This window comes from Pantoea sp. B65 (genome assembly GCF_047308185.1).
In the GTDB taxonomy this organism is placed as follows: domain Bacteria; phylum Pseudomonadota; class Gammaproteobacteria; order Enterobacterales; family Enterobacteriaceae; genus Erwinia.
Map to the genome: position 1 here is coordinate 1 of NZ_JAHXPU010000040.1, position 57,671 is coordinate 57,671.

A 57,671-nucleotide genomic window follows, 5' to 3' on the forward strand; every position below is an offset into this window, starting at 1 on the left:
GCGCCTGCTCTCTCAGCTCAACGCGCTGACGTCGTGTCAGTTTGCGATAGCGGAAGTCGCCCTGCGCGATTGATTTCTCGCTATTACCGATCGCGATACAGGGAAACATAGGTTGCGCTGCCGGTGGTGCGCCGACGCCCAGACGATTGATACTCTGCAGAAACTGCGTGATATTTCCTGATTCTGTCATGCGCATCCACCATTATTTATTCAGCCGCAATAAAGAAGGTCATTTAATAAAAAGATAACGCGTTTATGCTGTGGGGATATTTTCTGCCGGGGGTTCCGGTTTAACTACCCCCTCTTCTGCGGCATACTCCGCCGCCACCGCATCTTTCATCGCTTTAATTTTTTCTTCGATAATATCGCGGCCGCCGAGTGGTTTTATCGCTTTCGCCATCGCGTGATAGAGGTTATTTTCATCGTCTTTGCTGATGGCGACTCTTTTCCCCGCCTTTTTACTCAGCGCGTCATAGCGGACAATTCCACGGCTATCCAGCCGCTCTTTCAGCGTATAACGTTCGGCATTGCCAGGCACCGCATCCACCTCTCCCTCCGGGCCATAAATGTGCGCAGTATTGCCGCCAATATCTTTAATCACAAAATAACCCTTTTCTTCACGGGCAATAATACGAATCACATCATTATTCAGGGTGGTCTGTATCTGATAATCCGGTCGGTAATAATTACCATAGGAAATCAATGCCTGCTCACCCTGTTCCAGTGCCTCAGTGGTATAATAGAAGGGCAGATGATCGTTAATATAACCGACACTGACTTTATTTTTCCCCTGCACCGGCAGCCCGTGCATTTCAGCGGTATTCATTAATGCCAGGATATTGGCGTTCTGATAGCCGCTGACTAATTCCGACCCTTTCCTTGCGCCCCACAGGTAGGTAAGTACCGCCTGGGAACCCATTTTCTTGTATTCCGCCCGCAGCGAAACCGCATCCTGATGGCGGATACCGGTATACACCCCGAGAAAGGTAAACGGCGGAATGGTTTTTTTGGCTTTCAGTTGCAGGCCGACCGCCGGATTCTGCTCGTCATAATATATCGCCAGATATTCCGATAACGCCCCCGGTTGCCGGTTGCCCTGCTCATCAATAAAAAAGTCCTGGCGGCTGCCATCACTATCCACCACCTCCTGCGCCAGGCTGGCAAAACGGTGTGCCACCTCTTCACGCTGTTCTTTTGGCAGCCCTTTAACAATATTCTGGATATCCGAAATAAATACCGGTCCGCGAATCAGTTCCTGGGTCACGCTACGTGCCGGGTTCAGCGGATCGGTCAGCAGCGGCGGGTTTTGTTTCAGTTGCAGGTGCAACAATCCGTGGGTCGGTTCCGATACTTCCGCCTCCCGTGGCTCCGCAGGCGGTACCGCCATCGTATCAAAGGTCGGACTCAGCGCCTGGTTAAGCGATTCCATGGTGACCCCGGCATGAACCGCGATATTTTTATCGTTAACCAGCCAGCCCATATCATCCTGCACGCGCCGGTCAGCCAGCCGCCGGGCATAGAACTGGTTTTTGCGCTGGATAATCAGTTCGCTCTCATTTTCCAGCACCACCTCCGCCGGGAGGCGCGACACGCTGTTCAGCCAGCCGCTTTTCTCACTTTCCAGCCATTCATTCAGCCTGCGCTCCGGTACCCAGGCATGCCTGGCAATCTCGCTTTTTCTGACTATCTTGTCTTTCTGCTGCTGATTGCGCATCTTCACCAGCCGCAGCGCATACTGTCGGTTCTTGTCCGCTGCGATAACAAAATTGTCGCCATCACTCAGCTGTTCCTCGGCCAGGCGTGGGTTATTATTCAGCCACTGACGCGAATGTTTAGTTCTGGCGATATTCACCGACAGGAATTGCGGCGTGACGCGCGCATGGCGGGCGATAGTGGTGTTCCTGACCTGTTTTTTTACCAGGCTTCCCGCCGCTACCTGCTCATCACGTAACAGCGTCAGCCGTATGGCATATTCGATATTGCTCTCCCGCAGATAACGCGGATAGCTGCTCAGCCATTGCTTTTCTTCCGCTGACGCCAGCTTATCCAGCAGCGAGGCGCCCAGCCGGTTTAATAACGCCGCTTCATTCACCCCGGCACGGATGGCTATCATGGCAAGCGTCACTTTTTCATGCGGCATCCGGTACAGACGTACGGCATACTCCAACGGATCCTCACCTTCCTCCTGAGGATTGCTGTTCAGCCATTGCTGCGCCTCAGACGGCAGACGATTTAATCGGGTTCGCAGGCTCTTTTCGTTCACCCGCGCATGCACCGCTATCGCGGTATAGCTGACGCCCTGACGCGGCAGCAGAGAGAGACGCACGGCATAATCCATATCCGTTTCGGTTTCGTACTGCGGATGACTCTCCAGCCATTGCTGCGCATGCGGCGTTAAGCGCCTTAAGCTGATCCTCAGACTCTGTTCGTTCACCCCGGCGTGATCGGCGATGGCGCTTAGGGTTGCCCCCTGCTCCGGCAGCTGGCACAGACGCATCGCGTACTCCATATTACTTTCCTGCTCATCACGTGGATGCAGGCTGAACCAGTACATCTCATCCGTCGAAAAGCGTTTTAACCAGATGCGAATACTGTTCTCATTGACGCCGGTGTGCCGGGCGATGGCGGTCACCGTGACGCCTTCAGGGGACAAGCGGGAAAGACGCAGGGCATAACTCATATCGCTTTCCTTTTCCCCTTTCGGATGGCTGACGAACCAGTGATGCACCTCCGGGGTGTTTTTGCTTAGCCAGGATCGCAGCCGGCGAACGTCCACCCCGGCGTGGCGCGCAATAGTGATCAGCAGCATCTCATGCGGCGCTTGCAGGCTCAGGCGCAGCGCATAGGCGAGGTTCTTTTTCCCGCGCTCCAGCACATCGTCATGCTCATTTAGCGTTTCCGGCGGCAGGCGGGGATGCTGGTTAAGCCATGCCAGCTCCTCCGCATCAATCTCCTGAGCTTTGCGGCCTCGTTTGCCGGGCGGCTCGCCGGTATCGGCATCCTGTGGCCCCGTCGATCCGGAAGGGCCGGCGCATTCATCATCGTTACCGCGCCGGCCACGCGGCTGACATGGCCGTTTTTCTTCCAGCACAAACTCATCGTCTTCATCATAACGAAACACCCACAGGCTATCCGGGCCGTGCTGATTCGCGACCCGCAGACTAAACAGATCGCCATCGACCGCATCCTGCTGAACACGGATATACTCCGCCACTCCGTGCCGATCGGCGCCGGTATGGATCCACAGATCGCTGCCGCTGCGATAAACATTCCGGTATTCCGGCAGCGCATAGTCGGCGGAAAACGGCTGGGTGAGCTGCACCCTGACCGATGGCGGCAACCCGGCAAAGGCCTCATGGGTAAACGGCAGAAAGTGCCACTGCGCGCTGTCTTCGTCATAGCGGAAGTGGACTTCTCCCTGCGCCGCCGGCTGCGGGGTACGATAGTGATCGGCATCGCCAGTGGGTACCACCTCCAGATAACGCGCCACGCCATCGGCTTGCGTTTCCCAGCGCAGAAAATAGTCGTGGCCAATGCGGTACAGCCCGGGGCGCTGATGCAGCGCAATCAGATCGCCCGGTGGATTGAGTATCGTCTGCAGCCATGACAGATCGATTTTGCCCTCTGCGCTGCTCAGCCGGGCAAACGGTGAGGCCGCCGTATCCCATTTCTGCGTGGTCGGCTGCCATTTCAGCACCGTCTGTCGGTATAAAGGCTGGCTTTCCCGGGCGCTGATGGTAAAAAAATCCCCCTCCATGCGTCCCTCCAGATAGCCGATATCCACATTGGTTTCGATAGCCGCCGGCGATCGGATTTCCAGGTACTGTTTGCCACTGCGCGGCGCCGACCACACTTTGCACTCCTGCGGACCAATGCCGGACAGCACTCCGTGCAAACCGGGATCCGGCTGAATTAATGCCTCAGGCAGTACGGATAACACCCGCGCATGCAGATGGTTATTGCCGGGATAAAACAGCTGCCATTGCTGGCTGACGTGGCTGAAATAAATTTTCTCTCCCGCCGGCAGAATAAAGGTGCCGTCGCTGGCGGAAAAGGTCACCGGATGGTATGTCTCCCCGGCTTTGACAAACCACTGCTGCTGCCGACCATAGCTAAACACATGTTCCCCGCTCAGGTCCCCGATGCGCCACCGGTTATTTTGCGGATTACGGGTCGCCGGCAGGCTGACCGGCGGCGTAACGCCTGGCTGAACGGCTATTGCGTGACTTTCCGCCTGCGGAAAAAGCTGCCAGCGTTGTCCGTCAATCTGGTTTTGCAGCACTGAATGCAGCGTTATGCCGGTTGGCGGATGGGTGATAGCCGTGCCCGGTAACTGATTCACCGGTCGCAATCCGCCGCCGGGCGGCTTAGCCTGCCTGAATTTAAAGGCGTTGCCTGCCGCCTTTTCCGGTAACACCAGCAGATTAGCGGACAGCCGCAGTAAGCGATCGACTTCACGTTCACCCGGCTCCCGATCCAGCAGCGTCCCGCTGAACACTTCGCCGGTGATACGGGCAAAATAGCCCAGTACCGCTTCGCCGCCGGAAGCGAGAAAATGCAGCGGGTTATAACTTTGCGTCCCTTGCATAAATAACGTCACACTGTTTTCAGTACGCTTATCTCCCCAGGCGATAATCCGCGCGCCGACACTGTCTGCCGCCACGGTTTTATCTTTTAGCGACATCTCATACAGTACGTTGCGCATGCGCATGGTGTCTTCATGCACCCGCTGCGGACGCCGGCCATCCTCAGGCGCAGGGTAAATAAAAATAATATCGGTGTCTGACAAGTTGCCGATCAGTTGCTGCTGCTGGCTGTCGTCCAGCGCCCAGCCCATACGCTGCAGAAACTCCCCCATTTGCGCACTAAACAGAGTACGGTTATCCCCGCGCTGATGGATGCGGTATGAACTGCGTTTTGGCGCCATCGCTTCGGCCGGAGGGGTGCTGCTGGTCATTGAGCGCGGATTCTGCGCCGCAACCGCCTGATCCCACGGCAGCAATTTACGGAAAAAACCGCTTAACGCCCGATCAACAGCATGCAGCATACTGATACCGTAGTGGCTGGCGCCGGTCAGCGCGCTATTGAGCGGCATTAGCGCATCAGGGCCGCGCTCTGTGGTGGCCTGCGGCGGCGCAGAGCCGGCACAAACCCGCCAGCCGGAGCGGGTAACCAGCTCCGCTGCGGCCTTAATCGCCGCCGCGCCGGGAGTGGAGATCGGGGGAAATAAAGGTTCTGCCGGCAGGCCGCCCTGAGCGGGCAGTAGCCGCACTCCGGTCAGCAACGTCTGCCAGAGTGCGGCAGACTCATGCCGCTGCTCTGCCTGCGCCTGCTCTCTCAGCTCAACGCGCTGACGTCGTGTCAGTTTGCGATAGCGGAAGTCGCCCTGCGCGATTGATTTCTCGCTATTACCGATCGCGATACAGGGAAACATAGGTTGCGCTGCCGGTGGTGCGCCGACGCCCAGACGATTGATACTCTGCAGAAACTGCGTGATATTTCCTGATTCTGTCATGCGCATCCACCATTATTTATTCAGCCGCAATAAAGAAGGTCATTTAATAAAAAGATAACGCGTTTATGCTGTGGGGATATTTTCTGCCGGGGGTTCCGGTTTAACTACCCCCTCTTCTGCGGCATACTCCGCCGCCACCGCATCTTTCATCGCTTTAATTTTTTCTTCGATAATATCGCGTCCGCCGAGTGGTTTTATCGCTTTCGCCATTGCGTGGTAGAGGTTATTTTCATCGTCTTTACTGATGGCGACTCGTTTAGCCGCTTTTTTACTCAGCGCGTCGTAGCGGACAATTCCGCGACTGTCCAGCCGCTCTTTCAGCGTATAGCGTTCAGCATTGCCCGGTACCGCCTCCACTTCCCCTTTAGGACCATAAATATGGGCAATATTGCCGCTAATATCTTTAATCACAAAATAACATTTTTCCTCAGCAGCAATAATGCGCACAATATCATTATTTAATGAGGTTTGTATCAGATAGTCCGGCTGATAAGTATCACCATAAGAAATTAGCGCCTGTTCGCCCTGGGCTATTTCAGCGGTAGTATAATAGAAGGGTATCTCATCATTAATATAACCAACACTGACTTTATTTTCGCCCTGCACCGGCAGCCCGTGCATTTTATCGGTATTCATCAATGCCAGTATATTGGCGTTCTGCAGCCCGCTGACCGTTGCCGGCCCTTTCTTTACCCCCCAAAGATAGGTAAGTACCGCCTGGGAACCCATTTTTTTATATTCCGCCCGCAACGAACTGGCATCTTTATGGCGGGTGCCGGTATACACCCCGAGGAAAGTAAACGGAGGAATGGTTTTTTTGGCTTTCAGCTGCAGACCAACCGCCCAGTTTTTCTCGTCGTAATATATTTCCAGATATTCCGATAACGCCCCCGGTTGCCGGTTGCCCTGCTCATCGATAAAAAAGTCCTGGCGGCTGCCATCACTATCCACCACCTCCTGCGCCAGGCCGGCAAAACGGTGCGCCACTTCTTCGCGCTGCTCCTTTGGCAACACTTTGACGATATTGTGGATATCGGAAATAAACACCGGCCCGCGAATCACCTCGTTGGTTACGCTGCGTGCCGGATTCAGCGGGTCGGTCAGCAGCGGCGGGTTTTGCTTCAGTTGCAGGTGCAGCAATCCATGCGTCGGTTGCAACGCTTCCAGTTCGGCGGACTGAGCAAACTGCGGTTTAGTCCCATCAAATTGCGGATCCTGCGCCTGCTTAAATGAATCCATGGTTATCCCGGCATGGGTGGCAAGGTTTTTATCAGTAAGCAGCCAGTCCATTTGCTCCTGCGCGCGCCGGTCAGCCAGCCGCCGGGCATAAAACTGATTTTTATGCTGGATAATCAGTTCACTCTCATTTTCCAGCACCACTTCGGCTGAGAGACGCGGCACGCCGCGCAGCCAGTCAATCTTCTCATTTCCCAGCCCTTCGTTTAGCTGGTTATCCGATATGCCAACATGCCTGGCGATCTCGCTCTTCCTGATGGTTAACTCTTGCTGCTGCTGATTGCGCATCTTTACCAGCCGCAGCGCATAACGCCGGTTCTTCTCCGCTGCGGCGATAAAATCATCCGCATCTGCCAGTTGCTCCCCGGGCAGCCGCGGATAATTATTCAGCCACTGGCGTGAATTTTTGGTTCTGGCGATATTCATCGACAGGAACTGCGGCGAGACCCGGGCATGGCGCGCGATAGTGGCATTTTTAACCTGTTTTTTTACCAGGCTGCCGGCCATCACCTGTTCGTCACGCAGCTGAGTCAGGCGAACGGCATATTCGATATTGCTCTCGCGGAACAGGCGCGGATAGCTGCTAAGCCACTGTTTTTCGCTGGCCGACGCCAGTTTATCCAGCAGGGAGGCATCTAAGCGGTTTAACAACGCCGATTCATCGACGCCGGCGCGTACCGCGATGGTGGTTATCGTCACTTTTTCGTGCGGCATCTGATACAGACGTACCGCGTAATCCATCGCATCTTCGTTCTCACCCGGCGGATGGCTCTTCAGCCATCGCTGCACATCCGGCGGCAGACGATTAATGCGCGATCGCAGGCTCTTTTCGTTTACCCCGGCATGTATGGCTATTGCGGTATAGGTTATTCCTTCGTGAGGCAGCAAGGCGAGACGCACGGCATAGGCCATCGCCGCTTCGTTTTCATACTGCGGATGAGTCTGCAGCCATTGCTGTGCACGGGGAGTTAACCGTCTTAAGCTGGTTCTCAGGCTGTTTTCACTCACCCCGGTATGATCGGCGATAGCGCTTAAGGTCGCCCCCTCCTCCGGCAGCTGGCACAGACGCATGGCATACTCCATATTGCTTTCATTTTCCCGCCGTGGATAAAGGCTGAACCAGTGCACTTCATCCGACGAGAAGCGCTTTAACCAGATGCGAATACTGTTTTCCCTCACCCCGGTATGCTGGGCGATTGCGGTAATCGCCACCCCTTCCGGCGCCAGCCGACATAAACGTAAGGCGTAACTCATATCGCTTTCGGTGTCCGTTTTCGGATGGCTGACAAACCAGCGATGCGCCTCCGGGGTGGTTTTGTTTAACCAGGATCGCAACCGGCGCACATCAATCCCGGCATAGCGGGCGATGGCGCCCAGCGGCATGGTTTTTGGCGCACGCAAACTCAGGCGCAGCGCATAGGCCAGGTTCTTTTTGCTGCGTGTGACCGCACTGTCACGCTCCCTGACCATCTCCAGCAGCAGACGCGGCTGGTCATCAAGCCATGCCTGATCCTGCTCATCGTTCTCCTCTTCGCTACGCGGTTTTTTGCCTGCCGGCTCGCGGGTATCGGCAACTGACTGGCGGCTTATTCCGGATGGCCCGGCGCACTCGTCGTCGTCAGCGCGTTTGCCACGCGGCTGGCACAGCTGCTTGTCCTCCAGCACAAACTCATCGTCTTCATCATAACGAAACAGCCAAAGCGTATCCGGTCCGCTGCTATCCGGCACCCGCAGGCTGAACAGATCGCCATCGATCGCATCCTGCTGTACGCGGATATACTCCGCCACCCCGTGCCGATCGGCGCCGGTATGGATCCACAGATCGTTACCGCTCAGGTAGAGGTTATGATATCCCGGCACCGCATAGTCGGCGGAAAACGGCTGGGTAAGCTGCACCCTCACCTGGGGCGGCAACCCGGCAAAAGCCTCATGGGTGAACGGCAGAAAGTGCCACTGTGCGCTGGTTTCATCATAGCGGAAGTAGACCTCGCCTTCGGCGGCAGGCTGCGGAGTACGGTACTGACTGCCATCCCCGGTGGGGAGCAGTTCCAGATAGCGCGCCTCGCCATTCGCCTGCGTTTCCCAGCGCAGGAAATGGTCCCGGCCAATGCGATACAACCCCGGTCGCTGATGCAGCGCAATCAGGTCCTGCGGCGGATTCAGTATTTTTTGCAGCCAGCTACGATCGATTTTTCCCTCAGCACTCTTCAGCAAAGCGAACGGCGAGGTCGCGGTATCCCAGCGCTGGGTTTTCGGCTGCCATTTCAGTACCCTCTGGTGGTACACCGGCTGGCTTTCCCGCGCGCTAACGCTAAAAAAATCCCCCTCCATGCGTCCCTCCAGATAGCCAATTTCGACGTTGGTTTCGCTAGCGCCCGGCGAGCGGATTTCCAGATACTGTCGATCGGCCAGTGCGGAATACCACACCTTGCGTTCAGGTCCGCCGACGGAGGCCAGTACCCCCTGCTCGCCTGGCGCCGTACGGATTAATATTTCAGGCAGGCTGGAGACCACCCGCGCATGCAGATGGTTATTGCCGGGGTAAAAGCGTTTCCATTGCTGGCTAAGCTCGCTAAAGTAAATTTTATCCCCACCGGGCAGATGGCAGGTGCCATCTTCAGCAGAGAGTTTCACCGGCTGGTAACCATTAGCGAATTTGATAAACCACTCCGGCTGCTGGTTATGGCTAAAGCTATGCTCCCCACCGAGGTGTTCGATACGCCACAGATTGTTTTGCGGATTGCGGCTTGCCGGGTAGCTGATAACCGGCTGAATACCGGCCGGTTGCGCCACACCGCTATTTTCTCCCTGCGGGAAAAGCTGCCAGCGTTGGCCGTTAATCTCTTTTTGCAATACTGAATGCAGCGTCATACCGCTTGGCGGATGAGAAATGACGGTTCCCGGCAACTGCGCCAGCGGTTTCCCTCCGGCGGCGCTGGCGGGGCGGGTCAGCATGACATTAAATGTCTTGCCGCTCAGCGGCTCGACCATCACCACATTCATTGACAGCCGCAGTAAGCGGTCCACTTCCCGCTCACCCGGCTCCCGATCCAGCAGAGTGCCGCTGACAACCTCACCGAGGGTGGTGGAAAAGTAGCCCAGCAATGCCTCGCCGCCCGAGGCGAGAAAATGCAGCGGGTTATAACTTTGCGTGCCCTGTTTAAACAGGGTATAGCTCTTTTGCGTTCGCTCCTTGCCCCATCCGGCTATTCGCGCGCCGAGACTATCTGCCGCCACCGTTTTATCTTTCAGTGACATTTCATACAGGACGGTGCGCTCTCTGATCATCTCTTCATGCGCCCGTTCTGAGCGGTTGAACTCTGCCGTCTGCAGCGGGGGATAGAGAAAAACGATATCCTGGTCTGTCAGGTTGGCGATAACCTGCTGCTGCTGTTGCTCATCCAGCCCCCACGCCATGCGATCGAGAAACTCGGTTACCTGTTGCCGGAAGCGCGTGCTGTTATCCCCGCGAGAATGGATGCGATAAGCGGGCAACTGTTGCTCTGCGACAGCAGGCTGGCGGGTAGTGGTTATCCGGCGCGAGGTTTGCGCTGCGCTTGCCTGATGCCATGGCAACAGCTGACTGAAAAGACCGCTCAGCGCACGATCAATCGCCTGCAGCACAGCGAAACCCTGGTGACTGGCCGTGGCTGGCAGCGGTTGTGGCGGCGCCATCTCATGGCCGCAGTCCGCTACGGAGCCGGCGGTAATCCGGCCAACATTCCAGCTCAACAGTTCCGCCGCCGCCTTAATCGCCTGCGCACGCGGGGTGGATAGTGGATGAAAGCCACTCTCTGGCGGCAATAAGCCCTGAGCGGGCAACAGCTGAATATCGGTGACCAGCGATTGCCAGCGGGTCGCCGCCAGGTTTTGCTTAGCCCTGGCTTCCTCTCTCAGCGCCACGCGCTGACGACGCGTCCCTTTTGTCGCTCTGAAATCCTCCTGCGAGATCGACCGGTTGCTATTACTGACCTCAATACAGGGAAGCGAGGAGGGAGCGGAGATCGGTGTCTCCACGCCGAGGTTATTCAGGTAATGCAGAAATTGCGTTATCTTTTCTAATCCTGACATTCGCGTTTACCATTATTTATTGATCCGCCGGCGCGGAAATAATTGAATAACGAAATGATGGCAGAGCAGATAAGCGCAGGCTGTACCTCCGATACTCAACCACTATCAGCAAGCGCCCGTTAATTAAACCAGATAAAGCTATCAGCCAAGGATAAATTAAACGTTGCTAATTAACTTTCAAAAAAAAACCTTATTAGCCTGATAAAAATATTTATTTTAATAATTTAACCTTTTAACGATTAGCCTGGGCGCCGGGGGAGTCACGGTCGTCAGCCGGCTCGGGTTTTACCCGCCCCTCTTCCGTCGGGTAGGCGTCTTTGATTGCCTGTTTCATCGCCAGGATGTTTTGTTCTATTTTGTCACGCCCCCCGAGAGGGTTGATGGCTTTTGCCATCGCATGATACAGGTTATTTTCATCGTCCTTGCTGATGGCGATTTTTTTACCGCCCTTTTTTCTTAGCGGGTCATACCTGACCATTCCCTGGCGATCCAGCCGCTCTTTCAGCAGATATTTCTTCTCACTTCCGCTCGCCATCGCCACTTCCCCCTCCGGGCCATAGATATGTGATATTTCTCCTGCAATATCAATCACCGTAAAATAACAGTGCTGCGCGCGGGCAACGATACGAATAATATCATTATTAAGTGTCGTCTGAATGCGATAGTCAGGGCGATAATATCGACCATAAGAGATCAGCAACTGCTGACCGCGTTCAATGCGTTTTTTGGCGTAATACACCACCAGTCGATCATTGACAAAAGCTGCGCCAAGATTATCCACGCCCTGTGATGGCAGATTATCCATTTCAGCCGTATTAATTAACGCCAGCAGATTGGCATTCTGCAGGCCACTGGTTGATCCCGTCCCGCGGTGTGCCCCCCACAGATAAGTGATCACCGACTGGGATCCCATTTTGCGGTATTCCGCCTGCAGCGAAGCCTCAGTTGCATGCCAGACGCCGGTATAAGCACCAATAACGGTATAGCGTTCAATCGGCTGTTTGGCGATCACCTGCAACCCGACCGGATTGCGCTCATCGTATAAGATCTCAAGATTTTTTCGTAAAAAACCCTCCTGTTTATTGCCCTGTTCATCGTAATAAAAATCCTGTCTGCCGCCGTCGGTGTCAATTAACGCTTTTACTTCGGCAAGCAAGCGGCGTTCGGTGGCCTGGCGCTGCGCTTTCGGTACGGTTTTCAGTATATCCCTGATATTACTGATCGCCAGCTCTCCGTCACCCAGTACCTGTTCTGTCAGGCTAAGTTCCAGATTAGCGGGGTCAACCAGCAGCGGCGGATTCTGTTTCAGCTGCAGATGCAGTAAGCCGTATTCCGGTTTCCAGCCGGTTTCCGGATCAAAAGGTTTTTCCGGCAGCGGATGACGGATAGCGAAAGTGGGCTCCTGCGCCTGGGAAAACGAATCCAGCGTGATCCCGGCATAGTCGGCAATATCGGCATCTTGTACCAGCCAGCTAAGGGTTTCCGTAGCGCGCTTTTCCGCCAGACGCTGACTATAGAACTGATTCTTACGCTGGGCGATGATTTCGCTATCCGCCTCAATCACCACCTCGCCCGACTCGCGCGGTAGGCGGGCGAACCAGCGGCTTTTTTCATCCGCCTGCCATTGCCTGATCAGCGGGCGGGCCACGCCGATATGAACGGCAATATCACTCTCGCCAATCTCCTGCGTTTGCTTTTGCTGATAACGCAGCTGCAGCAGGCGCAGCGCATACTGCCGGTTTTTCTCCTGCAGACTGGCCAGCGCTTCTCCGCTCATCGCCTGCTCCGCTTGCAGCCGTGGATGATTATTCAGCCACAAACGTGAGTTTTTTAACTGGGATAAATTTTTGGACAGCAACTGGGGGCTGATGCCGGCATGCAGCGCAATAACGCTATTTCTGACCTGTTTTTTCGCCATCGTGCCGGCAACCAGCTGTTCATCGCGCAGTTGTGCCAGGCGCACGGCATAATCCGTGCCGCTTTCTCTTACCTCGCGCGGATAGAGATTCAGCCATTGTTTTTCCCCGGCGGACGCCAGCCGATCGAATTTCTGTTCGCTTAACGTTTTCAGCAGCGCCAGCCGATCCACCCCGGCACGCGCGGCTATCGCGGTCACCGATACCCCTTCATGCGGCTGGCGGAACAGGCGGATGGCGTAAACCATATTACTTTCCTTATCCAGCTGCGGATGATTTCTCAGCCATTCTCTCCCCGGCGGCGGAATGCGGTTTAAACGCGCGCGCAGGCTCCCTTCATTGACAGCGGCATGTACGGCTATCGCATTGGGAGTCACCCCCTTTGGCGCCATCAGGCCCAGCCGGACGCCATAATTCAGACGTTCCTCGCCGGCATGGCGGGGATAATGATTAAACCATTGCCGGGCGACAGGTGATAAGCGATCCAGATTACTGCGCAGGCTGTGCAGATTGACGCCGACATGGCTGGCAATGGCGCTGGTGGTGATACCTTCGCTACCCTCCCCGGCGTCCTCCGCTTCCTGCGCAAGGCGCATGGCATAAGCCATATCACTTTCGCCGCTGTTGCGCGCGTGCAGCGTAAACCACTGCGACTCATTGGAGGAAAAACGGCTTAACCACATGCGGATACTGCTCTCTTTGACGCCGGTCTTTTTTGCTATTGCGGTAAGGGTCACCCCCTCCGGCGCCAGCCGACTCAGCCGCAGCGCATAGTCAAGATCGGACTCACGCTGACCTTGCGGGTGGCCAGCAAACCAGTGCAGCACTTCGGTTGAGACATGGATTAAACTTTTGCGCAGGCGGTTAATATTCACAGCGGCATGGGTGGCAATGGCGCTGACCGGTATATCTTTGGGCGAAATCAGACTCAGACGCTGGGCATACTGCAGATTTTTTTGCCCGCGCACGATCGCGTCATCAGCGGCATTAATTGTTTCATGCGCCAGCCGCGGATGCTGTTGCAACCAGCGCTGCGTTATGACGTCCGGCGTCTGACCGCTGCGGATTTTTTTCTCCGCAGGCAGGTGGCTATCAATATCAGACGGTCGGTTAAGCCCCGACGGACCGGCGCAGGGTTCCTCATCCGCGCGCTTTATTCGCGGCTGGCACAGGCGCATTTCTTCCAGCACAAACTCGTCGTCTTCATCATAGCGATAGATCATCAGGCTACCCGGCCCGGTTTCGTCAGGGACATACAGAGTGAACAGGTCTTCATCGACATTATCCTGCACCACGCGGATATACTGCGCCACGCCGTGTTGATCGCTGCCAGCCTGGATCCAGGTATCGCCGTCACGCCGCCAGCTATGCCGATAGCCGGGCAACGCCTCGGCGGCAGTAAACGGCGTAACCGGCTGCTGCTTTACCCGGGCAGGCAGCGTGGCAAATACTTCATGGCTGAACTGCACCATATGCCACTGCGCACTCTGCTCGTCATAGCGAAAACGGATCTCCGCCACGGCCCCCGGCCATCGGGTACGGTATTCAGCGTCATGCGCCGTCGGTAGCAGCTCCAGATAGTGCTGTACGCCAGCGGCTTCACTCTGCCAGCGTAAATAGTAGTGTTGATCGATGCGGTACAGTCCGGGCCGGTGATACACCGCGGTCATCGCCGCTGGCGGCGCCAGATGGCTCTGCAGCCGGCTGATATCGATTTTCCCCTCGGCCACCTTCAATGCCGTGAACGGGGAACTCCCGCTGTCCCAGCGCTGGGTTGTCGGTTGCCATTTCAGCACCGTTTGCTGGTAAAGCCGCTGGCTGCCGCCGGCTTCAAGGCTAAAAAAATCCCCTTCCAGCTGCCCTCTGACATAGCCGACCCGCACCGCGTTCGGATTGCCCGGCGCGCGGGACAATACCTCCAGATACTGAGCGCCGGGCTGGGTCGACCATATTCTGCGCGCCGGATCAGAGACACTGGCCAGCACCCGCTGCTGACCGGGCAATTCGCTGATTAAACGCTGAGGGATCGCCGATAATCCGCGCGCGTGCAGATGGCGATTGGCCGGGTAAAACTCTTGCCATTCGCGCGCCAGCTCATTGAAGTAAATTTTCTGTCCGCTCGCCAGTCTGAAGCAGCCATCGTCGCCCGAACGCGTCACCGGAAAGTAGCCGTCGCCGGTTTTGACAAAAAATGTCGGTTGTGAACCATGGGTAAACTGATGCTCGCCGCTAACGCCATCAATGCGCCATTTATGGTTGTGTGGATTGCGTGTTGCGGCGTGGTTTACCGCAGGCGTGACGCCGACCTTTACCGCCAGCGCGCGATTGTCGCCCTGCGGATAGAGCAGCCAGCGCTGGCCGCCAATCTCTTTTTGCAACGCTGAGTGCAGGGTGAGACCGCTGGGCGGATGCGTCAGCACCGTGCCCGGCAAGTGCTCAACCGGCTGATGCACCGCTTTCAGCAGCGGCGCCGTCACCGCTTTCACTGCACGCGGATTAAATGCCTGTTGCGCTTTCTGTTCGTGCAGCATGGCGATATTCATGCCCCACTCAAGTACATATTCCGCCCGGGTCTGCCCGGGCTGGCGCGCAAAAATTTCACCGCTAATCACTTCGCCAAGTTTGCGGGCGAAAAACCCCACTAAGGCATCGCCGCCCGAGGCGAGAAAATAGAACGGGTTATAATTTTCCGTCCCGCGAATAAACAGCGTATGACTTTCCCGGGTGCGCTCATCTCCCCAGGCGGTCAGCGTTGTCGCGACGCCCTGTTTAGCGACGGTTTTATCTTTAAGCGCCATCTCATACAGCATCGTCTGCCGCTTCATTTCGCCTTCATGCGCCCGCGGCTGACGGATAACCCCTGGCGGCGCAGGATAGATAAAAATCATATCGTTATCTGCCAGCCCCGCCGCCAGTTGCAGCCGCTGACTATCATTCAGCGCCAGATCGATATACTCGAGGAATTCATCAAGCACTTCAGGCAATAGCGTGGCGTTATCAGCATGCTGATAAATACGGTAACTGGAGGGGGATTGTGCGCTGTGCGGCGCCATGGCGGTATCCAACGGCAAAGACTCTGCCGCGCCAGCCTGATCCCATGGCATCAGACGCCGGAACAGCGCGCTCAGCGCCCGATCGATACCCGGCAGCGCATCGACAGCGTAATGACTGGCAGCGGGCGGAGCCCCCCTTACTGCTAACTGTCGCGGGGGCGGCAACAGCTGGCTACTGTCGGCGGCCACCTTCGCCGCTGCGCTGCCGGCATAATATGGCCCGATATCCGGCGTTAACAGCCCGGCCAAAGCCTGAATCGCCAGCGCACGCGCAGTGGCGAGCGGCGTAAATACCGCTGGTTCTGGCAATAGCCCCTGCCCCGGCAGGCATTGCACCGCGGTAAGCTGCCGTTGCCAGCGGGTGGCTGACTCACACTGCTTTGCCCGCGCCCGATCCCGCAGTAGCACACGCTGACGACGGGTTAATCTGCTGCTGGCGAAGTCGCCCTGAGAGATCGATTTATCGCTATTGCTGACCAGCACCGTGGAAAAAGCGCCATGTGCGGCAGACCGTCTCTCTGCTGCCGGGCTGTTGAGCTGATGATGACATTGCGTGATGTTTTCTAATGCTGGCATGCGCGTTCACCATTGTTTATTTATCCGCTACGGCGAAAATTATTTAACAACGGAATAATGGCCGATCAGATAAGCGCCGACTGTACTACTCGCACACCACTTTTATCAGCAAGCGCCGGTGGGTTAAACAGGATAATTCCCGGCGCCAAGATTAAATAAATCAGTGAATAATTACTTGCATAAAAACACCCTGTTATTTAACTAAAAATTTTAATTAAAATAATGAGTGTTATTGCTCAAACGATAACCGGCGCCGCCATGCTTTATAACGGGTGAGTGGATAACCAGTTGGCTAAATCCCGGCGTGATATTTTAATTCCGCCGCCGCTGAGCGTTTGCGGCAGATCGCGCCACTGCACCGGATACTGAAATCCCGCCAGCCGCTCCGCCGCCCAGGCCGCGATCGCCGTCAGGCTAACCGCATCACTTCGCTCCAGCAGCGCCACCGGTCGTTGCCCGTACTCTTCATCATCCTGCGGCACAATAAATGCCTGCGATACCGCCGGATGCTGCAATAACACCTGCTCCACCTGCTCCGGCTGAATCCCCTCGCCGGCGCTGAAAAACAGATTATCCAGTCTTCCGGTCAGCACTAATTCGTTATCGCACCAGATACCACCGTCGCGGGTATGCAACCAGCCCTGCGCATCGGTCACCGGCAACAGTTCGCCATCGCGCCAGTAGCCGCAGGCCAGCGCCGGGGAACGTAGCCACACTTCGCGATCCACCAGCTTTATCTGCGCATTGCCAAGCGGCAGACCAACGCCGCCACGACCATCGGCGCGCTTCGCAGTAATGGTGGAGGCGGCTTCGGTCATGCCGTAACCACACCAGCAGCGAATGCCCGCCGCTTCGGCGCGTGCCGTCAGCTCGCCGGGGATCGCCGCGCCGCCCAGCAGTACCGCTTTCAGCGCACGAGGGACGCTATCCTGTTGTAACAGGCGCCACAGCTGGGTCGGCACCAGCGAAGCGAAGCTGCAATCTTCCAGCGCTTCACGCAGTGACGCCTGCTGCGCCAGCTTCAGCCGGGCGCCGGTAAGCAGCCAGCGCCAGATAATGCCCTGGCCGGAAACATGGTACAGCGGTAACGACAGCAGCCAGCTCTCTGCGGCGTCAAAGGACATCAGTTCGGTCACGCCCCGGGCGCTGGCCAGATGGGCATTAAAACTATGGGCCGCCGCTTTCGCTAAACCAGAGGAGCCGGAGGTGAGCGTCAGGGTCGCCAGGCTTTCGCCATCCCACGGATGCCATGAGTAACCGCTGACGCTGCGCAACTGCAGCATTGTCAGCGGATAATCCGGCGCCGGGGCGTCGGGACAGAAGGCAAAATCGAGGTTCAGCCCGGATAATACCGCGTTCATCTGCGCATCCGGCAATTGCGGATTAAGCGGCAGCAGACGGGCGCCGCACTGCAACAGCGCCAGATAAGCCAGCAGCGCCGCCTCACTGTTTTTGCTTTTCAGCACTACGCCATTGCCGGGCTGTACCCCCTGCTGGCGGAAACCAACTGCCAACGCAGTAACCTGCTGCGCCAGCTGCTGCCAGTTCAAATTACCGCTGGTGGTAATCAGTGCCACGTCGCTGGCGCGCACCCGCCCCCACTGCTGCCATGGCCAGTCATTCAGCAGCGCCATGCCGCCTCCTGCTCCGCCAGCAGCTGCAGCGGCAGCGGACTGTCCGGCCAGCGGCGCTGCAGTTGCTGCTGCATCAGATCCAGCGTATCCAGACCGGGCAGGACCTGCGGCGTCAGCCATTGCGCCAGCCGCGCCAGCTGCGTCAGACCAAGGCTCGACTCAATCGCCGAACTGATCACCACCGTCAGCCCCTGCTGATGCGCCCGGGCAATCAGTTGCTGCAGGGTGCTAATACTGCCGGTTAGCATCGGTTTCACCACCAGCGCGCTGACGCCGGCCTCCGCCTCAATCACAAAACCCTGCTCACGCACACTCTCATCCCAGGCGATCGCCAACCCGCTCTCCGCAGCAAAACGGCGCGAATCATCACGCGTGCGGCAAGGTTCTTCAATAAAAGCAATGCGGCTGCGCAGTTGCGGATCGACATAACGGGCAAACTGCCGCGCCTTCTCCGCGCTCCAGCTGCGATTAGCATCCAGCCGCAGTTGCAACTGCGGCAACGCCTCCAGCAGTAAACTGGCGATCATGCCATCACGTATTGGCTCATACAGGCCCACTTTCATTTTGGCCACCTGATGCGGTAACGCCTGCAGACGCGCAAACAGTTCGTCGGGATCGCCGACGCACAATGCCGCGGCGTGATAATTGCCCGCCTGCGGCAGGCTGCCGTCCAGTTCCGCCAGCGCGCAGCTTATGCCAAACGCCACCGACGGCAGCGAACTGTCGACTGGTAACGCCCCCGCGCACCAGCGGGACAGCCAGCCTTCGGCGGCACGCTGTGCCTGCGGCAGATCCTCGACGCTAAAGCCCGGCAGCGGCGCAATTTCACCCCAGCCTTCCGCCTGACCGTCACGTAAGCGCAACACCAGCCCATCGCGCTGTTTCAGCCGCCGGTCGCGCAATATCACCCCCGCGTCCAGCGGAATGGCATACCGCCAGAGGGTCGCCGAGCGCATTAAGGATTACGCCTGAATTTGCTGAAGTCCGGCTGGCGCTTCTGATTAAAGGCGTTGCGCCCTTCCTGTCCCTCTTCCGTCATATAGAACAACATGGTGGCGTTACCGGCCAGTTCCTGCAAACCGGCCTGGCCATCACAGTCGGCATTCAGCGCCGCTTTCAGACAGCGCAGCGCCATCGGGCTGTTTTGCAACATTTCACGACACCAGCGCACCGTCTCTTTTTCCAGCTGCGCCAGCGGCACCACGGTATTTACCAGCCCCATCTCCAGCGCCTGCGCCGCATCATACATACGGCACAGGAACCAGATTTCACGCGCTTTTTTCTGCCCGACGATGCGCGCCATATAAGAAGCGCCCCAGCCGCCGTCGAAAGATCCCACTTTCGGCCCGGTCTGGCCAAATTGCGCATTTTCAGCGGCAATTGTCAGGTCACACATCATATGCAGCACATGGCCACCCCCGACCGCATAGCCAGCCACCATCGCCACCACCGGTTTCGGACAGGTGCGGATCTGGCGCTGGAAATCCAGTACATTCAGATGGTGCACCCCACTGTCATCCTGATAACCGCCGTAATCACCGCGCACCTTCTGGTCGCCACCGGCGCAAAATGCCAGTTCCCCTTCGCCGGTCAGCACAATCACCCCGATGCCGTCGTCATGGCGCGCGTCATTCAGCGCCAGCATCATCTCTTTCACCGTTAGCGGACGGAATGCGTTACGCACTTCGGGACGGTTAATCGTGATTTTCGCAATGCCATCCAGCGACTTATGGTAGCGAATATCGCTAAAGTCACCGCTGCAGTCACGCCACTCTACCGGGGCATACAGTTGCTGTTCGTCAGGATAGATCATGGTAGTTCCTCAAAATGCGACGCCGGGTGCGACGTCTGGCGCAAAATGCGCGCAATTTGCCAGCTGAAAGCGGCGGGATTGGCGCGATGGCTGTTGTGGCCTGCGGCAGCAATGGTGCTGAGCGGCAGCGCTTTCTGTTGGGCCAGCAGCTGAAATTTGTGGTCCCATTCACCACACAGATAATAAAAGGGTAGCGTCAGTTGCTGCAGTTCCGGCAGTAAATCGGGTTGCTGACTCAGCGAAGTGGCCTCCAGCATCGCGGCCAGCGACGGGGCATGGCTGCTCGCGCGCGCATCGATCAGCGCCAGCCGCTGCATGGCGCTCAGTTCGGCAAATAGCGGCTGGCAATACCACTGCGCCAGCGTCTGGCGCAGTGGCTGCGTACGGAAGCGTTGCGCCCAGCGTCGATCGTCAAGCTGGCGTATCGCCCGTTCGCTGGGCAGGGTTAAGCCGGGATGCGCCGCCTCGACGATCATGCCCATCAGCCCCGGACCGGCAGCGCGGCAGGCGTAGTACATCGCTGTGCGTCCGCCGAGCGAGTAACCAATCAGCCAGTAGCGATCCACCTGATGGGCGGCCAGCGTGGCGCTGATGCGCTGACAGAGTTCGTCGAAACCGCTGACGCTCTGGGCGCCGGAACCGCCGTGACCGGGCAGATCGATACTCAGTAATGGCCAGTCGCTAAACGACTGTTGTATTCCCTGCCAGTCCGCAGCGCTGCCAAGAAAACCATGCAGCCACACCAGTACCGGCTTACTGCTCCGGTGATGGCCCTGCCAGCGCGCATGCAGCATCACAATGCGGCCACCTGCTCAACCAGCCGTTTCAGGGTAGCGGCGCCGGCTTCCGGCTCAACCACCAGTTCAATCAGCGTAACGCCGTCGCGCCGCCAGCCCTGTTCGACGCTCTGCTGCAGCGCCTGCCAATCCTGCGGGCAGGCATAATGCAGGCCGAACATCGCGGCGGCATGTTCAAAATGGAGGTGCTGCGGCATACAGAAGAAGCGTTCACGCTGCGCGACTGGCGTCGGCAGTAACGAGAAGATCTGACCGCCATCGTTGTTAACCACAATCAGCACCAGCGGCGCCGGGGCGCTGCGCAGTAAAGCCAGCGCATTAAGATCGTAAAGCGCCGAGATATCACCCAGTACCACCAGCGTTGGCTGCGGCTGGCCGCGCTGTACGCCAGCGGCTGTGGAGATTAACCCGTCGATGCCACTGGCGCCGCGGTTACAGTAAACCGGGTAGCCCGCCGGCAACTGCCCGAGGGCGTCCACCAGCCGCACCATCAGGCTATTGCCAATAAACAGCTGCCCGTCCGCAGGCAGTAAGGTCGCCAGCCGATGCGCCAGTTGCGCTTCACCAAAGCGGTCACAGGCGGCGGCAATCTGCTGCTGCACCCGTTGCACCAGCGGTTCCAGCACCAGCGCCCAGGGTTTCTGGCGCGGCGCCGGATGCCGTTCCAGCCAGTGATCAATATCCGCCACAATGCGGCAGCCGGGCAAATTCGCCGCCTCACGGCGCCCCGGCAGGCGGTCGATTAACCAGAACTCGGGCACAGTGAGACTCTCCTGCCACTGCAACAGCCGTTTACTGGTCAGGCGGCTGCCAAATTGCACCACAATCCCGGCCTGCGCCAGCGTATGCTGCGCCAGCGGGTTAGCCAGCCACAGATCGGCGGCGGGCAGCGGTGAACCGGTATGCGACTGCACATCCGCCAGCAATGGCCAGCCAAGCTGCTCCGCCCAGATGGCGACGCGCACGCCCTGCGCGGTGGTAAGACCGCCACCGGCAATCACCACGCCGCGTTTCTGCTGCCAGCAGAGCCACTGCTCATGGGTTTTTACCGCCTGATGCTGGTCGTAACTCACCCACGGCTGCGTCCCCTGCCACCAGCCAGCCAGATTTTCACGCCACGACATATATTCCCCGTTATCAGTGCCGTACAGCGGTTCAGCCAGAGGAATATTGATATGCACCGCCCCGTTCTGCTGCTGTCCCAGCAGCTCATCGAGCGCCGCGACCAGCCAGCGTGCGGAAATCTCCGCCGTCGGGCGCGGCAGGTTAAGCGTCTGCGCATGATGAGCAAAAATCGCCTGCTGTTCGATGGCCTGATTAGCACCACAGCCGATCAGCTCCGGCGGACGGTCGGCGCTCAGCACCACCAGTTTTTCACCGGTTAAGCGCGCTTCAATAATTGCAGGATAGAGATTGGCCACGGCGGTGCCGGAAGTGACAATTATCGCCACCGCTTCAGCGCTGGATTTTGCCAGGCCGAGCGCCAGATGGCCCAGACCGCGCTCGTCAAAGTGGGTATGACACAGCAACTTACCGTTGGCGGCGGCGGCCAGCGTCAGGGGAGCGGAACGTGAGCCGGGCGCGATGCAAATATGGCGAATGCCATGGCGTGTTAAGGTTTCAATGATCACTTCAGCCCAGCGGCGATTGAACGTGCCTGTCGACATAACCCCGTCCCGATCAATAAAGCGAAACTTATTATAGGAAAGCAGAATTGACTGGATGTTGATTTGAGCCAGTTTTAACGTGAGTCATCCGCCAGTAATGTCGCCAGCGCCGCCGCTTTATTGTCGATCTCCAGCCACTCCTGGCGGGCATCGGAACCGGCGACAATACCCGCGCCGGCATACAGGCGCACGCGGCGCTCGTCGATCAAAGCGGAACGCAGCGAAACGCTGAACTCACTTTTCTGCCGTGATAAATAGCCGAGCGAACCAGCATACCACTGACGGGTAAAAGGTTCGTGGCGCGAAATAAAACCGCGTGCCGGCTGACGCGGAAAACCGGCGACCGCAGCGGTGGGTTGCAGATGAGTCAGACAGAGTTCATCACTGCACTGGCGCAGTTCGCCATGGATGCGCCGCCGCAGATGTTGCACCTTACGTAAGCGCACCACTTCTGCCGGCATCACATCCAGCCCGGCGACCATCCCCTGCAGGCGCTGACAGATATCGTCCACCACCAGCAGATTTTCGCGCTGATTTTTATCGTCATTACGCAGCCAGGCGGCCAGCGATGCGGCCTGATTATCGTCAGCATGGTTGGCGACGGTGCCTGCCAGCGCTTCCGTGAGCAATTCACTCTGCTGACGCATAAACAGGCGCTCCGGCGTCGATCCGACAAAAGCATGGTGCTGATCGAAGGCCAGCATAAAATGATAGCAGTGGTGATTAACCCGACGGCTGGCGGCCAGTAACGCCGCGGCGCTGACCGCATGGGAAAACCACAGATCGGTGGCGCGCGCCAGCACCACTTTATCCATCTCGCCGGCGGCGATCGCCGTCAGCGCATGATCTACCAGATGCGACCAGCCGTCACGATCCGGCGTATGCTGGCTGGCCAGCAGCGAGACGTTGAGCGGCGCCAGCGGTTGCGACGGCTGGAGCCCGGCGAGAAATTGCAGCGCGTGCTGCGCATCGTCATACAGTGAGGTTTCGCTCCAGAGATAGAGCTGTAGCTGGCAGCCGGTTTCATTACGTCGCCACAGCATGCGCGGCAGGAACAGATAGCTCTGTTCGGCGGCGAAATCATTCGCTCCCCAGATGCGCCAGTCCGCCGGCAATTGGTTCACCGCCGCCTGCGCCTGCTGAATATCGCAGAAATGGCGGACTTCGCCGCAGGCCGCGACACTCTCCCGGCCATTGCGGTGTTGCCACCAGAGTTGCGGCCAGCAATGCTGGGCATTTAGCCAGCAAAGCGCATCGCCGCTGTCGGACATTCTGACACTGAGCCGCTGATAACCCGCCTGACGGCACGCAATCTGTTGCAGGTCGTTTCGTAACTGGTTTAGCGCTGCGCTGAATGCCACCATGCTGCCCTCGAAATTGCGCTGGATGCAAATATGTTAAGCGGTGTGGCGCGGGAATATTTTGATTTGAGGCAGTAAAGCGCAAATTGTTAACAAAAAGTTGGGGCCGGTAACACCGGCCCGCGGATGCAGATAATGCTGAAAACGGAACTTAACGCCGGGCCAGCAACAGGCCGATGACCAGCCCGGCGGTAGCGCCGACGCCAATCCCATGCCAGGGTTTTTCGTGCACATAATCGTCGGCGCGGTACACCGCCTGTTTAGCGCGATAGTAGTAAGTATCCGACGCCTGGCTGACGCGCGATTTTACCTCATGCAGCGCCTGCTCAGCTTTGGCCTTCAGCTCAATATATTTCTGATCGGCAGGGTCCCCGGACGATTTCAGCACCTCTTCCAGTGTTTCGGTCAGCAGGGTCAGATCGTCATCCAGGCGGGTTTCATGCGGTTCATCAGGTATAGTCATTTTCTTCCTCCGTGTGTGAAAACACATGTATGTCCATTAACTATAGACAGTTTTGACGGCCGCGTAGGGCGCAATAACCAGGAATAGACTGAGTTTCATCACCAGCGGCCAGGGTTTGCAGAAACCTGCGCGCCCGTTGTTGCAGAGATCGCTACCAGAGACTTATGTTTTGCTGCCCGGTGCGAATACTGCTGCGCCTGGACCTGGCCAGTCGATCACCCCGACCAACGTTAAAACCATGTAAATCTGATGCCATTTCTGCGGAAAACCGTTCGTTTATTTGATTAATCTGATAAATTTCCTGAGATTTGAATTTTTGTATCAGCAAGCTGTCGTACCTCCCTGTAATCCTGGTAGTACCAGGAGATGCAATGGGTGCATAAGCACGACAGTCTCTACAAACTCCGTTCGGCAAAGGAAAATGGCTTCTGGCATGAATCGAAGAATGTTTATGAAAGCGTCAATGGCATTCGCAACCTTAAGCGGTATGTCTGGCTTATCCACGCTATTTGCTAAGTCAGCCTGGGCAGATACCGATATTGCTGACGGCACCGCAATGCGATTTGATTTTGACGTTCTGAAGAAAATGGCCGCTGGCATAGCGAAAAAACCGTGGGGCGGCGCACCAGGCCCGCTACCGGACACGCTGGCGACCATGACCCCGCAGGCGTACAACGCAATCCAGTACGATGCCAACCATTCATTGTGGAATGCCACGGCGGACCCTGAACTTGACGTGCAGTTCTTCCACGTCGGTATGGGCTTTAAACGCCGCATTCGTATGTTTGCCGTTGATGCAGGCAGTCAGCAGGCGCGCGAAATTCACTTCCGCACCGAGTTGTTTAACTACAACAATGCCAAAGTTGATACTAAGCAGCTGGAAGGCAAAAGCGATCTTGGCTTTGCCGGTTTCCGGGCGTTTAAGAAACCGGAACTGGCCAGCCGCGATATCGTCTCTTTCCTCGGCGCCAGTTATTTCCGCGCGGTAGACGAAACCTACCAGTACGGTTTGTCGGCGCGCGGCATTGCGGTAAATACCTTTAGCAACGGTCAGGAAGAGTTCCCGGACTTCACCGCTTTCTGGTTTGAAACCCCTAAAGCCGAAGACACCACCTTTACGGTGTATGCCCTGCTTGACGGTCCAAGCGCCACTGGCGCCTACAAGTTTATTATCGACTGTGAATCCAAACGCGTAGTGATGGAAATTGAAAACCATATTTTCGCGCGTAAGGATATTAAGCAGCTCGGTATTGCACCGATGACCAGTATGTTTAGCTGCGGCACCAATGAACGCCGTATGTGCGACACTATTCATCCGCAGATCCATGACTCCGATCGTCTGGCGATGTGGACCGGCAATGGTGAATGGATTTGTCGTCCGCTGAATAATCCGCAAAAGCTGCAATACAATGCCTATCAGGATAATAACCCGCGCGGCTTTGGCCTGCTGCAGCTGAATCATGACTTCAAAGATTATCAGGATGTCATCGGCTGGTATAACAAGCGCCCAAGTCTGTGGGTAGAACCGATTGGTAAATGGGGTAAAGGCGCCATTAATCTGATGGAGATCCCGACCACCGGTGAAACGCTGGATAACATTGTCTGCTTCTGGCAACCGGAACAGCCGATCAAAGCAGGCAGTGAATACAATTTCCATTACAAGCTTTACTGGAGCGGCCTGCCACCGGTACGCAGCGGATTAGCGCGTGTCGACGCCACCCGCACCGGCATGGGCGGCTTCCCGGAAGGCTGGGCGCCAGGCGAACAGTATCCGAACGTCTGGGCACGCCGCATCGCCGTTGATTTTGTCGGTGGCGACCTGCAAGCTGCGGCGCCGAAAGGGATTGAGCCGGTGATTAATGTGTCGTCCGGCACCATTAAACAAATTGAGATTCTGTTTGTTGAACCAATGAACGGTTATCGCATTCAGTTTGACTGGTATCCGGGCAGTGACGACACCAAACCGGTGGAGATGCGTATGTTCCTGCGCACCAAAGAGGAGACGCTGAGCGAAACCTGGTTGTATCAGTATTTCCCACCGGCGCCGGATAAGCGTAAATATGTCGACGATCGCCAGATGCATCCCGATTAAGATCCATAATATCGGGTGAACCATCGAAGGGGTGATATTTGTGTTACGGGAGCCATTAATGGCTCCCTTACTGTATTTTCAGATATTCCCGCCCATGCCAATGGTCTGCGCTAAACCTACACCCCCAAACGGAAATGCTCCACCGTCTGCGCCAGTTGTTCTGCCTGATTCTCCAGTGAACTGGCGGCAGCCGACATCTGTTGCACCAGCGCCGAGTTCTGCTGGGTAACGCCATCCATCTCATTCACCGCTATCGTCACCTGACTAATGCCTTTGGCCTGCTCATCCGAGGCGGCAACGATCTCACTGATAATACTCTGCACCGAATTCACCGCCTGGGTCATATCCTGCATGGTCTGGCCGGCATCACGCACCAGCTGAACCCCACTCCCGACGCGTTGGCTCGACTCCTCAATCAGCGCAGCGATATCTTTCACCGCATTGGCGCTGCGCTGCGCCAGATTACGTACCTCAGAGGCGACTACCGCAAAGCCACGCCCCTGCTCGCCGGCACGCGCCGCTTCTACCGCCGCGTTAAGCGCCAGAATATTGGTCTGGAAGGCAATACTGTTAATGATGGCGGTGATATCGCCAATTTTCCTGGCACTGTCATCAATCTGCGACATGGTTTGCACCACCTGGCCAACCAGTGATTCGCCGCGGCTGGCAATCCGCGTGGCGTTCTCCGTTAGCCTGGTAGCCTGGTGCGCATTGTCGGCATTATGTTTCACCGTGGCGGTGATCTGTTCCATACTGGCGGCGGTCTCTTCCAGCGCGGCCGCTTGCTGTTCGGTACGGGAAGCCAGATTAAGGTTGCCACTGGCAATGTCACCCGCCCCCTGACGTACTGAGTCGCTGGCCTCTTTGATCTGTCCGACAATATCACGCAGGCGCTCCTGCATGGTGTGCAGGGCAAAGAACAGGCTACTGCGATCCGCGGCTGTCACCGCGATAGTATTCCCCAGTTGTCCGTCGGCAACGGCCAGCGCAATGGTGGCCGCCTGAAGCGGCTCACCGCCAATCGGCTTCAGCACTTTGCGGTTGAAGATACTACCGAGCAGAGCGCTCACCAGCAGAATACTCACTACCATCATGATCAGCGCATTGGTTAACTGGCGACTGGCGGCGGCCATCACCTGACTCACCGGCGCCACCACGCCCAGAAACCACTTCTGCGTGCTGTTGCCGATGGTCACTGGCTGCCAGGTGACTAGCGCATTTTCACCCAGTATCGGATCGGCCTGCTCGACCACCGCACTACTGAAATTGTTGTTTTGCCCCGCCAGCGGTTTACCGGTCAGATTTTTATCCGGATAGGAGATCACTTTGCCGGCGCTTGAAAGCAGCATCGCGTACCCGATGCCCTCCCAGGGTTTAATCTGGTTAACTTTTTGTTGTAATGAAGCCAGCGAGATATCAGAAGTGACCACTCCCCACAGTTTGCCCTGGTCGACAATCGGCGCCGCTACCGAGGTCAGCAACGTTGGGATGCCGTTATAAGCATAGCTATAGGGTTCGGTTAAGGTGTCCTTCTGGCTCTGCTGCGGCACCAGATAGTAGTCTCCCTGGCCGGGCGTCAGGTAGGACAACAGCGGATGCATTTTATAGTTGCCCGCCTGGTCGCGGTCGACAAAAAAGGCGTAACGACCCTTTGGCGCCTGGCCTGGCTTGTCAGCAAATTCAGCATCGCGCCCGTCAAAAGCGTTTTCTTCAAAAATAACCGAAACCGAGAGATAGTCCGGGTTATCGCGCAAAGCATATTCAGTCAGTTTGTCGACCACCGCGCGATCTTTAATTCCCGCGGCGGGCAGGGCAATCAGGCTCTGACCCAGATTACGCGCCACATCGCGCGCATAATTGAGTTCATGCTGGATTTGCAACGCCTGGCTCTGCGCAATTTGTTGCAGGTACTTTTCTGCCAGCGATTTTTGCTCACGCCCGGATTGCCAGCTGAGCACACCAATGGTGACAGCAAAACCGAGAGTGATGGTTAAAGCCCCGGTCAGTAACATCTGTGCGCGCGTGCTCATTGCCTTTTTCTTAACTATCTGGCTGGCCATTATGGCGCTCCTGGAGTTACCCGATCATCGACTCAACAAATCCGTTACAAAAAAAGTCCTTGTCATTCACCTATCGGCGACTTTTGACTGAACTTTAATGGTTAAGGATGATGCATGCCGGCAATGTTCGACCATCGGTCCCGACTCCGGGGTAAGCCCTTAATACGCAGGCTTAATTCTGCATACCAATATGCGGAATATTATCCTCAAGATAAATTTCGCCCACCGGCTGAAAGCCCAGCCGGCGATAGAACCCCTGCAAATGCGCCTGGGCGGAGAGCGAGATCGATACGCCCGGCCAGTGCAATTCACAGCTGGCGATCGCCCGCTCCATTAAGCGATAACCAAGGTTTAAACCGCGCGCTTGCGCCGCGATAATTACCCGGCCGATACGGACCGGTTGCTGCGCATCTTCCGGACTGAGGATGCGCGCGTAAGCCAGCACGTTATTATCCAGCATGCCAAGAAGATGGCGGTTATCGCGCGCCAGATCGGCGCCGTCAATATCCTGATAAATACATTGCTGCTCAACAACAAACACCCTGCTGCGCAGTGCCAGGATGGCGTACAGCTGCGCCACGCTTAGATCACGGTGATGTAAATCTTGCCATAACAGATCCATTGCCTCTTCCTCCCCAAGTTAATCGCCCTGTCCACTATACCCAATCATTTACGTTGCCGGAATGCGCTCAATGGCGTCGCCACGCCGTATGCTGCTCAGCTTTTATCGTGGTCGTCATGGCGCTTTCTTTGTGATTTTTGCTGGCGCAGGTCCTGGCGGATCAACTTACGTCGCATCGCGAAGGCCATAGCGACACGCTTATGCCAGGCACGGCTGTGAAGCGGCTCAATTACCTGTTTCAGCAGACGGACATAATCCAGCGTCAGACCCGGCGTCCAGGTCATCTGTTCTGCTCGCCCGCGCACCAGCCCCAACAGCCAGAAATTAGGATCGAAAATCAGACGTACGCCGGGAAAGGTATAGTGCCCCATGACCCCTTCGATGGCCACATCCAGCGCCTGCACTACCGCTGAACAACAGTTGCGCGAAGTGAGGTTATATGTGTTATCCGCCGAGTAAACCTGCCAGAAATTACGCAACGCCTGCGCATTATAACGGGTAAACAGTACCCGCTGGTCCGGCGCACACCAGCCGGCAATTTCCTCTGCCAGTGAGCTGAGAAAACGCCCGGCGACATCATTCTCTTCACCAGCGCGCAGCATGGCGCGGAAATTAGCGCTGTCACGATCGATATCAGCAAACGGATAGTGGCTGATATACAGATCGGGCAGCATTTGCAGTGCGGCATGGCCGGTAGAAATCACCCCGTGCTGATCGACGGCAGCGATATAGCGATCGATCACTCGCCGCCGCTCGAGGACCACCGCCGCCCCCACCGGCGTCCATACCAGCAGCGTTAATGGCGTCGCCGCCGGCTGCGCCGGAAATGGCGGATGCCGGTAGCGCAGCGCATGCCAGTGGCGCAGTCCACGCGAGGTAAACAGCGGCAGCGACATCACCGAGCTGTTCTCCGCCAGTAGCAATACCTGACGCGCCATCATCATTAGTGACAGACCGGAAGTGGTCAGCAGCAAGGCAAAACAGAGCGGCACCGTGGTATGGTGATGGAAGGGCCAGTCACTGAAAATCAGCATGCTGAGAACTATCTCAGTGATGCCATAACTCATTTCACGCCGCCATTTCGCCATGCGCAGCACCAGCGAAGAGCAGATACGAAACAAGCCGTCGCCGAGGAATGCCACGCCAAATAACAGCGAGGCGAGAATATTATTGTCCCAGGGAAGGTCGAACACCAGAAAGGCAATAAACAGAAAAGCCAGCCCTTTCCAGATACCGGGCCAGTGAATACCGATATCGATAATCATGGCGGCGGCGATTTCCACCATGCCTTCGACCACCAGCAGAAACGCCAGCATATCCAGCGGAACCGATAGTCGGCCATCGTCGGCGATATCAAAAAAAATCGCCACCCCCAGCGCGAGCCAGCATAAACCGAAAAAAGCCATCAGTAGCCAACGCGCCTTCAGTACATGGGCGCCCACCAGCAAGAAAATCAATCTTATCAAGTGATTTCTCCGGCAGTAATCGGATGTTTTAAAATTAGCAACAAGCCAGAAAGAGCACAAAGTTAACGATTAAATATTGCGTAATAGCGCCAAATTTTAGCCCAAAAAAAACAGGCCCGAACGGGCCTGTTATTACTCTGACTGCGGCTATTTACATCAACGGCTGTGCCAGCTGTACCAGATGAATTAACGGCTGTGGATAGATACCTAACAGCAGTACCAGAATTGCCGAGATCAGCACCACCACGCCACCGGCAGTAAATGCCCAGTTGGCCGGGGTGTCGCGCTGCAGCAGTTCCGGCGGGCTAAGATAGAGACTCACGGTGACGCGCAGGTAGTAGTAAAGACCAATGGCACTACCCAGTACCACCGCCGCTGTCAGCCACCACAGATGGGCATTGACGCCCACCGCAATAATGTAGAATTTACCGATAAAGCCCAGCGTCATCGGGATACCCGCCAGCGACAACATCATTACCGTCATCACCGCTGAGAGAATCGGACGATGCCAGAACAGGCCGCGATAGGAGTAGAGAGAATCGGCATCCGGACCACGGTACGGGCTGGACATCAGACTCACCACCCCAAAGGCGCCGAGGCTGCTAAACAGGTAACCGGCCAGATAGACACCGACCGCTTCCAGCGACATCTGATGGGTTTGTACCGCAATCAGCGCCACCAGCAAATAACCGAGGTGAGCAATGGATGAGTAACCCAGCAGACGCTTGATATTGCTCTGCGAGATCGCCATCAGGTTACCGAACAGAATCGAGGCAAAGGCGATAATCCCCAGCACGGTTCGCACCGCTTCGCTATCGGTCACTGGCGCATACATAAACAGACGCATCACCACACCAAAAATAGCGATCTTACTGGCTGTCGCCAGGAAGGTGGAAACCGGGGCTGGCGCCCCCTGATAAACGTCCGGCGTCCAGAGATGGAATGGCACCAGCGACAATTTAAAGCCGAGGCCCACAATCATCAGACCCAGACCGGCCAGCAACAGCGGTTGCGACAGCATATTGTCGCTCAGGCTTTTACCCAGCGCCACAAAGCTCAGATTACCGGAATCGGCATACACCAGCGCCATACCAAACAGCAGGAACGATGACGCTGCAGCCGAGAGAATGGTGTACTTGATTGCCGCTTCCAGCGAGCGTTTTTGACGGAAGGCATAACCAATCAGGCCAAACAGCGGCAGGGAGATCAGTTCAACACCGATAAACAGCGATGCCAGATGGTTAGCACTGGCCAGCACGATGCCACCCAGTCCGGCAATCAGTACCAGCAGATAGAACTCGTCGCGGTTATCGGTGTAACCCTCGAGCCATGGATAGGCAAAGGTGCAGGTTGCCAGACTGGCGAGGATCACCAGTCCGCTATACAGCATCGAGTAACCATCAACGCGCAGTAACGGCGTGACATCCATCGGCCCAGCCTGGCCAACAAAGAACAGTGACAGCAAAGCCACGTTAAGGCCGACCACCGCCAGCGTGGCGTTGACGAAGTGGTTGCGTCGCCACGCAATGGATAGCATCACAACCACCACCGTCAATCCGACGATCAACAGCGGCAGTAGCGCGATCAAATGTTGAGGAGTTATTGTCATGGCGAATTACGGCCTTGTAGTTGAAATTGAAGCGCTAAACCACTGCTGAATATTGCTCGTCGCAGCATGTGAGGTGTCCAGAATCGGTTGCGGATAAACACCCAGCAACACCAGCAGAACCACCAGCACCATAATCATCAGGAATTCACGCGGCGTCATGCCTTTCAGCGGTTGCTCTGATTTAGCCGGACCGTAGTAGGCACGTTGCATCATGACTAACGAGTAAACCGACGCAAAAACCAGACCGAAGGTAGCAATAACAATAATCACCGGCACTGCCCTGAAGCTGCCGGTGAGGATCATAAACTCACCAACAAAGTTACCGGTTCCCGGCATGCCGAGGTTGGCCACCGCAAAGAACAGCGACAGACCCGGAATCCATTTGATTCGTGACCACAAACCGCCCATCTGACGCATATCGCGCGTATGCAGGCGTTCATACAGCTGGCCACAGAGGATAAACAGCGCCGCTGCCGACAGACCGTGAGCAATCATCTGGATTACCGCGCCCTGGAACGCCAGCTGGCTGCCGGTGTAGATGGCAATCAACACAAAACCCATATGGGAGATAGAGGTGTAAGCAATCAGGCGTTTAATATCCGTCTGATTAAATGCCATCCAGGCGCCGTAGAAGATGCCAATAATACCGAGCCACATCGCAACAGGCGCAAATTCGGCAGAGGCGTTCGGAAACAGCGGCAGACTAAAGCGTAATAAGCCGTAAGCCGCCGTTTTTAACAGAATACCGGCGAGGTCCACCGAACCCGCGGTAGGCGCCTGACTGTGTGCATCGGGCAGCCAGCCGTGCAACGGCACCACCGGCATTTTCACCGCAAAAGCGATAAAGAAGCCAAGCATCAGCAGGTATTCCACACCATGGGACATCGGCGTTTTCAGCAGCTGTTCATAGTTGAACGTCCACACGCCGGTGGCGTTGTAGTGCACAAATACCAGGCCAAGAATGGCGATTAACATCACCAGACCGCTGGACTGGGTATAGATAAAGAATTTAGTGGCGGCGGTAATACGCGTTTTACCGTCGGATGCCTTGTGACCCCAGAGCGCGATCAGGAAGTACATCGGCACCAGCATCATTTCCCAGAAGAAGAAGAACAGGAACATATCGATGGCAAGGAACACGCCGATAACGCCACCGAGGATCCACATCAGGTTAAGGTAGAAGAAGCCCTGATACTTTTCGATCTCATTCCACGAACAAAGTACCGCCATCAGGCCCAGCAAACCGGTCAGCACCACCATCAGTAACGACAGACCGTCGAGTGCCAGATGGAAACTAATACCGAAACGTGGGATCCACGCGGCAGAGTATTCGGATTGCCACTGCGGCAATCCGGCAGCCTGGGTCAGCGAATAACCACCCTGCATCCAGAGTTGCAGCGACAGCACCAGCGTCAGTCCCATGGTGATCAGCGCGATCCAGCGCGGCACTTTCGTACCAAAACGCTCAAACTGCCAACACAACAAGCCACCGACAAAGGGTATCAATATAAGCCAAGGCAATAACATGGCGGGGTTTCCCTTTTCTTCAAGCCCGTTTGGCCTATCTCGCTTGTCAATTTGGCCTCCGGCAGTGCTCGCAATCCTCACATACTAAAGTATGCTGCGGTTGCTGTGCGCTGGCGGTGAACAAATTGACTGCGCCGAGTACGCCCATTTATACGGGGTATATTTTCGAAATTCTTATTCTGGGGTGACGCATTCTGTCATCCCGCTCACTAACCTTAAATCACCATCAGCAGCGCCAGCACCACTACGGCGCCGACGCTCATTGAGGCGACATACCAGCGCAGATAGCCGTTTTCGCTGACCACCAGCCCCTTGTTCGCAAACCGCGACAGGATGGCCGGAATATTCATCAGAGCATTCAGCGGATCACGTTTCAGCAGCCACGCGACACCGAGATAAGGTTTGACGAAGACTTTGTCGTACAGCCAGTCAAAGCCCCATGCGGCAAACCACCAGGTAGTGAAGAAACGCCCAACCGGGCTATTGGCAACCGCGATCACCAGCTGGCGTTTGCCGAGCCACAGTGCCGCAGCCAGCAGAATACCGGCGATAGCCACCACGCCTGAAGTGATCTCCAGCGTCAGAACGCTGCCGTGCGCCAGCTCCGTCGTTTCGGGCAATACGCCCCGCAATGGCGGAACAATCATCGCACCAATAAAGGTTGAGAGAAGCAGTAATACTATCAGCGGCAGATGATGGGTGATGCCTTTACCGGCATGCGCATGGATCTTCTCCTCACCGTGGAAGGTGATAAAGATCATACGGAAGGTATACAGCGAGGTCATAAAGGCCCCCACCAGACCGGCAACCATCAGATTAAGATGACCGTTGGCCAGCGCACCGGCAAGGATCTCATCCTTACTGAAGAAGCCGGCGGTAATCAACGGCAGAGCGGACAACGCCGCGCCGCCGACCAGGAAGCAGATATACACCAGCGGGATACTTTTGCGCAGGCCGCCCATTTTGAAAATGTTCTGCTCGTGATGGCAGGCCAGAATGACCGAACCGGACGAGAGGAACAGCAACGCTTTAAAGAACGCATGGGTCATTAGGTGGAAAATGGCCGCGTCCCACGCCTGCACCCCCAGCGCCAGGAACATATAACCAATCTGGCTCATGGTGGAGTAAGCCAGCACGCGTTTGATATCGGTCTGCACCAGCGCGGCAAACCCGGCCAGCACCAACGTAATCGCACCGATAATGCCGACCAGATGCAGCACTTCCGGCGTCAGCAGGAACAGGCCGTGGCTGCGGGCGATCAGATACACACCGGCGGTCACCATGGTCGCCGCGTGGATCAGTGCGGAAACCGGCGTCGGACCCGCCATCGCATCGGCCAGCCAGGTCTGCAACGGCAGCTGCGCGGATTTACCCACGGCGCCACCCAGCAGCAGCAGCGTCGCCCACTGCAGCATATGATTGTCCGCGGCGAAGTGTGCCGGCGCCAGCTCTACCATTTCGCGGAAGTTAAGCGTACCCAGCTCGTTCCACAGAATAAACAGCGCAAATGCGAGGAACACGTCGCCAACGCGGGTGATGATAAAGGCTTTCATCGCCGCCGCGCCGTTGTTCGGATTGGTGTAGTAGAAACCGATCAGCAGATAGGAGCAGAGGCCCACCCCTTCCCAGCCGAGATACATCAGCATCAGGTTATCGGCCAGCACCAGAATCACCATGCTGGCGATAAACAGGTTGGTATAGGCGAAGAAGCGTGAATAGCCCTCTTCCCCACGCATATACCAGCTGGCAAACATATGAATCAGAAAACCGACCCCGGTAACCACCGACAGCATGGTCAGCGACAGGCCGTCCAGCGTCAGGTTCACGTCAATCTTAAAGTTGCCGACCTGCATCCAGGTCCAGAGCGCCTGATTAAATACCTGCTGACCGTTATTAAAGAACGCCATCCCGACAAACACGGTGACCAGCGCCGCCAGGCCGACCGAGCCCATCCCGATGGCGGCCGAGAGATTCTCCGACCAGCGGCCGCGTGAAAATGCCAGCAGCAAAAAGCCGATCAGCGGGAACAGAATAGTTAAGTAGAGAAGATTCATCCGCGCATCTCGCTCACTGTGTCAATGTTCAGAGTATGACGACGACGATGCAGCTGCAGTAACAGCGCCAGGCCAATACTGGCTTCCGCCGCCGCAAGGCTGATCGCCAGGATATACATCACCTGACCATCGGCTTGTCCCCAATAGCTTCCCGCCACCACAAACGCCAGTGCGGCAGCGTTAATCATGATTTCGAGGCCAATTAACATAAACAACAGATTGCGACGCATCACCAGCGCGGTCAGTCCGAGAACGAACAGAATCGCCGCCAGGATCAGTCCATGTTGCAGAGGGATCATGCTTGTTCCTCCTTGTTACTTTTTGCCGCGTCCGCCGGGCGGTTGCTTAACAGCTCGCCCTGACGATCTTCACGTCCGACGTGGAACGCCACCACCAGACCGGCCAGCAGCAGCATTGATGCCAGCTCAACCGCCAGTACGTAAGGGCCAAACAGGCTAATGCCGACCGCTTTCGCATCAATCATGGTGCCATCGATACCCTGATCGTGCACGGTGCTGATGGCATAGATCAGTACCGCCAGCAGCAGCAGCGCCACAATACCCGGACCAATCCACAATGAAGGTTGCAGCCACTTACGCTCCTGCTCCTGCACCGATTTACCCAGGTTCAGCATCATTACCACAAACACGAACAGCACCATAATGGCGCCAGCGTAAACGATGATCTCCAGCGCTCCGGCAAAGTAAGCGCCCAGCGAAAAGAACACCCCGGCAATCGATAACAGCGAGATGATCAGGTACAGCAACGCATGCACCGGATTAGTGTGGGTAATAACGCGCAATGTCGTCAGTACCGCCACCAGTCCGCAAATATAAAATGCAAATTCCATGTCTGGCTCCTTAAGGTAACAAGCCTTTGACGTCGATAGGTTTGGCTTCGTTTTCAGCGTCGCCCTTATCTTTACCCTCGATCGCCATACCCGCCATACGATAGAAGTTGTATTCCGGATATTTACCCGGCCCTGAAATCAACAGGTCCTCTTTTTCGTATACCAGATCCTGACGCTTAAACTCACCCATTTCGAAATCCGGGGTAAGCTGGATTGCGGTGGTCGGGCAGGCTTCTTCACACAGGCCACAGAAAATGCAGCGAGAGAAGTTGATGCGGAAAAACTCCGGATACCAGCGTCCATCCTGCTGTTCCGCTTTTTGCAGCGAAATACAGCCGACCGGGCAGGCTACCGCACACAGGTTACAGGCCACACAGCGCTCTTCACCGTCCGGATCGCGCGTTAGCACGATACGGCCACGATAGCGCGGCGGCAGATAAACCGGCTCTTCCGGGTACATCTGTGTTTCGCGTTTGGCGAACGCATGCATCCCGATCATCCAGATGCTGCGAACCTGGGTCGCGAAACCAACCACTATTTCTTTCAATGTCATGGTTATTTAACCCCTTACTGCGCGGTGTACAGAATCACTGCGGCAGTCGCCAGCAGGTTCAACAGCGTCAACGGCAGACAAACTTTCCAGCCAAAAGACATCACCTGGTCGTAGCGTGGACGCGGTAACGCAGCACGAATCAGAATAAACATCATCATGAAGAACGCCGTCTTTAGCGCAAACCAGATAAACGGTGGCAACCATGGGCCGTGCCAGCCGCCAAAGAACAGCGTTACAATCAGTGCTGAGACGGTAACGATAGCGATATATTCACCGACAAAGAACAGACCGAATTTCATCCCGGAATATTCAATGTGATAACCATCGGCCAGTTCCTGCTCGGCTTCCGGCTGGTCAAACGGATGACGGTGACAGACCGCCACGCCGGCAATGGCGAACGTCAGGAAACCAAAGAACTGCGGGATGATATTCCACAGATGCGCCTGGCTATTGACGATGTCGGTCATATTAAATGAGCCAGCCTGCGCCACCACCCCCATCAGCGACAGGCCGAGGAACACTTCGTAGCTCAGGGTCTGAGCTGAAGCACGCATCGCCCCTAACAGAGAGTATTTGTTATTGCTCGACCAGCCGGCAAACAGCACCGCATAAACAGCCAGACCGGCCATCATCAGGAAGAACAACAGGCCGATATTCAGATCGGTAACCACCCAGCTCGGACTGACCGGCACAATCGCAAAGGCCAGCAGCAGCGAAGTAAAGGCAATCATCGGCGCCAGGGTGAAGATGACCCGGTCAGTAAATGGCGGGATCCAGTCCTCTTTAAAGAACATCTTCAGCATGTCAGCAACCAGCTGCAGCGAGCCGCCCCAGCCGACACGGTTTGGCCCGTAACGGTTCTGGAACAGCCCCAGCAGACGCCGCTCGCCAAAGCTCATAAAGGCGCCGCAGATCACCACCACCAGCAGGATCACTACCGCTTTCACGATAGTCAGCAGAATGTCGATAACATCCGGTGTTAGCCAGCTCATTGCGCAGCCTCCCGCAGATTGTCAATATTCGCGCCGGCAAGGTACGGCGGAATGCCTGGCATACCCAGCGGTAAACCAACCTGCCCTGCCTGCAAGGCGTCAGAAAAACGCACCGGCAGAGCAAGAGTCTGGCCTGCACAGCTGAACTCCACCGTCGTGCCGGCGTTCACGCCCAGTTTCGCCGCATCAGCCGGATTGACCATCACATACGCCTGCGGCATACGTTTCTGGATCACCGGTGCGCGCTGCGTCATCTCTTCACTACCAAACAGGTGATAGTAAGGAGCGACACGCCACTGATTTTCGCTGCCGCTAAAGGCGGCGGGAACCTGGTCAAACCAGGCCAGTTGGCCTTCGCTGGCCTCAAACAGACGGATACCCGGATCGCCATGCAGCAATTTGCCGCCCACTTCCGCCTGGAATTTGTTCCATGCCTGCGGTGAGTTCCAGCCTGGCGCCCAGGCAAACGGGATCTGCTGACGATTGGCCAGCGGGTTGTTGTTCCCTTCCATGGAGAAGGAGAACATGGTGTCTTTATCCTGCGGCTGACGCGGTTCGTGCACGCTGATATTGGCGCGCATGGCGGTACGGCCGCTGGAACGATGCGGAGAACGCGCCAGTTTCTGCCCGCGAATACGGAAGCTGGCATCCGGCGCCGCGTCTTTGATCGCCGCCAGCTGCGGCAATGCCTGTACGGCGGCGTCGATCACATGGTCCAGCTGCGTCCAGTCAACATTGCGGCTCTCAACGGTGCTCTGCAGTGAATGCAGCCAGCGCCAGCTCTCCAGCATTTCCACGCTGGTATCGTAATAGGCCGGATCGTAAACCTGGAAGAAGCGCTGTGCGCGGCCTTCCTGGTTTACCAGGGTGCCATCACTCTCGGCGAAACTGGCGGTGGAGAGGATCAGACCGGCTTTATCCATCGTGGCCGTACGCTGGTGATCGATAACAATCACATTCGGCGTATTGCTCAGCGCCGCATCAACCTGCGCCGCCGGCGCCTGACGATAGAGATCGTTTTCCATAATCACTACCGCATCCGCCTCACCGCTGGCCAGCTCTGCCAGCGCCGCATCGAGCGATTTGCCGCCGATCATGCTCAGGCCGACGCTGTTTGCCGCCGGGGCCAGCAGCGTGATGCCGACATCCGCCCCGCGACCTTTCAGCGCTTTCGCCACGTTGGCGGCGGCTTCGATCATCGCCAGGCTGCCGGCGTGGGTGCCGGAAATAATCAGTGGTTTTCTGGCGCCGGCCAGCGCCTGCACCACCACGTCAATTTTACCGGCCAGGCTGCGCCCGATATTGTCAACCGCCGGGGCGCTGTTATCCAGCGCATGGGCAATGGCAAAGCCGAGACGCGCCTGATCTTCCACCGGCGCGCGATAGCTCCATGCCGCAATATCATCGAGGCGGGTTTCATCAACGTTGGTGACAAACAGCGGATGTTTGGCATTCTGGCCGATATTCAGGATCGCCGCGATCTGCCAGTCCGCGACTTTCTGCGCGGCGGCCATCTCACGTGATTTACCTTTTACCGCCTGACGCACCGAGAGCGCCACCCGAGCGCCGGTCTGAGTTAAGTCTTCACCTAACACCAGTACCGCATCGTAGCTCTCAATTTCACGCAGCGCCGGCGTATGAATACCACCTTCGCGTAATACTTTCAGCATCAGTTCCAGACGCGACTGCTCAGCGGCCGGAATACCGGTAGAGAAGTTCTCTGCGCCCACCAGTTCACGCAGGGCAAAGTTGCTCTCAATGCTGGCGCGCGGGGAACCAATACCAATCACTTTCTGCGCCTGACGCAGGATATCTGCCGCCCCCTGCATCGCCTGATCGGCATTCAGCGTAATCCAGTCGTCGCCGCGACGCTGCATTGGCTGGCGCGGACGATCTTTCAGATTGACGTAGCCATAGCCGAAGCGGCCACGGTCGCAAAGAAAATAGTGGTTTACAGTACCGTTATAGCGGTTTTCAATACGCCGCAACTCACCGTAGCGCTCGCCCGGGCTGGTATTACAGCCGACGCTGCACTGCTGGCAGATGCTCGGAGCAAACTGCATATCCCATTTACGGTTGTAACGCTCGGAGTGGGTTTTATCGGTGAAGACGCCGGTCGGGCAAATTTCCACCAGGTTACCGGAGAACTCGCTCTCCAGCGTGCCATCTTCCGGACGACCAAAGTAGACGTTGTCATGGGCGCCATAGACCCCGAGATCGGTGCCGTCGGCATAATCTTTGTAGTAACGCACACAGCGGTAACAGGCGATACAGCGGTTCATTTCATGGGAAATAAACGGACCGAGATCCTGATTGCGGTGAGTACGCTTGGTAAAGCGGTAGCGACGGAAGCTGTGGCCGGTCATCACGGTCATATCCTGAAGGTGGCAGTTCCCCCCCTCTTCACAGACCGGACAGTCGTGTGGGTGGTTGGTCATCAGCCACTCCACCACGCTTTCGCGGAACTCTTTCGCTTCGCCGTCATCAATTGAGATAAAGGTGCCGTCAGAAGCTGGCGTCATGCAGGACATGACCAGGCGACCACGGGTATCTTCGGCATTTTGGTATTGCTTCACCGCACACTGGCGGCAAGCACCTACGCTGCCCAGCGCCGGGTGCCAGCAAAAATAAGGAATATCCAGGCCAAGGGACAGACATGCCTGCAGCAAGTTGTCTGCGCCATCGACCTCATATTCTTTACCGTCTACATGAATTGTAGCCATAGTGAACATGCTTCCGTAAGGCTCGTGTACCCACAAGCGTTAAACACAATTCTTTTTACCCTGGCGGGCGGCATCAATACCGCCCCTACGGTTCTACACCGTTTTTTTACCAGCGCGCCTTTAACAGGTTGGGCTGAATACCACCGATAGCACGGGCATTGCTAAATACCTGTGGCGCGATGCCAGCTTCAAATTCTTCGCGGAAATATTTAATCGCGCTTTGCAGCGGCTCGACTGCACCTGGCGCATGGGCACAAAAGGTTTTGCCCGGGCCGAGCTGGCGGCAAAGCTGCTCCAGCGTCTCAATATCACCCGGCTGACCTTTGCCCTGCTCCAGCGCGCGCAGAATTTTTACGCTCCACGGCAGGCCATCACGGCATGGCGTACACCAGCCGCAGGATTCACGGGCAAAGAACTCTTCCAGGTTACGCACCAGCGATACCATATTGATCTCATGATCGACCGCCATCGCCAGCGCGGTGCCTAAACGGCTACCGGCTTTACCGATGCTGGCAAACTCCATCGGCAGATCGAGATGTTTATCGGTAAGAAAATCCGTACCGGCGCCGCCTGGCTGCCAGGCTTTAAATTTCAGGCCATCACGCATGCCACCGGCGTACTCTTCGAGGATCTCACGGGCAGTGGTGCCAAACGGCAACTCCCATACCCCCGGATTTTTCACCCGGCCAGAGAAGCCCATCATTTTGGTGCCGGCGTCATCGCTGTTAGAAATGCCCTTGTACCACTCGACGCCGTTGGCCAGGATCGCCGGTACATTCGACAGAGTTTCGACGTTGTTGACACAGGTCGGCTTGCCCCAGGCGCCGGCGGAGGCCGGGAACGGCGGCTTGGAACGCGGGTTGGCGCGACGGCCTTCCAGCGAGTTAATCAATGCCGTCTCTTCACCACAGATGTAGCGACCGGCGCCGGTATGGACAATCAGCTCAAAATCAAAACCGGTGCCAAGGATATTTTTACCCAGCAGGCCCGCCGCCGTCGCTTCGGCAATCGCGCGCCGCAGATTAACCGCCGCCTCGATATACTCACCGCGCAGGAAGATGTAGCCACGGTATGATTTCAGCGCAAACGCACTGATCAACATCCCTTCCACCAGCTGATGCGGCATCTGCTCCATCAGCAGGCGGTCTTTATAGGTGCCCGGTTCCATCTCATCAGCGTTACACAGCAGGTAACGGATGTTCATGCTTTCGTCTTTCGGCATCAGGCTCCACTTCAGACCGGTGGAGAAGCCCGCGCCGCCGCGCCCTTTCAGGCCGGAATCTTTTACCACCGTCACAATCTCTTCCGGCGTCATGCTCTTCAGTGCTTTTTCCGCACCGGCATAGCCGTTTTTACTGCGATACTCATCCAGCCATACCGGCTGTTTGTCATCGCGCATACGCCACGTCAGCGGATGCATTTCGGCAGTACGAATGATCTGTTTCATTGATACTGCTCCAGTAAAGTAGCGATAGCTTCCGGCGTCAGATGAACATGGGTATCTTCATCCACCATCATGGTCGGGCCTTTATCGCAGTTACCCAGGCAACAGGTTGGCAGCAGGGTAAAACGGCCGTCGCCGGTAGTCTGACCCGGCTTAATCTGCAGATTCTGCTCCAGCGCCGCCTGGATCCCCTGATAACCGGTGATATGGCATACCACGCTGTCACAGTAGCGGATCACATGACGCCCCACCGGCTGACGGAAGATCTGGCTGTAAAATGTGGCGACGCCTTCAACGTCGCTGGCCGGAATCCCCAGCACGTCGGCAATCGCATGGATGGCGCCATCCGGCACCCAGCCACGCTGCTTCTGCACGATCTTCAGCGCTTCAATCGAGGCGGCGCGTGCATCTTCGTAATGATGTTTTTCATGCTCAATAGCGTCACGTTCTGCGGCACTCAGCACAAAGACCTCATTTTCATCGATCGTTTCGATCGCAATTTTTTGATCGTGCATAATTAGCGGTCCACGTCTGACATAACAAAATCGATACTACCGAGGTATACGATCAGATCGGATACCAGGCTGCCACGGATCACCGAAGGGATCTGTTGCAAGTGCGGGAAGCTCGGCGTACGCACACGGGTGCGGTAGCTCATGGTGCTGCCATCACTGGTCAGGTAGTAACTGTTGATCCCTTTCGTCGCCTCGATCATCTGGAAGGATTCGTTGGCCGGCATCACCGGGCCCCAGGAGACTTGCAGGAAGTGAGTGATCAGGGTTTCAATGTGCTGCAGGGTGCGCTCTTTCGGCGGCGGCGTGGTCAGCGGGTGGTCAGCCTTAAACGGACCTTCCGGCATATTCTTGTAGCACTGCTCAAGAATGCGCAGACTCTGACGCAACTCTTCCACTTTCAGCATCACGCGGCTATAGCAGTCGCTGACGCCATCCCCGGTCGGCACTTCGAAATCGAACTGCTCATAGCCTGAGTAAGGGCGCCATTTACGCACGTCAAAATCAACGCCGGTGGCACGCAGGCCAGCACCGGTGGTGCCCCATGCCAGCGCTTCATCACGACCATACGCGGCCACGCCTTTCGAACGACCGATCAGCACGGTGTTTTTCAGCGCTGCTTTCACATAGGAATCAAGACGTTTTGGCATCCAGTCAAGGAATTCGCGCAGCAGACGATCCCAGCCTTTCGGCAGATCGTGCGCCACACCGCCAATGCGGAACCACGCCGGGTGCATACGGAAACCGGTGATTGCTTCCACCAGATCGTAAATCTTCTGCCGATCGGTAAAGGCGAAGAACACCGGCGTCATCGCACCGACGTCCTGGATAAAGGTGGAGATATACAGCAGATGGCTGTTGATGCGGAACAGTTCGGACAGCATCACGCGGATCATATCCACGCGCTCCGGTACTTTAATGCCGGCCAGTTTCTCGACCGCCAGTACATACGGCATTTCGTTCACACAGCCGCCGAGGTATTCGATACGGTCGGTATACGGAATATAGCTGTGCCAGGACTGGCGCTCGCCCATCTTCTCGGCGCCACGGTGGTGGTAGCCGATATCCGGCACGCAGTCGACAATCTCTTCGCCGTCCAGCTGCAGGATAATACGGAAAGCACCGTGCGCCGAAGGGTGGTTCGGGCCGAGGTTGAGGAACATAAAGTCCTCATTGCTGGTGCCGCGCTTCATGCCCCAAGCTTCAGGCTTGAAGGTCAGCGCTTCCATCTCCAAATCTTCCTTCTGCTTCGTCAGCTCGAAAGGATCGAATTCGGTGGCGCGCGCCGGATAATCTTTGCGCAGCGGATGCCCTTCCCAGGTTGGCGGCATCATGATGCGCGTCAGATGCGGGTGACCATCAAAGGTAATCCCGAACATTTCCCAGGTTTCACGCTCATACCAGTTGGCATTCGGGAAAAGTTTAGTGAAGGTCGCCACATGCAGATCGTTTTCAGACAATGCCACCTTGAGCATAATGTCGCGATTACGTTCAATAGAGATCAGGTGGTAGAAAACGGAAAAATCCGCGGCCGGTAAACCGTCGCGGTGAGTACGCAGACGCTCATCCATCCCGTGAAGGTCGAACAGCATCACATAGGGTTTGGGTAGTTTGCGCAGAAACTCCCCGATTTCCAGTAACTGTTCCCGCTTCACCCAGACCACCGGAACACCGATGCGGGTTGCCTGAACAGTAAAGGCATCTGGCCCAAAACGATTACGCAGCTCGCCGATCACCGGGTCATCCAGGTGATCCCGGGTTTGCCATGCTGGCTGAGCGAGATCTTGCGTGGTCAAATCAGTCATAAGTTGTTCACCATTCTGGCCTGCTGCCAGGCGCACAGTGTTGGCGTCAGGCTGCGGTTCGCGTGATAAAATTGTGTTTGTTTTACGCGAATATCAGGCCGCAGCCATAAATAAACATCAATTGTTAGCTTAAATTTCGTCCGGCGAACGCAGGTTAGTCACGGCGATACGTTCTTCGCGTTTTCGCTCGCGCTCTGACTGCATATTGGCGCGATACACGCCCTGGTCGCCCACCACCCACGAGAGTGGACGGCGTTCTTTACCGATCGACTCCTGCAGCAGCAGCAGCGCCTGCATATAAGCTTCCGGACGCGGCGGGCACCCCGGAATATAGACGTCTACCGGCAGGAATTTATCCACGCCCTGTACCACAGAGTAGATGTCATACATACCGCCAGAGTTGGCGCAGGCGCCCATTGAGATCACCCATTTAGGCTCCAGCATCTGATCGTACAAACGCTGAATAACCGGGGCCATTTTGGTAAATGGCGTACCGGCGACCACCATAAAATCAGCCTGGCGTGGAGAAGCGCGCAGCACTTCTGCACCGAAACGTGCCACGTCGTGGACGGCAGTGAACGAGGTCACCATCTCCACGTAACAGCACGAAAGGCCGAAGTTATACGGCCAAAGAGAGTTTTTGCGACCCCAGTTCACCATGTCATGCAGGGCATTCTCGAGTTTGCCCATATAAACACTGCGGTGAACATGCTGCTCAAGAGGATCAGTCACGATCTCCTGTTTTTGCAGGGGATAACGGTCGTTCTCACCGTTCGGGTCTATGCGGGTGAGCGTATAGTCCATCTTAATGCCTCGCTGTTACTGCGTATGACGGTTGGTGTTGTGACTGACCGTATCGGTTTTGACCACCACACGACGACGTGCAGGAGCCCAATCCAGCGCACCAATCCGCACCAGATAAACCAACCCAGCCAGCAGCACCAAAATGAAAATGGCGGCTTCGACAAAGCCGACCCAGCCGCTTTCACGGATAGAGGTCGACCATGCGTATAAATAGAGGGCTTCGACGTCGAAGATAACGAAGAACATCGCGACCAGATAGAATTTGGCAGAAAGACGCATTTGCGTGCTGCCGACCGGGTCAATACCGGATTCGAAAGGGGTGTTTTTATGTCTTCCGTGCGCTCTACCGCCCAAAAACCATGCGCCAGCCAACATCAGGCAACAGAGTCCCATAGCAACGATCAGGAAAACAGCAAATGCCCAGTGATGAGCGATAACTTGTGTGGTTGTTGACATACACTCTGCTTACTTATCAAAAGTGGTGCTTTGCGTTCTGCTCTGCTAACGGCAGTTAACACACCACATCGATTCAAGGGAAGGATGAAAAACCTTATAAATTTTGCCGTCTTTAATGATTAAGCAGCAATTTTATGGGGTTTTTTACCCCTTTCTATAACCTTTTGTCAACTTTGACAAAAGTATCTACACCTTATTTTACAGTTGCAGCATTTTATTAACATTTGGTGCGCAGATATTGAGCTAAATCGAGTCAGTATACCCTTACAGAGTATAGTGTAGCTGCAAATTGATAACAGGGATCGTTGATTTAACCGTCATATTTTGACAGGAATTCTTTCTTTTTCCTGCCCCTTATTGGGGTTATTTTTATGATCCAGAACACAGTTTTAGCCTTTATGATAAAAAAGCAGCCAGCTTCCATAACAATTACTCACGATATGCAACCACTGGCGAGATAATTACATATAGTTATATTTACTACGTAAACAATAAATGATGAAATAATTCATACAAATAGATAGCGGGCAAAAAACGCCATTAATCCGCTGGAAAAGTGCAATAAAAAAGCCTCTCGCCATTATTTACAGGCGAGAGGCTTATTTCAGGCGATTAACCGCTGGAAAACCGCATTTTTATGATAACGGGTCTCGTTTAGATTCGCGTTATAACTACTCTTCGTCATCCAGCAGAACAGTGCCGTCCTGGCCTTCCACGATCAGGTTGTAAGGATCGTTTCTGGACTCCATCGCATTGAAGATCGCCAGCGCCAGTTCATTATCGCTTTCCGGATTGCGGCACAGCAGATACTGGGTATCCGGCAGTACCGGTAAACCTTCCGCCGCCCCCATCACGCGTAATTCCGGGCTCATCATCTCCACCGGACGCGCCGTGACGCCAAGACCGGCTTTTACCGCAGCGCGCACCGCCGCCAGGGTAGAAGCGACATAAGAGATACGCCATGGAATACCCGCCTCATTGAGATGGTCGATGGCCATATCGCGATACGGGCTCGGTTCGTCCAGCAGCACCAGTGGAATCGCTTCACCACGCTGAAAAATATAGTCAGCGGCGCAATACCACAGGGTCGGCGAAGTACGCAGTACCTGATGAGTAAAGCTTCCCGGGCTGGAGGTGGTTACCACCAGATCGACTTCACCCTGATTGAGCATTTCCATCATAAATGGATTACGCTTCACGCGTACGTCGATCGCCAGCTTCGGATAGACTGAGGTCACGCGGTTAAGTAAGAACGGCAGAATGGTATCGGAGGTATCATCGGACGCGCCGATCGTCAGCACCCCCTGAATATTACTGTACATTAGCGAGGTACAAGCTTCGTCATTGAAACGCAGTATTTTTCTGGCGTAGCCCAATAGCTGGATGCCATGTTCCGTCAACAATTTATTGCGTCCATGCCGGGCAAACAACTCTTTGCCCACCAGTTGCTCCAGACGCTGCATTTGTTGGCTTACTGCTGATTGCGTTCTGCACACCGCGGCCGCCGCGGCCGCAAAGGTATTCAGATCCGCAACCGCAACAAACGTCCTCAGTAGATCGAGGTCAAGATTAAGTATCGGACGATTTGCATTAGTCATGTTTTTTTCTTCACTTATTAGATTTTTTACAAACAGCTACCCTGGTGTTACTACTTACTTTATCCAACAGATAAAGCGGTGACAGAACGAGAATGGTGAGAGAACGAATAAGAATATTCCTCAACACATTTCGTTGTCGGCTAACGTCAGAAACTCCTTTCCGCGATACCAGCCCTGTCGTTCTTTCGCAATCAGGCCCATAAATAAATAGTATCTTTCGTCTGATAGGTTGTTAATGCACGCAGCACTAACCCATAAGGTGCAGGAAGCTGCGTCATAGTCGCTAATTAACAGCGCGGCAACTTAAGTAAACACTGGCTGCGCCTGGTCAGGTTCACAACGACTTTCCTGAGTTGACTTTCCATAACGTTGTATTCGCAACGCCAAATAGTAAATAGCGCTTAATGTTTCCAGCCCTAAAACGGCTGTTTTTATCGCCAGAAACATCCACTTTTTTGCTGTGAAGTCCCTTGATGGTTATCCTGGCATACTGTCGATTATTTTTTAAGCCCCAATCTTATTATTCTTATCACTAAAGCAGCATTTTATCGATGAGAGCGCATTTTCACTCACCTGGACAGGCAAAATTCAGCGTTTGACTACCATTCTAAACCAGGTGCCTGGCGTTGATGCGAACTAACCGCATCGGCAGTCCCGGCTAACAGCTGGTCACACCAGCGGACAAAAATGCCACTTCAATAAGATTCATTTGACTATTTCCTTCCGCATCTATCCACCTTTTTCTATCAAAAATAGTAAAAAAACATTGCTGCGCGCCGCTTTCGCTGGATAGCCTGCTTTACAGCGACACAACGGCGGCAGCATTTAATTCCAGCGAGCCGGTAACAGCCAGTACACTATGCCAGGCATTACCAGGCAGCCAATGATGCATGCCACGCTGTCGGTTAAAAAATCACTATCACGCCAAAACCGGATACAGCCCTTCAAAAGCGCGGAGCAGAGGAGTAAATTGTGCGAGTTATTTTCCACGGCAGGAACGCGGCTCTGCCAGTTAAGGCGACAGTAGATGAACTTTCAAATTGATAAATCAGGTAAACTGGATAACGTCTGTTACGACATTCGCGGCCCGGTGTTAAAAGAAGCAAAACGCCTTGAAGAAGAAGGCAACAAAGTCCTCAAACTCAATATCGGTAACCCGGCCCCGTTCGGCTTTGAAGCGCCCGATGAAATCCTGGTCGATGTGATTCGCAACCTGCCCAGCGCGCAGGGCTACTGTGATTCAAAAGGTCTCTACTCCGCCCGTAAAGCCATCATGCAACACTATCAGGCGCGCGGTATGCGCGACGTCACCGTAGAAGATATCTATATCGGCAACGGTGTCTCAGAATTGATAGTGCAATCGATGCAGGCGTTGCTGAACAGCGGCGACGAAATGCTGGTGCCGGCGCCTGACTACCCGTTATGGACCGCCGCCGTTTCTCTTTCCGGCGGTAACGCGGTGCACTATCTGTGTGATGAATCCGCGGGCTGGTTCCCGGACCTTGATGATATCCGCAGTAAAATTACGCCCCGCACCCGCGGTATCGTGATCATCAACCCGAATAACCCAACCGGCGCGGTGTACAGCAAAGAGCTGCTGATGGAAGTGGTCGAGCTGGCGCGCCAGCATAATCTGATCATCTTCGCTGACGAGATCTATGACAAAATTCTTTATGATGCAGCCCAGCACCATTCGATTGCCGCCATGGCGCCGGATCTGTTAACCATCACCTTTAACGGGCTGTCGAAAACCTACCGCGTGGCGGGCTTCCGTCAGGGCTGGATGGTGCTGAACGGACCGAAAAAGCACGCCAAAGGCTATATTGAAGGTCTGGAGATGCTGGCGTCTATGCGTCTGTGCGCCAACGTACCGGCGCAGCACGCAATCCAGACCGCGCTGGGCGGCTATCAGAGTATCAGCGAGTTTATCGTGCCCGGCGGCCGCCTGTATGAACAGCGCCAGCGCGCATGGGAAATGATTAATGAGATCCCCGGCGTCAGCTGCGTGAAGCCTCAGGGCGCGCTCTATATGTTCCCGCGCATTGATGCGAAACGCTTCAACATCCACGACGACCAGAAGATGGTGCTGGATTTCCTGTTGCAGGAAAAAGTGCTGCTGGTACAGGGTACCGCCTTTAACTGGCCATGGCCGGATCATGTGCGTATCGTGACCCTGCCGCGAGTGGATGAGCTGGATATGGCGATCGGTAAGTTTGGCCGTTTCCTCGAAGGCTATCACCAGTAAACGTCCGGCGGGAGCCATTGATGGCTCCCGCCAGCACCACAGGATATAGCGCTATGAATCAAAGCCATTTTTTCGCTCACCTTTCCCGCCTGAAATTAATCAATCGCTGGCCGCTAATGCGTAATGTGCGCACCGAAAATGTCTCTGAGCATAGTCTGCAAGTGGCAATGGTGGCCCATGCGCTGGCGCTGATTAAAAACCAGAAATTTTCCGGGCAGCTGAACGCCGAACGTATCGCCATGCTGGCGCTGTATCACGATGCCAGCGAAGTGTTAACCGGTGACCTGCCGACCCCGGTGAAGTATTACAATGCGCAGATTGCTCATGAATATAAAAAGATTGAGAAGATTGCGCAGCAAAAGCTAATTGAGATGTTGCCGGCTGATTTGCAGGACGCCTTTCGACCGCTGCTGGATGAACATCTGCACTCCGCGGAAGAGACCGCCATCGTTAAGCAGGCCGACGCGCTGTGCGCCTATCTGAAGTGTCTGGAGGAGCTGTCAGCGGGTAATAATGAGTTCCGCCAGGCGAAAGCGCGGCTGGAAAAAACGCTTGATCAGCGCCGCAGTGCGGAAATGGACTATTTTGTCGCGGTGTTTGTGCCAAGTTTTAATTTGTCGCTGGATGAGATCAGCCAGGATACCCCGTTGTAATGACGGCATCCATGCCGCCCCTGCCGCTAGCGTAGCGGGGGTAATAATCGCCGGCGCACTGTTAAAATGGAAATAACACCGGCACTAACAACACACTCACTACCAGCACCAGCAGAGTAAAAGGCACGCCGATTTTCACGAAATCGCTAAAACGGTAGCCGCCGGGCGCCATCACCAGAGTATTCACCGGCGATGACACCGGGGTCATAAAGGCCGCCGAGGCGGCAATGGCGATAATCATGGTAAACGGGTACGGCGACAGCCCCATCTGATGGGCGGCGGCAATCCCAATCGGCGCCATCAGCACCGCCGTGGCGGTATTGGAAATAAACAGCCCGATGCTGGCACAGAGCACAAACAGGCAGATCAACATAATATGCGGTCCGCTGCCGCCGGCAATATTCATTAATCCCTGCACGATTAACGCCACCCCACCGGTTTTCTGCAGCGCAATGGCAAACGGCATCATGCCGACAATCAAAATAATCCCCGGCCAGTGAATCGCGCGCAGTGCGCTTTCCATATCGATACAACGAAAACGCCCCATCAGCAGGCAGGCAATCAGCGCGGCGATCGGGTTCGGGATCGACTCCGTCAGCATCATCGCCACCATCAGCGCCAGACAAAACAGCGCATGGGGCGCCTGACTGCTGGCCGGCGCCATATCGTCCACCTCGGCCGGCAGATTCAGCACGATAAAATCGCGCTTTTGCTGCTGTAGCTGCACAATCAGTTTCCAGTCGCCAATCACCAGCAAAATATCGCCCAGCTCCAGCACTACATCGATTAAGGCGCCGTCCAGCACATCCCCACGCCGCCGGATGCCCACCACGCTAACGCCGTAACGGCTGCGGAAAGTCAGTTCGCGCAGGGTTTTCCCCGGCAGCTCCGAATCCGGAATCAGCGATACCTCCGCCATACCGACATCGCGCGCCCGATCGGAAAAATAGTCGCCACGCAGTACCAGCGGCTCCAGCAGTTGCTCACTGCAAAATTCGCGCAGATCGATGTCGGCCGCCGACATATCGATCAGCAACACATCATGCGGGCGGAACTCGGTGCTGCCGGTAACCGCTACCATCACCCGGCGGAACTTATGCCAGCGCTCAAGCCCCACCACATTGGCGCCATAGCGTTCACGCAGCCGCAGATCGTCCAGACGGTGCCCGACCAGCGGCGACCCGACGCGGATCGATAAACGCCTGGCGCGCCCGGTCAGTTTATAATCGCGGATCAGGTCGCGGAAAGTGCGTCGCTGGCGGGCGGCATTCTGGTCATGTTGGTCGGAAGGCAGCACCAGCCACCAGCGCGCCACCAGCATATAAGCGATGCCCAGCAGCAGGATCACCAGGCCAATCGGCGTCACGGCGAAGAACGTAAAGCCCGGCAGACCTTCGCGCTGCAGTTCACTATTCACCACCAGGTTGGGCGGCGTCGCCACCAGGGTCATCATGCCGCTGATTAAGCCGGCAAAGCTCAGTGGCATCATCAGACGCCCGGCGGCGGTGCCCATTTTCACCGCCACACTCAGCACCACCGGAATAAAGATCGCCACCACCCCGGTAGAACTCATCACCGAGCCCAGCCCGGCGACGGTAAGCATTAGCAGCATCAGCATCTTGCTTTCACTGCTGCCAGCCATTTTTACCAGCCACTCCCCCATTTGCAGCGCCACGCCGGTACGCACCAGCCCCTCGCCAATCACAAACAGCGCGGCGATCAGAATCACATTGGGATCGCTAAAACCGGCGGTCGCCTCCTGCAGCGTCAGAGTACCGCTCAGGACAAACACGATGATCACCAGTAACGCCACCACGTCCATCCGCAGTTTGCCGGTGACAAACAGTATAATGGCGATGAGCAGCAGGCCAAGGACCCAGATAAGTTGATTATTCACTGCCGATCTCTGCTGTGGAGGGAGGTTAAGCAGAGGATGCCATAAAATTAACCCCGCTGGCGCGGGGTTAAGTCATGATTAGTGCTTACGGTAGATATCCACCGTACCATCAGCATTTTTGTTGATAATCAACTCCTCCAGCGAAGCGAGAACCATATCAACATCGTCCAGACGCGGGGCGTTTCCCGGTGGGTTAACCGCAATCACATGGCTGCCTGCGGCAAGACCGGACAGGATCCCGGCGCCAGCATCCTCGACAACCACACACTCTTCCGGTTCCAGCGCCAGCAGCTGGGCTCCCAGCAGATAGGCATCCGGCTCCGGTTTGCCGCGCGTTACCCGCTCAGCGGTGACCAGCACTTCCGGCTCAGGTAAACCGGTGGCGGCGCGCCGCGCCGAGGCAACCGGCACCGAACCCGAGGTGACGATCGCCCAGGGGATCGCCAGTTCATCCAGCGTTGCCAGCAGTTGCATGGCGCCTGGCAGAGCGATAATGCCGTCGGTGTCTTCCGCTTCAATTTTTTCCAGCGCGAGGAACTCTTTCTGGATCTCGTCTTCAGACGCACCAGCCATAAAGTGACGCAGTGAGGTAATCGCCTGTTTACCGTGGATAAAATCCAGAATCTCTGTGGCATCTATCCCGTGTCTTTTGCCCCAGTTGCTCCATGCGCGTTCGACCGCCGGTAATGAGTCAACCAGCGTGCCGTCTAAATCAAACAGAAAACCTTTACACTTCACATGCGTTTCCTTCTCAGGCGTTAATGATTTGCGCGATCTCGTTCGCACTCAGATGGTACTGACGGGGACAAGTTTGCCATACCGTCAGCATACGATGGTATTTTTCCCACATCGGGGTCTGGGCATTAAAGCCATGGGTACCGGAATCAAAATGGGTATAACGCCCCTCGATATTGACCATAAAGCGCACATAACCAAGATAACGCGCTTCGGTCGCCGCATCAAAGCCGAGGAAGGCCAGACGGCGTTCTTCCAGCCCGCTGCTATCTTTCAGATTGGTCCAGGAAACATGCATGGCATGATGCATTTCCATAATGGCGATAATCGTGCGACACACCTCTTCGCTTAAATCACCGAAGTCGCGATCCAGTTCGCACATCTGCAGGCCATAACCGCGTTCGATAATGGTCTGCTGACGACGGTAGCGCTCGGCGTTGTCAGGATCGAGCATGGTCATCATTTTATACTGGTTGGAGAGGATCAAACGCTGAGCATTGGTCATTTCCATTTTTAACTCCTGTGTCACCGGGACAGTAGTAAATTAAGAGAGATGACCAAGGATCGCACAATGGAAGATGACAGGGTATCGCAAGCCGACGCTTCTTTGATTTAGCGCGGGTTTCCGTGGTTATTTTTACCGGCGAAAACCCGTGAGCAACTCAAAGATCGTCGAGAAAGGTTTTATCAAGCTGCTTAAATGCGCGCTTCAGCACTTCCGCCAGCGACTGATAAGTCGGTTTGCCTTCTACCGGCGCAATCGCCTGACCGGCTTCCTGCAGCCGGGTACGCACCTCGTGGAACCAGCGCAGCAATGTCGGCGGTAACGGCGTTACCGAGCGCTTACCCAGCCACCACAGCCCCTGCATGGGCAGCGTACAGGCAAACAGCGCGGTGGCCACCGCCGGACCGAGTTGTCCGCCGAGCGCAATTTGCCACGTCAGGGTAAACACCGCCAGCGGCGGCATAAAGCGGATAGAGAAACGGGTCGCACGGCTGACTCGATTTTCCGGGAACACAGCCGCCAGTCGCTTATCAACCGGCCATGTCTTCATATAGTGCTGCCCAAGCTGGAACACCTTGAACCAACTCACGGACTCGGATTGATTAGCCATGGCAAACCTCAACTTCTTTGATAAAATTTAAAAAAATAACGCAACCCAACAACTTTACTTCATAAACTTCAAAATATTTTGTCTTTAAGAGTGACTGTCAGGTATCCTGAGCGCGATTTTCGGGCCCTGAATCCGTGTCGCCAATGGCGAGGCCATCATTAGTTAAGCCCGCTTTCAAAAAAAAATGTAAAATCACCAAGTTTTTTTAACGGGACAGAGATTCTTTTCCCGTCAATATGATTTTAATCATTAATCTACCAGCTTTCATGCGCTACGCTGATAGTCTGATTGACTTTATTTTCGCCACTTTTAATCAATAGGTACTTCCATGTCGAGTAAGTTAGTACTGGTTCTGAACTGCGGTAGCTCTTCCCTGAAATTTGCCATTATCAATCCGGCAGATGGCGAAGAGTTTCTCTCTGGCTTAGCCGAATGTTTCCACCTTCCGGAAGCGCGTATCAAATGGAAAATGGACGGCGCTAAACATGAAGCGGCTCTGGGTGCGGGTGCAGCACACAGTGAAGCACTCAACTTCATGGTTAAATCTATTCTGGCACAAAAACCTGAGCTGTCGGCACAAATTGCTGCAATAGGTCATCGCATCGTTCACGGTGGCGAAAAACTGACCCAGTCCGTGGTGGTCAACGACGCGGTAGTTCAGGGTATCAAAGACGCATCTTCTTTTGCACCACTGCATAACCCGGCGCATCTGATCGGTATTGAAGAAGCGATGAAAAACTTCCCACATCTGTCTGATAAGAATGTCGTGGTTTTCGATACCGCTTTCCATCAGACAATGCCTGAAGAATCTTATCTGTATGCCCTGCCGTACAAATTATACAAAGAACATGGCGTACGTCGCTACGGCGCGCATGGCACCAGCCACTTCTATGTGTCTCAGGAAGCGGCCAAAATGCTTAACAAGCCGATTGAAGAGCTGAACGTTATCACCTGCCATCTCGGCAATGGTGGTTCAGTTTCTGCGATTCGCAACGGCGTATGCGTTGACACCTCTATGGGTCTGACGCCGCTGGAAGGTCTGGTGATGGGTACGCGCAGCGGCGATATCGACCCGGCAATCATCTTCTTCCTGCACGACACCCTCGGCATGAACATTGATGCTATCAATAAACTGCTGACTAAAGAGTCTGGTCTGCTGGGCCTGACCGAAGTCACCAGCGACTGCCGTTATGTCGAAGAGAACTACACCACCAAAGAAGACGCCAAACGTGCCATGAGCGTATTCTGCCACCGTCTGGCAAAATACATCGCCTCTTATACCGCACTGATGGATGGTCGTCTGGATGCCGTAGTGTTCACTGGCGGTATCGGTGAAAACGCCGCTATGGTGCGCGAGCTGTCACTGGCTAAGCTGTCGCTGTTGGGCTTTGAAGTCGATCACGAACGCAACCTTGCTGCACGTTTTGGCAAATCTGGTTTTATCAATAAAGAGGGCACTCGCCCTGCGGTGGTTATCCCAACCAATGAAGAGTTGGTCATCGCCCAGGACGCAGCGCGTCTGACTGCTTAATGCTCCTCCTCCGTCAGCCCAGGCTGACGGAGTTGTTTTGGACCGCATGCAACACCTGAGAGGTAAATTGTGTCACGTACTATTATGTTGATTCCAACCGGCACCAGCGTCGGCCTGACCAGCGTCAGCCTCGGCGTGATCCGCGCAATGGAACGTAAAGGCGTTCGTCTCAGCGTCTTTAAACCGATCGCGCAGCCGCGCACTGGCGGTAACGCACCGGACCAGACCACCACCATTATCCGCCGCAACTCCTCCATCCCGGCCGCCGAACCGCTGCAGATGGCACGCGTTGAATCTCTGCTGGGCTCGAACCAGCAGGACGTGCTGATGGAAGAGATCATTGCCCGCTATCATGAAAATACGAAAGATGCGGAAGTGGTGCTGGTTGAAGGTTTAGTGCCAACGCGTAAACATCAGTTCGCCAACGCGCTGAACTATGAAATCGCCAAAACGCTCAATGCAGAAATTGTGTTTGTGATGTCGCTGGGTAATGACTCTCCGGCGCAGCTGAAAGAGCGTATCGAGCTGACCCAAAGCAGCTTTGGCGGCAGCAAAAATAAAAATATCACTGGCGTGATCATTAACAAACTGAATGCGCCGGTTGACGAGCAGGGCCGTACCCGTCCCGATCTCTCCGAGATTTTTGATGACTCCAGCAAGGCCAGCGTAGCGAATATCGATCCTAAGCATCTGTTCGCCAACAGTCCGCTGCCGGTTCTTGGCTGTGTGCCATGGAGCTTTGAGCTGATCGCCACCCGCGCTATCGATATGTGCCGTCACCTGAATGCGCGCATTATCAATGAAGGTGATATTGCGACCCGTCGCGTTAAATCAGTCACCTTCTGCGCCCGCAGTATTCCGCATATGCTGGAACATTTCCGCCCGGGCTCACTGCTGGTGACCTCCGCTGATCGTCCTGACGTGCTGGTTGCCGCCTGCCTGGCAGCGATGAACGGCGTTGAGATTGGCGCCATTCTGCTGACCGGTGGTTATGCGATTGACGAGCGGATTAATAAACTCTGCGACCGTGCGTTCCAGACTGGCCTGCCGGTGTTTATGGTGAATACCAATACCTGGCAGACCTCTCTGAGCCTGCAGAGCTTTAACCTGGAAGTCCCGAGCGACGATACCCAGCGTATTGAGCGCGTGCAGGAGTATGTTGCCAGCCATATTGATGCGGACTGGATTGAATCCCTCACCGCGACCTCTGAGCGTAGCCGTCGTCTGTCGCCGCCAGCCTTCCGCTATGAGCTGACTGAGCTGGCGCGTAAAGCCGGTAAACGCATCGTGCTGCCAGAAGGTGAAGAACCGCGTACCGTGAAAGCGGCAGCGATTTGCGCCGAACGCGGCATCGCTCACTGTGTGCTGCTGGGTAACCCGGATGAAATTCAGCGTGTCGCCGCCACTCAGGGTGTTGAACTGGGTGCCGGTATCGAGATTGTCGATCCGGAAGTGGTACGCGAAAATTATGTCGGCCGTCTGGTTGAGCTGCGTAAGAGCAAAGGGATGACCGAAGTGGTCGCCCGCGAGCAGCTGGAAGACAACGTGGTGCTGGGCACCATGATGCTGGAGAAAAGCGAAGTTGACGGTCTGGTTTCTGGCGCGATTCATACCACTGCCAACACCATCCGCCCGCCACTGCAGCTGATCAAAACCGCGCCAAACAGCTCGCTGGTCTCCTCAGTGTTCTTTATGCTGCTGCCGGAACAGGTTCTGGTGTATGGCGACTGCGCCATCAACCCGGACCCAACCGCAGAACAGCTGGCAGAGATCGCCATCCAGTCTGCTGACTCCGCCGCCGCATTTGGTATCGATCCACGCGTCGCGATGATCTCCTACTCAACCGGTAACTCCGGTGCCGGTAGCGATGTGGAAAAAGTACGTGAAGCCACCCGCATCGCTCAGGAAAAACGCCCTGATCTGGTGATCGACGGTCCGTTGCAGTATGACGCGGCGATTATGGCGGATGTTGCCAAATCTAAAGCGCCAAACTCACCGGTTGCTGGCCGTGCTACGGTATTTATCTTCCCGGATCTCAACACCGGTAACACCACTTATAAAGCAGTGCAGCGTTCCGCTGACCTGATCTCTATCGGTCCAATGCTGCAGGGTATGCGCAAGCCGGTTAACGATCTGTCACGTGGCGCACTGGTTGACGATATCGTCTATACCATCGCGCTGACGGCGATTCAGTCTGCCCAGGCTGAAGGCTAAGCAGTAAAAAAA

The 57,671-nt window shown here is 55.7% G+C and carries 36 protein-coding genes and 1 pseudogene; 5 read left to right on the plus strand and 32 right to left on the minus strand.

Features of this window, described 5'->3' with window-relative positions:
* From JWF83_RS19880 to elaB, 11 genes are all read right to left on the minus strand, one after another.
* Positions 1 to 190, minus strand: a 190-nt coding sequence (locus JWF83_RS19880; protein WP_413652143.1) for a hypothetical protein, incomplete at its 3' end; no start/stop codon positions are given.
* Between the two features lie 63 nt (positions 191 to 253).
* Positions 254 to 5,515: a hypothetical protein gene (locus JWF83_RS19885; protein ID WP_413652144.1), complete on the minus strand. Its 5,262-nt coding sequence runs from the start codon at positions 5,513 to 5,515 to the stop codon at positions 254 to 256.
* Positions 5,516 to 5,578: 63 nt separating this feature from the next.
* Entirely contained in the window at positions 5,579 to 10,822 is a 5,244-nt protein-coding gene (locus tag JWF83_RS19890) for a hypothetical protein (RefSeq protein ID WP_413652145.1), read from the minus strand.
* A gap of 232 nt (positions 10,823 to 11,054) precedes the next feature.
* A complete protein-coding gene (locus JWF83_RS19895) occupies positions 11,055 to 16,367 on the minus strand; it encodes a hypothetical protein (protein ID WP_413652146.1) in 5,313 nt (1,770 codons plus the stop codon).
* Between the two features lie 263 nt (positions 16,368 to 16,630).
* Positions 16,631 to 18,001 carry an o-succinylbenzoate--CoA ligase gene (gene menE, locus JWF83_RS19900; RefSeq protein ID WP_413652147.1) on the minus strand — a complete coding sequence of 457 codons (1,371 nt, stop codon included), beginning with the start codon at positions 17,999 to 18,001 and terminating at the stop codon, positions 16,631 to 16,633.
* The gene (gene menC, locus JWF83_RS19905; RefSeq protein WP_413652148.1) at positions 17,989 to 18,957 is read right to left on the minus strand and encodes an o-succinylbenzoate synthase; all 969 of its coding nucleotides are present in this window, start codon (positions 18,955 to 18,957) and stop codon (positions 17,989 to 17,991) included. Before menC ends, menE begins: the two co-directional genes overlap by 13 nt.
* Positions 18,957 to 19,814 carry a 1,4-dihydroxy-2-naphthoyl-CoA synthase gene (gene menB, locus JWF83_RS19910; protein ID WP_413652149.1) on the minus strand — a complete coding sequence of 286 codons (858 nt, stop codon included), beginning with the start codon at positions 19,812 to 19,814 and terminating at the stop codon, positions 18,957 to 18,959. Before menB ends, menC begins: the two co-directional genes overlap by 1 nt.
* Positions 19,811 to 20,608 carry a 2-succinyl-6-hydroxy-2,4-cyclohexadiene-1-carboxylate synthase gene (gene menH / locus JWF83_RS19915; RefSeq protein WP_413652231.1) on the minus strand — a complete coding sequence of 266 codons (798 nt, stop codon included), beginning with the start codon at positions 20,606 to 20,608 and terminating at the stop codon, positions 19,811 to 19,813. The genes menB and menH overlap by 4 nt, the downstream gene beginning before the upstream one ends.
* A complete protein-coding gene (gene menD / locus JWF83_RS19920; protein ID WP_413652150.1) occupies positions 20,608 to 22,278 on the minus strand; it encodes a 2-succinyl-5-enolpyruvyl-6-hydroxy-3-cyclohexene-1-carboxylic-acid synthase in 1,671 nt (556 codons plus the stop codon). Before menD ends, menH begins: the two co-directional genes overlap by 1 nt.
* A gap of 74 nt (positions 22,279 to 22,352) precedes the next feature.
* Complete coding sequence (gene menF, locus JWF83_RS19925) at positions 22,353 to 23,642, minus strand: isochorismate synthase MenF (protein ID WP_413652151.1); 1,290 nt, start codon at positions 23,640 to 23,642, stop codon at positions 22,353 to 22,355.
* Positions 23,643 to 23,790: 148 nt separating this feature from the next.
* The gene (gene elaB / locus JWF83_RS19930) at positions 23,791 to 24,102 is read right to left on the minus strand and encodes a stress response protein ElaB (RefSeq protein ID WP_413652152.1); all 312 of its coding nucleotides are present in this window, start codon (positions 24,100 to 24,102) and stop codon (positions 23,791 to 23,793) included.
* Positions 24,103 to 24,535: 433 nt separating this feature from the next.
* Between elaB and JWF83_RS19935 the strand changes: the two genes are divergently transcribed.
* Positions 24,536 to 26,194, plus strand: a complete 1,659-nt coding sequence (locus JWF83_RS19935) for a glucan biosynthesis protein D (protein WP_413652153.1) — start codon at positions 24,536 to 24,538, stop codon at positions 26,192 to 26,194.
* A gap of 116 nt (positions 26,195 to 26,310) precedes the next feature.
* Here the strand turns inward: JWF83_RS19935 and JWF83_RS19940 are convergent, their stop codons facing one another.
* The 17 genes and pseudogenes from JWF83_RS19940 to lrhA all read right to left on the minus strand — a co-directional run bounded on the left by JWF83_RS19940 (position 26,311) and on the right by lrhA (position 47,269).
* Positions 26,311 to 28,254 carry a methyl-accepting chemotaxis protein gene (locus tag JWF83_RS19940; protein WP_413652154.1) on the minus strand — a complete coding sequence of 648 codons (1,944 nt, stop codon included), beginning with the start codon at positions 28,252 to 28,254 and terminating at the stop codon, positions 26,311 to 26,313.
* 172 nt (positions 28,255 to 28,426) lie between these two features.
* On the minus strand, positions 28,427 to 28,876 hold the full coding sequence (locus JWF83_RS19945; RefSeq protein ID WP_413652155.1) for a GNAT family N-acetyltransferase: 450 nt from the start codon (positions 28,874 to 28,876) through the stop codon (positions 28,427 to 28,429).
* Between the two features lie 95 nt (positions 28,877 to 28,971).
* Positions 28,972 to 30,342 (minus strand): HdeD family acid-resistance protein, encoded by a 1,371-nt coding sequence (locus JWF83_RS19950; protein WP_413652156.1) that lies wholly within the window; start codon positions 30,340 to 30,342, stop codon positions 28,972 to 28,974.
* A gap of 151 nt (positions 30,343 to 30,493) precedes the next feature.
* Entirely contained in the window at positions 30,494 to 31,951 is a 1,458-nt protein-coding gene (gene nuoN / locus JWF83_RS19955) for an NADH-quinone oxidoreductase subunit NuoN (RefSeq protein WP_413652157.1), read from the minus strand.
* 6 nt (positions 31,952 to 31,957) lie between these two features.
* The gene (gene nuoM, locus JWF83_RS19960) at positions 31,958 to 33,478 is read right to left on the minus strand and encodes an NADH-quinone oxidoreductase subunit M (RefSeq protein WP_413652158.1); all 1,521 of its coding nucleotides are present in this window, start codon (positions 33,476 to 33,478) and stop codon (positions 31,958 to 31,960) included.
* A gap of 215 nt (positions 33,479 to 33,693) precedes the next feature.
* Entirely contained in the window at positions 33,694 to 35,532 is a 1,839-nt protein-coding gene (gene nuoL / locus JWF83_RS19965; RefSeq protein ID WP_413652159.1) for an NADH-quinone oxidoreductase subunit L, read from the minus strand.
* Entirely contained in the window at positions 35,529 to 35,831 is a 303-nt protein-coding gene (gene nuoK, locus JWF83_RS19970; RefSeq protein WP_413652160.1) for an NADH-quinone oxidoreductase subunit NuoK, read from the minus strand. Before nuoK ends, nuoL begins: the two co-directional genes overlap by 4 nt.
* On the minus strand, positions 35,828 to 36,382 hold the full coding sequence (nuoJ, locus tag JWF83_RS19975; RefSeq protein ID WP_413652161.1) for an NADH-quinone oxidoreductase subunit J: 555 nt from the start codon (positions 36,380 to 36,382) through the stop codon (positions 35,828 to 35,830). Before nuoJ ends, nuoK begins: the two co-directional genes overlap by 4 nt.
* A 10-nt stretch (positions 36,383 to 36,392) precedes the next feature.
* The gene (gene nuoI / locus JWF83_RS19980) at positions 36,393 to 36,935 is read right to left on the minus strand and encodes an NADH-quinone oxidoreductase subunit NuoI (RefSeq protein ID WP_413652162.1); all 543 of its coding nucleotides are present in this window, start codon (positions 36,933 to 36,935) and stop codon (positions 36,393 to 36,395) included.
* A gap of 14 nt (positions 36,936 to 36,949) precedes the next feature.
* On the minus strand, positions 36,950 to 37,927 hold the full coding sequence (gene nuoH, locus JWF83_RS19985) for an NADH-quinone oxidoreductase subunit NuoH (RefSeq protein WP_413652163.1): 978 nt from the start codon (positions 37,925 to 37,927) through the stop codon (positions 36,950 to 36,952).
* Positions 37,924 to 40,650, minus strand: coding sequence for an NADH-quinone oxidoreductase subunit NuoG (nuoG, locus tag JWF83_RS19990; protein ID WP_413652164.1), 2,727 nt, complete (start codon positions 40,648 to 40,650; stop codon positions 37,924 to 37,926). Before nuoG ends, nuoH begins: the two co-directional genes overlap by 4 nt.
* 106 nt (positions 40,651 to 40,756) lie before the next feature.
* On the minus strand, positions 40,757 to 42,097 hold the full coding sequence (nuoF, locus tag JWF83_RS19995) for an NADH-quinone oxidoreductase subunit NuoF (protein ID WP_413652165.1): 1,341 nt from the start codon (positions 42,095 to 42,097) through the stop codon (positions 40,757 to 40,759).
* On the minus strand, positions 42,094 to 42,609 hold the full coding sequence (gene nuoE / locus JWF83_RS20000; RefSeq protein ID WP_413652166.1) for an NADH-quinone oxidoreductase subunit NuoE: 516 nt from the start codon (positions 42,607 to 42,609) through the stop codon (positions 42,094 to 42,096). Before nuoE ends, nuoF begins: the two co-directional genes overlap by 4 nt.
* Positions 42,610 to 42,611: 2 nt before the next feature.
* A pseudogene (nuoC, locus tag JWF83_RS20005) lies at positions 42,612 to 44,425 on the minus strand (NADH-quinone oxidoreductase subunit C/D).
* Between the two features lie 115 nt (positions 44,426 to 44,540).
* A complete protein-coding gene (locus JWF83_RS20010; protein WP_017803426.1) occupies positions 44,541 to 45,215 on the minus strand; it encodes a NuoB/complex I 20 kDa subunit family protein in 675 nt (224 codons plus the stop codon).
* 15 nt (positions 45,216 to 45,230) lie between these two features.
* Complete coding sequence (locus JWF83_RS20015; protein WP_413652167.1) at positions 45,231 to 45,671, minus strand: NADH-quinone oxidoreductase subunit A; 441 nt, start codon at positions 45,669 to 45,671, stop codon at positions 45,231 to 45,233.
* Between the two features lie 671 nt (positions 45,672 to 46,342).
* Positions 46,343 to 47,269, minus strand: a complete 927-nt coding sequence (lrhA, locus tag JWF83_RS20020) for a transcriptional regulator LrhA (protein WP_413652168.1) — start codon at positions 47,267 to 47,269, stop codon at positions 46,343 to 46,345.
* A gap of 1,027 nt (positions 47,270 to 48,296) precedes the next feature.
* On the opposite strand from lrhA, the gene JWF83_RS20025 reads away from it, so the two are divergent.
* Together JWF83_RS20025 and yfbR are read left to right on the plus strand one after the other, a co-directional pair.
* Positions 48,297 to 49,514, plus strand: coding sequence for a pyridoxal phosphate-dependent aminotransferase (locus JWF83_RS20025; protein ID WP_413652169.1), 1,218 nt, complete (start codon positions 48,297 to 48,299; stop codon positions 49,512 to 49,514).
* A 53-nt stretch (positions 49,515 to 49,567) separates the two neighbouring features.
* Positions 49,568 to 50,167 carry a 5'-deoxynucleotidase gene (yfbR, locus tag JWF83_RS20030; RefSeq protein WP_413652170.1) on the plus strand — a complete coding sequence of 200 codons (600 nt, stop codon included), beginning with the start codon at positions 49,568 to 49,570 and terminating at the stop codon, positions 50,165 to 50,167.
* Between the two features lie 61 nt (positions 50,168 to 50,228).
* Here the strand turns inward: yfbR and JWF83_RS20035 are convergent, their stop codons facing one another.
* From JWF83_RS20035 to yfbV, 4 genes are all read right to left on the minus strand, one after another.
* Positions 50,229 to 52,064: an SLC13 family permease gene (locus JWF83_RS20035; RefSeq protein WP_413652171.1), complete on the minus strand. Its 1,836-nt coding sequence runs from the start codon at positions 52,062 to 52,064 to the stop codon at positions 50,229 to 50,231.
* A 78-nt stretch (positions 52,065 to 52,142) separates the two neighbouring features.
* Positions 52,143 to 52,802 (minus strand): sugar phosphatase, encoded by a 660-nt coding sequence (locus JWF83_RS20040; protein WP_413652172.1) that lies wholly within the window; start codon positions 52,800 to 52,802, stop codon positions 52,143 to 52,145.
* Positions 52,803 to 52,815: 13 nt separating this feature from the next.
* A complete protein-coding gene (locus JWF83_RS20045) occupies positions 52,816 to 53,310 on the minus strand; it encodes a YfbU family protein (RefSeq protein ID WP_413652173.1) in 495 nt (164 codons plus the stop codon).
* A 151-nt stretch (positions 53,311 to 53,461) separates the two neighbouring features.
* The gene (yfbV, locus tag JWF83_RS20050) at positions 53,462 to 53,914 is read right to left on the minus strand and encodes a terminus macrodomain insulation protein YfbV (protein WP_413652174.1); all 453 of its coding nucleotides are present in this window, start codon (positions 53,912 to 53,914) and stop codon (positions 53,462 to 53,464) included.
* Positions 53,915 to 54,242: 328 nt separating this feature from the next.
* On the opposite strand from yfbV, the gene ackA reads away from it, so the two are divergent.
* Positions 54,243 to 55,445, plus strand: a complete 1,203-nt coding sequence (gene ackA, locus JWF83_RS20055) for an acetate kinase (RefSeq protein WP_413652175.1) — start codon at positions 54,243 to 54,245, stop codon at positions 55,443 to 55,445.
* An 84-nt stretch (positions 55,446 to 55,529) separates the two neighbouring features.
* Positions 55,530 to 57,659, plus strand: coding sequence for a phosphate acetyltransferase (pta, locus tag JWF83_RS20060; RefSeq protein WP_413652232.1), 2,130 nt, complete (start codon positions 55,530 to 55,532; stop codon positions 57,657 to 57,659).
* Positions 57,660 to 57,671: the final 12 nt, after the last annotated feature.

Excerpts from the sequence above, each read along its gene's own strand:
- JWF83_RS19885 (WP_413652144.1), bottom strand. The coding sequence starts at position 5,515 with ATGACAGAATCAGGAAATATCACGCAGTTTCTGCAGAGTATCAATCGT.
- JWF83_RS19890 (WP_413652145.1), bottom strand. The coding sequence starts at position 10,822 with ATGTCAGGATTAGAAAAGATAACGCAATTTCTGCATTACCTGAATAAC.
- JWF83_RS19895 (WP_413652146.1), bottom strand. The coding sequence starts at position 16,367 with ATGCCAGCATTAGAAAACATCACGCAATGTCATCATCAGCTCAACAGC.
- menE (WP_413652147.1), bottom strand. The coding sequence starts at position 18,001 with ATGGCGCTGCTGAATGACTGGCCATGGCAGCAGTGGGGGCGGGTGCGC.
- menC (WP_413652148.1), bottom strand. The coding sequence starts at position 18,957 with ATGCGCTCGGCGACCCTCTGGCGGTATGCCATTCCGCTGGACGCGGGG.
- menB (WP_413652149.1), bottom strand. The coding sequence starts at position 19,814 with ATGATCTATCCTGACGAACAGCAACTGTATGCCCCGGTAGAGTGGCGT.
- menH (WP_413652231.1), bottom strand. The coding sequence starts at position 20,608 with ATGCTGCATGCGCGCTGGCAGGGCCATCACCGGAGCAGTAAGCCGGTA.
- menD (WP_413652150.1), bottom strand. The coding sequence starts at position 22,278 with ATGTCGACAGGCACGTTCAATCGCCGCTGGGCTGAAGTGATCATTGAA.
- menF (WP_413652151.1), bottom strand. The coding sequence starts at position 23,642 with ATGGTGGCATTCAGCGCAGCGCTAAACCAGTTACGAAACGACCTGCAA.
- elaB (WP_413652152.1), bottom strand. The coding sequence starts at position 24,102 with ATGACTATACCTGATGAACCGCATGAAACCCGCCTGGATGACGATCTG.
- JWF83_RS19935 (WP_413652153.1), top strand. The coding sequence starts at position 24,536 with ATGAATCGAAGAATGTTTATGAAAGCGTCAATGGCATTCGCAACCTTA.
- JWF83_RS19940 (WP_413652154.1), bottom strand. The coding sequence starts at position 28,254 with ATGGCCAGCCAGATAGTTAAGAAAAAGGCAATGAGCACGCGCGCACAG.
- JWF83_RS19945 (WP_413652155.1), bottom strand. The coding sequence starts at position 28,876 with ATGGATCTGTTATGGCAAGATTTACATCACCGTGATCTAAGCGTGGCG.
- nuoN (WP_413652157.1), bottom strand. The coding sequence starts at position 31,951 with ATGACAATAACTCCTCAACATTTGATCGCGCTACTGCCGCTGTTGATC.
- nuoM (WP_413652158.1), bottom strand. The coding sequence starts at position 33,478 with ATGTTATTGCCTTGGCTTATATTGATACCCTTTGTCGGTGGCTTGTTG.
- nuoL (WP_413652159.1), bottom strand. The coding sequence starts at position 35,532 with ATGAATCTTCTCTACTTAACTATTCTGTTCCCGCTGATCGGCTTTTTG.
- nuoK (WP_413652160.1), bottom strand. The coding sequence starts at position 35,831 with ATGATCCCTCTGCAACATGGACTGATCCTGGCGGCGATTCTGTTCGTT.
- nuoJ (WP_413652161.1), bottom strand. The coding sequence starts at position 36,382 with ATGGAATTTGCATTTTATATTTGCGGACTGGTGGCGGTACTGACGACA.
- nuoI (WP_413652162.1), bottom strand. The coding sequence starts at position 36,935 with ATGACATTGAAAGAAATAGTGGTTGGTTTCGCGACCCAGGTTCGCAGC.
- nuoH (WP_413652163.1), bottom strand. The coding sequence starts at position 37,927 with ATGAGCTGGCTAACACCGGATGTTATCGACATTCTGCTGACTATCGTG.
- nuoG (WP_413652164.1), bottom strand. The coding sequence starts at position 40,650 with ATGGCTACAATTCATGTAGACGGTAAAGAATATGAGGTCGATGGCGCA.
- nuoF (WP_413652165.1), bottom strand. The coding sequence starts at position 42,097 with ATGAAACAGATCATTCGTACTGCCGAAATGCATCCGCTGACGTGGCGT.
- nuoE (WP_413652166.1), bottom strand. The coding sequence starts at position 42,609 with ATGCACGATCAAAAAATTGCGATCGAAACGATCGATGAAAATGAGGTC.
- JWF83_RS20010 (WP_017803426.1), bottom strand. The coding sequence starts at position 45,215 with ATGGACTATACGCTCACCCGCATAGACCCGAACGGTGAGAACGACCGT.
- JWF83_RS20015 (WP_413652167.1), bottom strand. The coding sequence starts at position 45,671 with ATGTCAACAACCACACAAGTTATCGCTCATCACTGGGCATTTGCTGTT.
- lrhA (WP_413652168.1), bottom strand. The coding sequence starts at position 47,269 with ATGACTAATGCAAATCGTCCGATACTTAATCTTGACCTCGATCTACTG.
- JWF83_RS20025 (WP_413652169.1), top strand. The coding sequence starts at position 48,297 with ATGAACTTTCAAATTGATAAATCAGGTAAACTGGATAACGTCTGTTAC.
- yfbR (WP_413652170.1), top strand. The coding sequence starts at position 49,568 with ATGAATCAAAGCCATTTTTTCGCTCACCTTTCCCGCCTGAAATTAATC.
- JWF83_RS20045 (WP_413652173.1), bottom strand. The coding sequence starts at position 53,310 with ATGGAAATGACCAATGCTCAGCGTTTGATCCTCTCCAACCAGTATAAA.
- yfbV (WP_413652174.1), bottom strand. The coding sequence starts at position 53,914 with ATGGCTAATCAATCCGAGTCCGTGAGTTGGTTCAAGGTGTTCCAGCTT.
- ackA (WP_413652175.1), top strand. The coding sequence starts at position 54,243 with ATGTCGAGTAAGTTAGTACTGGTTCTGAACTGCGGTAGCTCTTCCCTG.
- pta (WP_413652232.1), top strand. The coding sequence starts at position 55,530 with ATGTTGATTCCAACCGGCACCAGCGTCGGCCTGACCAGCGTCAGCCTC.